The sequence below is a fragment of the Olleya namhaensis genome (assembly GCF_900114005.1).
Lineage (GTDB): Bacteria > Bacteroidota > Bacteroidia > Flavobacteriales > Flavobacteriaceae > Olleya > Olleya namhaensis.
The window spans coordinates 1-57,671 of the sequence record NZ_FORM01000002.1 but is presented as its reverse complement, the minus strand read 5'-3'; the positions used below and the strand labels follow the sequence as shown (position 1 = coordinate 57,671).

The following is a 57,671-nucleotide window of genomic DNA, read 5'->3' as shown; positions in this document are numbered from 1 at the left end:
TTGCGCGTCACACAAGTGTTTTCTTTGGGTTGCTTTATTTTAATGTGCTATTATGCATTACAATTAGCGGAAGAGTCGTTGGTTTTGATTGCTATATTTGGAGGTGTTACTTTTTTATACGCCATTCCTTTTTTACCAAAAAAATGGTATTTAGATGCCCAACAAAACCTGAGAGATATTAGTGGGTTAAAAGTATATATTATTGCTTTGGTGTGGAGTGGGGTAACCGTTATTTTGCCACTAGTAAATAATGAAGTGGGCTTTAGTGAGGACGTGATTGTGTCCGTTTTACAAGTTTTTATATTTGTAATTGCTTTAATGTTGCCTTTTGAAATTATAGACTTACGTTATGACAGTCTAAAATTGGCGACAATACCTCAGAAAATAGGAGTGAAGCGCACAAAACTACTAGGTCTTGTTTTGTTACTTATATTTTATTTATCAGAATTTTTTAAAGATACCATTCAAACAGACTATTTAATAACACAATTAATAGTCTGTTTAGTGTTAGGTATATTTATACTATTTGCTAACCAAAACAGGACAAAATATTATACGTCCTTTTGGTTGGAAGCCTTGCCTGTCTTTTGGCTAGTGTTGATGCTTATTTAACTCTTTTTCAAAAGACGACTTTATGGTGTCTTTTTCTCTAGAAGATAAATTATTTGCTTTTACTTTATTAACTAGTGCAGTAAGTTTATCGTTTGTTTTTGAGTGTTGCCTGCATACAGCACACATCAAACTATGAAATTTAAACTTTATTTTTTCAACGAATGACGCTTCATCGTATTGTGCTTTGTCACAGATGTGACCGGATTCCTCGCAAGAAATCATAAATTTATTCATCATTTTTAAAACCAATTATTTTGTAGGCAACTTGCCATAGATACTCGGGCTCTGTGTATTATTACCCACAGATTAGACGCAGTAATTTCTAATTCATTACAAATAGTTTCCGTTTCGTAATTTAAAATTGTTTTCATTTCAAATATCTGAGCTTGCTTTTTTGGCAATTTTGATAAACAATTATCAATTGCATCGGCTAGTTCGGTATTTTCAATGTTGTCTTCTGCTGTTTTATCGTAAGGATCAGCAACGCGTTCCTCTAGCCAATCGCCTTCGGTTTCGCTGTCACTATTATAGGACATTCTAACTTCTGCTTTTCCTTTGTTAGAATTGATTTTACGATAATGGTCAATGACTTTTCTTTTTAAAATTGAAACTAACCATGTACGTTCGCTAGCTTCGCCTTTAAAATTTTTCATACTTTTTAGACCAGCTAAAAATGTTTCAGAGACTAAATCTTGCGCGATAGCTCTATCATTTACACGCGTAATGGTGTAATTAAACAGGTAATCGCTGTATAAATCAATCCATTTATTGGGATCTATTTTGTGATTAGGCATATAAATAATTTTTCTTTTTCAGGCTAAAAATAGTAAAATTAGAACAAACCTTAAGTTTTATTTTTTTAATACGTTTTCTAATGCTGTTTTTATGTTTTCAAACTTAAAAATAAATCCATGTTGTAGTAATTTTTCAGGTAAGACATTTCTGCTTTTTGTAACCAATTCTGTTTCTGTGTCTATAAATAATGCTCCAAGTTTTAAAAGCCATAAAGGATGAGATATTCCAAACGGAACTTTTAATACATGTCTTAAACTTTGCATTAGTGTTTTATTATCTGTGGGTTGAGGTACACAAAGATTAAATACACCTTCTAATTTTTGTTCCATTAAAAACTGAATGGCATTAGTAAAATCATCTTCATGTATCCAACTTACTTTTTGTTGTCCTGAGGCTTGTTTACCGCCTAGTCCAAAACGTGTTAATTGTTTTAAAGGGATTATTGCACCACCATTTTTACCCAATACAATAGAGGTGCGTAAGATTACTTTTTTTGTTTTTGGGGTTGTTATTGCATTAAAAGTTTGTTCCCAGGATTTAGCGATGTTCATAGAAAAATCATCGCCTATTATTCCGTTGTGCTCGGTATTTGGAGTGTCTAAAGATCCTTTATATATTGTTGCAGTGGAAGAGTTAAACCAATACTTAGGTGGATTGTCACACAGGTTGATAGCTAAGCCAAGTAAATTGGTGGTGTCAATTCTGGAATTGTAAATTGCTTTTTTGTTTTTATCTGTATATCTACAGTCCACAGATTTTCCTGATAGATTTATTAATGCGTCTGCATTTTCTAAATGTTTAGTCCAATCACCCAATTCTGTTCCATTCCAATAAATTTCGTTTTCAGATTTTGGTTGTCTGCTTAGAATCAAAACAGTATAATTTTGTTTTGTAAAATGAGTTTTTAAGACTTGCCCTAAAAATCCCGTACCGCCTGCTATGATTATTTTTTTCATTTTTAATTTATTTAGTACAAGTTATAATGTAATACCCAAAACTTTTCATGTGTAGTCCAGATAATAGTGCATAAAAAGACCCTTGCAAGTTATGCAGACTTTCTTTTTTTAAACCTTTAAGGGTTATTATATTTTTTATGAAGAACCCCATAATTGTAAACGGAACATGTAATACAGAAGGAGCTACTCTAAGCGAAGCGTCTTCTATTTTGATATTTGTAAAGCCAACAGATTGAAGCTTTTTAACCATGTTATTTTTGGTTTCTAACTTTTCTAAACTCCAATGACTACACAGTTTGTGATACGCGTATTTACCACCGTAACATAATTCTGTTTCTTCTTTTTTCAAGAAAGCATCAGCAATAACTAATTTGCCATCTAGCTTTAAGATCCGGTAAGCTTCTTTTAGTGTTGTTTTGCTATGACCAGAATGACAAAAACTTTCTATGGCTAAAGCCGAATTAAAACTGTTAGATTTAAATGAGGTGTTATTGTAGTTTTCTTTTAGGATTGTTCCTTTTAAGCCTTTTAGTAATTGGTTTCCTTTTTTTACTTGAAAATCGGATAATGTAACACCAAATGCAGTCAGGTTTTTATGTTTATTAATAGCATATCGCATGGAGCCACCCATACCGCAACCTAAATCAATTAAAGTTGCTTTTTTGTTAGTGTAATTAAAGCGACTAATCACTTGATTTGTCATTTGGTTTAACATTGCGTCTCTTTTAAAAGGGTTTGTTTTAAAAGGAATGTAGTATCCAAAATGCATATTAAAATCTTTACTCCAAAACTCATAGTCTTCTGTTGCTTCGTTATAAAAGTCAACCATTTCTATTTTGTTTTTTTCTGACTGTTCAACTTGTGCTGTGAGTATTGTTTTCATAAGTTCTGCGTTTTAATTAATTACAAATATTTAAAATGAATAACCAAGTATATATAATTGCGAATGTCACAAATAGGGTATTCATAAAGTAACTTCCAATTTTAAAGATTGTTTTTTTCGGAATGTCATACATTGGATAATAAGCTATTTGCGTAGCTACTTTACCAACCCAATAGGCAGCAATTAGTCCTGTTAATGCGATTGCTAAATGTGTTCCGTTTTTTAAATCTGTAGGTATTAGAATTGCTATTAATCCAAAAGAGAAATTTAAACCTTGGATATAACGCCCATAAGTTTTAGCAATTTCTTGATTTAACGGTTTTAGTTGTTTAACATCATTATACCAATCAAAAACGTTATGACGGATATAGGGGTAGATTAGGGCAGTGAATATTTGGCCACAGCCTCCTAAAATTATTAACCAATTTGGAATTTGAATTGTCATGATTTTGAGATATTATAAGTTATGTATAAATGAAGACAAGCTAGGAATAAGGACACTATTGCCCACATAAATAAAACACCTAATTCTTCACCTTTTAATTGTTTAAAAAATATAATCAGAAACACTGTTAGCACTGCGTAGCTAGTAAAAAGTATTCGGTTTGTTTTAGTTAGCGTTTTAAATCTATTAATTATAATTAGGCTTATTACTATTTGTATAGTCCCTAAAATAGGTAATGCTATTATTCCGCCCCAAAAGGTTAAGCTAAGTAATATGGTTATTAAGACTGACCAATAATTGACTTGATATACGTTTTTCATATTCTTAAAATTAACCTTAGGACTCTTTTGAGATTTGGTAATTAACAAACACCAAGTACAGTCCAATACACATAGGGATTATTAATAGAAAAATAGCGTTGTAATCTTTTAGAGTTAACAGGTTTGCAAATACGACATAAGAGATAAGCCAAATTGCAATTTGTATCCAATAGTAACTTAGTAGTTTTTTGTTTGCTTTGGAGTATTGGTATGATTTAGTTTGTAGATATATTGCTATAATTAGTTGTATTATTCCTAGCACTAATTGTGCAAGTGCACCATATACTATTTCTACTAAGAATAGTAAAATGACAAATAAATAAGTGATTAGATTAAAAGATAGTAAATTTCTCATAGTTATAGTTTTTATTAAACTTTCAGAAATTATTGAAAGTTAATTATAAATTTTTTTATTTGAATAGTTTAAGTAAAGATTTAGTAATCCAGTTTTGTTTTTGATTTACCAATTTATTTATCATCACGTCCATAGTTTCGGTTAACTCATGAAGTGCTTTGGTTTGTTTAATTAATTCTTTAGTTTTTGCTGTTCCATCATCTGTAATACTAGACACATCGTTTAATACTTTTACTACAGGTTTTATTTCTCTTCTGCTGCGTTCTACTGCAATAATTCTTGCTAATTCTTGTACGTCTTTTTCAGTAGTAAAAAACTCTTTACGTTCTCCAGCAACTAATGTTTTGGTAACAATACCCCAATCCATTAATTGTCTTAGATTCATACTTGTATTACCTCTAGAGATTTTTAAATCTTCCATGATCTCTTCCATAGATAATGGTTTAGTGGATATAAAAAGAAGCGCTTGTATTTGTGCCATAGCCTTGTTTATTCCCCATAAAGAACCTAAACTTCCCCAAGTACTAATAAATTTATCTTTTGCTTCTTGATATTCCATGTTACAAATATATAACTTATTTTTAAACTTTCAGTAATTATTGAAAGTTTAATTAGTTTAATTAAAAAAGCCACTCTTAACTTTATTAAGAATGGCTTGATTTGTTTAGTTTAAATATGGATTATTTAATCAGTCCGGCACGTTTTAATAACGCTTCAGGTTTTGGTTCTTGACCTCTAAAACGTTTGTATAATACCATTGGGTTTTCTGTACCGCCTTGAGACAACACGTTGTCCTTGAATTTTTTTGCTACGTCTTTATTAAAAATACCTTCTTCTTTAAAATAGTCAAATGCGTCAGCATCTAAAACTTCCGCCCATTTATAGCTATAATACCCAGAAGAGTATCCGCCTTGAAAGATGTGTGCAAAAGCAGTGCTCATACAATTTTCTTTTACGTCAGGATATAAGTTAGTGTCTTCAAACGTTTTGTATTCGTGTGTTTTTACATCTGTAATATCAGATGGATTTATACCATGCCAGCTCATGTCTAAAAGACCAAAGCTTAACTGTCTTAAGGTTTGCATCCCTTCTTGGAACGTCGCGCTCTCTTTAATTTTTGCAACTAAATCCATAGGGATCACTTCTCCAGTTTCGTAGTGTTTTGCAAATAACTCCAAAGCTTCTTTTTCATAACACCAGTTTTCTAACACTTGACTTGGTAGCTCTACAAAATCCCAAAATACACTTGTTCCAGATAAGCTTGGGTAAGTAGTATTTGCAAGCATACCATGTAATCCATGACCAAACTCATGAAACAAAGTAGTTACTTCATTAAACGTTAATAAGGATGGTTTGCTTTTGGTTGGTTTCGTAAAGTTACAGACATTAGAGATGTGTGGTCTTTCATTAATACCATCTTTAATAAATTGAGGCTTGTAAGAAGTCATCCATGCACCATTTCGTTTTCCTGCTCTAGGGAAAAAATCAGCGTAGAATATTGAGACTAAATCATTGTTCTCATCTAGAACTTCATAGGTCATAACATCTTCATGATACTTATCTATGGTGTCAATTTTTTTAAATTGAAGTCCAAATAATTTGTTAGCCACTTGGAAAGCACCATCAATAACATTCTCTAATTTAAAGTAGGGCTTAAGTTGCTCGTCATCTAAATTAAATAGTTTTTGTTTTAATTTTTCAGAGTAGTAAGCTGAATCCCATTTTTCTAATTGATCAATAGTATCAAGTTCTTTTGCGAAATTTTCTAATTCGGCAAACTCACGTTCCGCAGCAGGCTTAGCTTTTACTAATAAGTCCTGTAAAAATGAGTTTACTTTTTCTGGCGTTTCTGCCATGCGCTCTTCTAGTACAAAGTGCGAATGCGTTTTATACCCAAGAAGATTAGCACGTTCAAAACGTAATCTTGCAATATCTAATACATTGTTTTGATTGTCTAAAGCATCATTTTTAAAACCTTTAGCTCCAGAAGCTTTTGCTAATTTTTCGCGTAGATCTCTACGGTCAGCATACGTCATAAAAGGTATGTAGCTTGGGTAGTCTAATGTTATTAGCCAACCGTCTTTGTCTTTGCTTTCTGCTAGTTGCTTGGCAGCTTCTTTTGCGCCTTCAGGTAGGCCAGAGACTTCCTCCTCTTTAGTTAGTAGCATTTCAAAAGCATTAGTTTCTGCTAATAAGTTCTCTCCAAACTTTAATTTAAGACTAGCTAACTGTTTGTCAATAGCTCTTAATTTTAGTTTTTTGTCTTCAGATAAGTTTGCACCGTTTCTGGAAAAGCTTTTGTATTTTTTATCTAATAATGTATTTTGTTCTGTTGTTATATCTAAACTGTCTTTAGAGTCAAAAACCGTTTTAACTTTTGTAAACAACGCTTGATTTAATGTAATGTCATTTCCAAACTCTGTTAGAATAGGAGAGATGTCTTGTGCTATCTTCTGAATCTCGTCATTAGTTTCAGCTGAGTTTAGATTGAAGAATATACTAGTAACACGTTCTAGTTGTTGTCCAGAAAACTCTAACGCTTCAATGGTGTTTTCAAACGTTGGGGCAGCTGTGTTATTTACTATGGCGTCAATATCTTTTTTAGCCTCTTCAATAAGTTTTAAAATGGCGGGTTTATAGTCTTTATTTTTTATAGATTCAAAAGGAGCCGTGTTGTATTTAGTATCGAAAGTATTTAGTAGTATATTCATTATAATGGTGAAATAAAATATTTGATGTTAAAATTACTGTTTTAATTGCGTTTTAATTATATAAATGTCTATTTTTGCCTTGATTTTTTCCCGTGAGCTGGTTACTCACTTAAAAATTATTGATTAATAGCGATAAAAAGCCTCAGATTCTTCTGAGGCTTTTTTTTGCTTATTTTCATGTTTTTCTGCTACTCGTCTTAATATTATCTCCTTTAATCTAAAAGAAAAAATGTTTCTCAACAAATATGTTGTTATTTTAATAAAAGTGACATTTTTGTATCTGTTTTTTTGATATGTGTTTTATACACATTGACTAGAAAAATAATAGCGATGGAAGCCTCAAATTTATTTTGGGGCTTTTTTATTTTATTTAATTTTCGCTTTTAAACGTTTATTTTTGCATTTTACCGAAAACGTTGAAAAATTGACTTGTTAATTGTCAAAACAGAAGGATTAAGAAGACCTTTGATATAAGTTTTTTTGGTGTGGGTTTATTTACCTCATATATAAAAAGATTAATAGCGATTGAAAACCCCAACCTAGTTGGGGTTTTCTGTTTTTAGCTATTTAATATCTTTTGCAGCTTGTTCTACTTTTAATTTTAAACCCTCTTTATAAGCAATAACTTGATCCAATACCGCTGGATCAGAAGCTCCAATAATTTGAGTAGCTAGTATACCTGCGTTTTTTGCTCCGTTTAGAGCCACTGTGGCTACAGGAACACCTCCTGGCATTTGAAGTATGGATAATACTGAGTCCCACCCGTCAATAGAGTTGCTGCTTTTTACAGGGACACCAATAATTGGTAAAGGACTTAATGAAGCTACCATGCCTGGTAAATGTGCTGCACCTCCAGCTCCTGCAATAATTACCTTAATACCTCTTTTATGAGCATTTTTACTAAAGTCAAATAATTTTTCTGGAGTACGATGTGCCGAAACAATATCAACTTCAATTTCAATTTTAAATTCTTTTAAAATATCTATAGCGTCTTGCATGACTGGCATATCGCTATTGCTTCCCATTATTACTGCTACTTTGTTCATTGTGTTATAAACTTATTACTTTAATACTCTTTTTTACTTCTTCAGCAATTTGACGTGCTGTACTTAGATCTTGATCCACAATAGTAACATGTCCCATTTTTCTAAAAGGACGTGTTTCTTTTTTACCATAAATATGCGGTGTAACTCCATCCATAGCCATTATAGACTCTATGTTTTTATAATGTACTTGCCCTGTATAACCTTCTGCTCCAACTAAATTAACCATGACACTAGCAACTTTATTATCCGTCTTACCAAGTGGTAAGCCTAAAATAGCACGTATGTGCTGTTCAAATTGAGAGGTGTAACTAGCCTCTATAGTTTGGTGCCCAGAATTATGTGGTCTTGGAGCAACTTCGTTAATTAATATTTTATCGTCTTCCGTTTGAAATAACTCTACTGCTAATACACCAACATGGTCAAAAGCTTGAGATGCTTTTAGTGCAACTTCTTGTGCTTTTTTAGCGACGTCTTCACTAATTCTTGCAGGACAAATAACGTATTCTACTTGATTAGCTTCTGGATGAAATTCCATCTCTACCACAGGGTAGGTTTTTGTTTCTCCGGTAGCGCTTCTTGATACAATAACTGCTAATTCGTTTTTAAAAGGTATTAATTGCTCTGCTATACATTCGCCTTTAGGCAAATCTTTTAAATCCGCAAGAGAGCGTACTATTTTTACACCATTACCATCATAACCAAATTGTGCTGCTTTCCAAACAAATGGTAAGGTTACGCCTCCATTATCAATAGCGTCTTCAATTTCTGACGCATAAGCAAATCTGCTAAATGGTGCTGTTGGTAAATTATGATCTTGGTAAAATAATTTTTGAGTCGCTTTATTTTGGATACGACGTAATGTTTTTGATGATGGATATACTTTTGTTCCTTCGTTTTCTAGTTTTTCTAGAGCAGCAACATTAACATTCTCAATTTCGATAGTTAAGACATCCACCTGTTTACCAAATTTATAAACGGTATCAAAATCCATTAAATCACCTTGTTCAAAAACGTTGCAAGCCATGCGACTTGGCGCTTCATTACTTGGGTCTAAAACATAAGTTTGTATATCAAATTTTCTTGTATTATAAAGCAGCATTTTGCCTAATTGGCCACCACCTAAAATACCTAATTTAAAGTCTGAAGAAAAATAATTCATTAGTGATAAAACGTGTTAGCTACAAAAATACATTTTAAAACCAAAACAGTGCCTAAAAATCGAATTCAAATATCTGTAAAGCAGTCACAAATGCGTATATTTGCGCTTTAAATTTATAAAATGCAAACTATTACGCTTCACGACAAACAGTTTAAGCCATTTATTTCTGAAACAGAATTAGATGATGCAGTAACAAGAATGGCTAATCAAGTGGCTAACGATTTAGGAGACGAAGTGCCAGTGTTTATTGGGATTTTAAACGGATCGTTTATGTTGGTTAGTGATTTTGTAAAAAAATATCCAAAACCTTGTGAGGTTACATTTATTAAATTAGCGTCTTATGAAGGTGTGAAATCTACAGAAGATATTCAGCGCTTAATAGGTTTAACACAAGATTTGACCGGACGTACCGTAGTTATTTTAGAGGATATTATAGATACTGGTAACACGTTGGTTGAAGTACACCGCATTTTTGAAAACGAAAACGTAAAACAATTATTAATAGCAACCTTATTTTATAAGCCAGAAGCTTACAAAAAAGATTTTAAGTTGCATTATGTTGGTATAGAAATACCTAATAAATTTATTGTAGGCTACGGATTAGACTATGATGGATTAGGAAGGGACTTACCAGCAGTATATCAATTAAAAACCACACAACACATGACTAATTTAGTGCTATTTGGACCTCCAGGTGCAGGAAAAGGAACTCAAGCAAATTTTTTAAAAGAGAAGTATGATTTAGTACACATATCTACAGGAGATGTCTTTAGATATAATATCAAAAATCAGACGGCTTTAGGAACATTAGCTAAATCTTACATGGATAAAGGACATTTAGTGCCAGACCAAGTTACTATCGATATGTTAGAAGCAGAGGTAGAACGTAATGCTGGGGCTAAAGGGTTTATTTTTGATGGTTTTCCAAGAAACGAAACACAGGCTAAAGCATTAGATAAAATAATGACTGCTAAAGATTCTGAAGTTAGCGCAATGGTTGCTTTGGAAGTTGAAGATGAGGTATTAGTACAACGTTTATTAGAACGTGGGAAAACTAGTGGAAGAAAAGATGACTCTGACGAGTCTATTATTAGAAATAGAATTAAAGTTTATTATAACGAAACTGCAATTTTAAAAGACTACTACGCAGCACAAAATAAATATTTTGGAGTAGATGGTATTGGTAGTATTGAAGATATTACTAAACGCTTAAACACTGTAATTGACAAATTGTAATACAAACATGTTTGTTTGAGTTAATAAGTATAAGTGAAAACTTTTAGCTGTTAACGTTTTAACTTTTTAACTAAATTATGACTGAGGGAAATTTTGTAGACTACGTAAAAATGCACGTCTCTTCTGGTAACGGAGGAAAAGGATCTGTGCATTTACATCGCGAAAAATTTATTACAAAAGGTGGACCAGATGGAGGAGATGGTGGACGTGGAGGACACGTTATATTAAGAGGAAACTCTAACCTTTGGACACTATTGCATCTAAAATTTAAAAGGCATATTAGAGCAGGACATGGTGGACATGGAAGTAAAAGTAGAAGTTCTGGAGAAGACGGTCAAGATATGTACGCAGATGTACCATTAGGTACTGTTGTAAGAGATACTGAAACTGACGAAATCCTTTTTGAAATTACTGAAGAAGGAGAAGAGCGTATTGTGGCTCAAGGAGGTAAAGGAGGTCTAGGAAACTGGAATTTTAAAACACCTACTAATCAAACACCACGTTACGCGCAACCTGGTATTCCGTTAGAAGAACGTTTTATAACCTTAGAACTTAAAGTTTTAGCAGATGTTGGTTTAGTTGGTTTTCCAAATGCAGGAAAATCTACATTACTATCTGTAGTAACTTCAGCTAAACCAAAAATTGCTGATTATGAGTTTACGACACTAAAACCTAACTTAGGAATTGTAAAATACAGAGATTTTCAAACCTTTGTAATGGCAGATATCCCAGGGATTATTGAAGGAGCAGCAGAAGGAAAAGGATTAGGATACTACTTTTTACGTCATATAGAACGTAACTCTATCTTACTATTTTTAATACCGGCAGATGCACCAGATATTAATGCTCAGTATGAGATCTTGTTAGATGAATTAAGACGTTATAATCCGGAAATGTTAGATAAGGATCGCATGATTGCTATCTCTAAGTCAGACATGTTGGATGATGAGCTTAAAGCTGAAATGAAAGAAGAATTAGATAAAGTATTACCAATACCTTATCAGTTTATATCAAGTGTAGCACAACAAGGGTTAACTGAGTTGAAAGATTCGCTTTGGAAAATGCTTAACTAAGTATTCAATTATTATAAAAAAAAAGCTTCCTATTGGGAAGCTTTTTTTGTGTTTATAGAATTTGTCATTCTGCGCTACGATACGATACAGAATCTATATTATACAATATTAATAATTACTTTAAAATCTAGCATTAATCCAATCTGACATTATTTTTAAAACAACAGGAGAGAAGGTTTCTTCGTTTGTAAAATATTCATTTAAAAGCCCTGTTTTAGCTGTTTGAAATAAGTGATTATATCCTTCTAATTGTTTTATAGTGACATCCTTATTATTTGCAGTTTTAAGATGTTTTTCAATTTCAGGCAAGTTAATTTCAGGTAACACTTGTACATCTTTTGATCCGTTTAAAACAAGAATAGGACAGTTGGTTTTCTCTAAATAAGGCTTAGGGTCTAGTTTTATAAACGCTTGCAACCAAGGATTAGAAAGTTGTGTTTTTAATTGATTAATAGTATAATCATTAACATATACTTTAAAAGGGCTATCCTCCGTTTCTAATTTGACTTTAAATTCTTTTAAAGCATTTTCGATAGCTATTTTTTGTTTTTCAACCTCAGTTTCAGAAAACATAGCTTGGTATGCAATAGTGGTTAATTGATTATTAAAAGCAATACCTTCATCCGTAGCTCCTTGTAGTTTTGCTATCTTTTTACTTTGCGATTGTAGTATTTTTTGACCATTAACTCCAGGTCCTGCAAGCATAATAATGTAGGCAACATTAGGATTTGTAGAAGCAACGATAGGTGCTATTAGCCCACCTTCGCTATGGCCTATTAACCCAATTTTTGAAGCGTCAATATCTGTTCTAGATTTCAAGTAGTTTATACCCGCTTCTACATCCTTGGCTAAATCAAAAGTGGTTGCTTTACTAAAATCACCTTCGGACTTAGCAGTACCACGTTCGTCAAAGCGTAGCACAGCAATACCTTGATTGGTTAAGTAGTCCGCTATAACCCAAAACGATTTATGAGCCATCATGGTACAATCTCTATCATGTGCGCCAGAACCATTTATTAATATAACAACTGGCGGTTGTTTTATATTTTTTGGTTTTGTTAATGTGCCAGCTAACGTTATACTATCCGCGTCTTTATTTACAAACGTGACGTCTTCAATTATATAATCAAATGGTCCTTTTGGTGTTTGTGGCTTTTCGGTTTGTGCAAAAGATATCGTGTAAATAAACAACGTTAATAAGGATATTACTTTTTTTAAAGGCTTCATATTAATGGATTTACTTGATATTTCCGTTTATCATTATTAGTTGACCGCTCATCATAATTTCAATTTTAAAAGCAGATTCTGGATATATCTTTATAAAAACAAATGTAACAATTTACTGTAATTGATTACTAATAAGGTAACTACTAATAATAAAAAGCAACCATCATGAAAAAACCAAACACAAAATTAGTATTAAGTATTTTAGCTTTACTGCTATCTATTAGCACATTTGCTCAAGATATTTCTGGATCTTGGAAAGGGACATTGACTGCGCAAGGTCAAGATATTCCTTTATTATTTAATGTAAAAAACGATAGTGGTATTTTATCATCTACAATGGATAGTCCGGCACAAGGTGCAACGGGGATTCCTATGGATAAAACCATTTTTGAAGATAACCAATTAACCATCACTTTTACACAAGGCGGTATTAAATATGTTGGTGTTTTAGATAAAGAAGCTATTAATGGAATATTTTATCAAGGCGGGATGGAGTTTCCTTTAAATCTAACAAAAACCATAAAAACAAAACCAGGCGATGTGTCTTTGCCATCTTCTAAAGATGCTTTAGATAAGTTGTCTGCTTTTGATAATGGAACATATAAATATTCTGCTGAAGATTATTTTGAAGATCCAGCAACTAGCTCTTTTCAATTTTCGCCTAAAGGAAATTACTTTTCATACAGAGAGAAAGACGCTAATGGGAAAAACCATGTGTATGTAAAAAATACTAAAACTGATAAGATAACACTTGCCATAGAAGAAGGTGAGGAGTTAATTAGAGGTTATGGTTGGGCTAATGATAATAGATTAGTTTATGTAAAAGATAATGGGGGTAACGAAAACTATCAACTGTTTGCTGCTAATATTGATGGAAGTAATCCAAAAGCATTAACACCGTTTGATGATGTGCAAGTTAATTTTTCTAACCTTTTAGAGGATCAGCCAGATCATGTTATTATTATGATGAATAAAGATAATAAGCAAATATTTGAGCCTTACAAAATCAATATTGTAACGGGAGATATGGAAAAACTATTTGAAAATAAAGACGCAACTTCACCTATTGCGGGGTATGAATTTGATAAAGATGGTAATTTAAGAGGCTATACAAAACAGCAAAATGGAGTGGAGTATGTGTTAAATTACAGAACAGAAGCTGATCAACCTTTTAATGAAGTGGTAACTACTAATTGGAAAGATTCTTTTTCTATAGTAGCTTTTAATTATAATACACCTTATAAGCATGATGCTTTTGTATTAACCAATTTAGAGAGTAACACAAGTGAATTGGTTTTATACGATTTAGCAAAAAAAGAAATAATAGAAAAGGTGTATAGTAATCCTACGTTTGATGTAGGCGGTGTTAGTCGTTCTAAAAAAAGAGGGTATGAAGTGGATTACTATTTTTATACAGGAGAAAAAACACATATTGTACCGGTAAGTGATTATTACAAAAAGCTAGATAAAAAATTCAAAAGGGAATTTGGAGATAAAGTGTTCTCTATTGTGGATAAAACTGAAGACGAGGATAAATATTTGATAATTATACAGACAGATAAGCTTTATGGAACATACTATACTTATGACGTGAAAAGTGACACGTTTACAAAGCTATTGGATTTAATGCCACAACTGCATGAGGAAGATATGGCAAATGAGACCTATTAACTTTATATCTCGAGATGGTTTAAAAGTCTATGGTTACATCACAATACCAAATAATATTAAAAAGGGACAAAGAGTGCCATTAATTGTAAATCCTCACGGAGGACCTTATGGTGTTAGAGACTATTGGGGTTTTAATCCAGAAACGCAATTGTTTGCAAGTAGAGGGTATGCTACTTTACAAGTTAATTATAGAGGCTCTGGTGGGTATGGAAAAGAATTCTTTTTAAAAGGAAATAAGCAAATTGGGAGAAAAATGCTTAACGATTTAGAAGATGCAGTAGCTTATGCTAAAACCTTAGATTTTATTGATGGCAATAAAACCGCTATTTATGGCGCAAGTTACGGCGGATTGGCAACTTTAGGTAGCCTTGTTAAAACTCCAGATTTATATACTTGTGGGATAGATTATGTAGGTGTTAGTAATCTGTTTACCTTTTTTGAGTCTTTTCCAGAATATTGGAAACCTTACATGCCACAATTTAATGAGCAGTGGTATAATACAGAGGATGAAAATGATCAAAAGATTATGACAGAAGTGTCTCCTGCTTTACACGTCGATAAAATTACTAAACCATTATTTGTAATTCAAGGTGCTAATGATCCAAGAGTTAATATAGACGAATCTGATCAAGTTGTAAAAAGTATGAGAGCTAGAAATATAGAGGTGCCTTATATGGTAAAGTATGATGAAGGACATGGCTTTTCTCATGAAGAAAATAGAGTAGCATTGTACAAAGCGATGTTAGGTTTTTTTGCACAACATTTAAAGTAATCCAGCCAAAACCAATCAAAACCAACCAATCAATTAGTTAGTAAAAGGCCTTTTAAGCGTAATCTTAAAAGGTTTTTTTATGACTTAAAACCTCTTGTTCCCGCTTAGCATAATCTATTTACCACTCGTCATATTATCACTTTTAAATGCCTAATGTGGCTGTATATTTATACTATCAATAAAAAACGAGTAGTAATTATTAATCAAAAACAACAGTGTTATGATCAATCTAGTAAAAGCAGTCGTTCAATTAATCATTGACGTCGTTTTAAATTAAAACTAATAATTAACCTAAAACCAATACACCATGACAACATCAAAAACAAACAGAACAGACCTTTTTCAAGACCAATTAAAAAATTTCAAAGCATTATTAAGTGGCTCAAAAATGGCAGAAGTATCTTCTATAATTTTAGCTATATTCTCAGTAGGGGCTGCTTTTATATCTCGAAATAATTTAGAGCAGGCAATTCCATTGCTATTGGGAGCATTGGCACAAATAATTTATACCATTAAATATTTGCAAACAAATAATATAAAACAAAAATCATATACACAAACCTCTTTAAATAGTGGTGTCTTAAAGTTTAAACAATACATATTAAAACGTGAAAAATACGAAATGCCTGTTATGGCTTTCTATATGATAACCTTGGTGCCTTTTGCGTTAAGATATAAGTCTATAACTATTGTGATTTCTGTATGCTTAATTAGTTTAGCTGTAGTTTCCTTTTTAGGTTTTTTAGCTTTTAAGAAAGTAGATAGTAATATTGAATTATTGGAAATTACATTAAAAAATAAGCTTCAGTAATAGTAGAATAGTAATATATTACGATTGTTTAATCTAATAAGTCCTGTTATTAATGAAGAAAATAAATTCTAAACGCCTATTTCTTTTAATCACTGTATTTGCTCTGTTTTTAGTGGGACTCTTTTTTGTGGGCACCTTTACTTTGGGTATGGGAAAAGGTTACACATCTGCTAGAATAGAAAACACAATTAGTAAGCAATGTAAGTGTGAAACTATTGAAAGTGTAAAGTTGCAATTCAAAGAATCAATGCTTGTTGATCAAGAAAAAATGAAAAAACATACTAATGCTTTCATGTTTATACTGTCAAACTGTGACTATTCTTCTGTATCTGATTTAAAATCGGATGTTGTTAGTCTCTTAGTTCAAGAGCGTATATGTGAAGATTATAACTTTCAATTTATAGTTAAAAATTTTAATGGTCAAGACCAGCGTTTTATAATAGATAACTGTAACCTAATAGAAAATTAATGAAAACTAAATCAATTTACTACTGGTCACTGCAAATCATAATCTGGTCTTTATTAAGCGGAGTTGCTGCTTTTTCTTATTGGATTTCAGGTAACGAATTTAAATTAGAGATCTGGCAATTACTCTTAGATTTTGTGGCACTAGCAATTCTCTCTATTTTGATAACGCATTTGCTTAAAAAATTTATAAATAAATATTTAGAATTTGATGCGCTAAAAGTAGTCGATGGTTTTAAAATTATGGGGCTTTTGTTTTTAGCTAGTGCACTTTTAATCCTGTCGTATACCATTTATATCAGGTTGACTTATACTTTTTTGTATGATCGGGTAGATGTTTTAAATCATGCTTCTCAAAGTTTAAAAAATCATATTATTTTGTTTTTAAATTACGGTATTTACTTTATGGTTTGGACTGTGTTTTATGTCGCTATCAAAGGGTTAATGCAGCTTAATAGAACAAGAGAAAAACGTTTGGAATTGGAGACTAGTTTAAAGGAGTCTCAGCTCAATACCTTAAAAGGTCAAATTAACCCACATTTTATGTTTAATAGCTTAAATAATATTCGTGGATTAATGTTAGAAGATGTTGATAGAGCAAGAAACATGCTAACCAATCTGTCTGAAACCTTAAGGTATTCATTAACCAAAAGTGAAGAAAATGCCATCTTGTTAGAAGACGAGCTAGAAATGGTTGAAAATTATATCGAAATTTCTAAAATTCAGTTTGAAGATCGTTTGCAGTTTATAACTAATATTGACCAGGCTTCTTTAAATAAGCAAATTCCACCAATGATTATTCAGATGTTGGTAGAAAATGCACTTAAGCATGGTATTTCAAATTTAAAAAAAGGAGGTCAAGTATGTTTATCTACAACTATAAAGGATAACCAATTGCAAATTGAGGTATCTAATTCTGGGACATTACAAACTCATGAAGACTCAACAAAATTAGGTTTAAAAAATATCAAAAGACGTTTGGAGTTGCTGTATGATAAAAGCGCAACATTTTCTTTAAACGAAATAGATAACCAGGTGGTTGCCACTATTAAAATGCCATTATTATGAAAATATTAAAAGCAGTTATTGTTGAAGATTCTAGATTGGCTAGAAATGAATTAAAAGAGCTTTTAAAAGCACATAAGGAAATAGAGCTTATTGGCGAAGCTGAAAACGTAGACGAGGGGTTTAAACTTATAAATGAAACTAATCCAGACTTACTTTTTTTAGACATTAATATGCCGGAAAAAGACGGGTTTGAGCTTTTAGAAATGCTAGACGAAGTACCAACTACTATTTTTACAACCGCTTTTGACGAATATGCTATTAAGTCGTTTGAGTATAATGCGTTTGATTATTTATTAAAACCCATCAATCAAAAACGCTTTTCTGCAACAATAACAAAAGTCTTAGAACAAAGTCAAGACCTTCCAAAAACAGAAACCAAAGAAGTCGGCTTGAGCTTGGATAAAAAGATTTTTATTAAGGACGGCGAAAAATGTTGGCTAGTAAAAGTGCAGGACATTTCTTTATTCGAAATTGTTGGTAATTACACCCGAGTCTTTTTTGATGGTAACACCCCATTAATTTATAAATCGCTTGCTCAAATAGAAGAAAAACTGCCTTCAGATATATTTTTTAGAGCCAACAGACAACAGATTATAAATATCAATCACGTTAAAAAAGTAGTCTCTTGGTTTAATGGAAAATTAAAAATAGAACTGAATTCTGGAGAAGAAATTGAAATCTCAAGAAGACAGTCCTATATATTTAAAGATCAGTTAAGTTTTTGATGGCGTATTAATTATTCTACCTCAATACGAACACCTTCACTATGACTACTAAATTCTGGTGCATACATACTTTGTATAGTTGTAATACCGTTACTCATATTACCAGCGTTGTTAACACGTAAATCATATTCAAAAACATAAATGCCTTTTGGTAAATAGTCAAAAAAGAAATTTGTTGACGCATCCTTAGTGGCTTCGTAATATCCCAAACCATCTTGATACTTATATTTACTTAATACATTTATAGGCTCTAAACCTGCAGCACGCATATCTTTCATGTGTACAAATTCCATAGCACGATCACTTCTTAACTCTATACGGACCCTCACTAAATCGCCAACCTTTAGTTTGCTGTCTTTAGTGATTGCAGTAATAACCTCACCGGTATCTGTATTGGTTTTTAAATACAATTGCTTTTTCAGTTTTAAAGGGGTTTCAGCAGAGGTTATTTTATCTAAATCCTCAAAATATTGCCAGTATAAACTTCCCCAAGCAATGCCATCTCCTTTTTTAGTCAGCTTGACATCTGCCATTTTTGGTGTGATTTCAGCTCCGGACCAAGACGTTTTGTAGTAACCTGTTCCAGCTTCTACTTTAACATCTTCTAAAGTCGCAGGGGTTATTTTTTCACCACCTAAAACCACATCAACCATATCTGTAACACTTAACCAATCATTACCTTGTAATAATAAGGCATACACTGCATCTGTGGTTGCTTTAGTTGTTTTCCATCGGTTGGTTTGTTTATTTTTAAGTAACCAGATCTTAAGATTGTCAATAGTTTTTGTTTGCTCTGCTTGCACTTCGATAGCACTTAGTTTGACATCAGTACTTGTTAAATCTATTTCAGCAAAAGCTTCAATCATCAAGGCTTGTGTTTCGATAGACGCTTGGTACCAATAGTAAGAATTGGTGTTTTCTTTCCAGTACATACCTAACTCGTCAGACGTAATACTGTTTTCTTTTACCGATTTTAAAATAGCATTAGACGTTGTTTTATCCTCGTTTCTATTCATAATTAGTGCCATCATTCCTTTTGCATATAAAGGACGTTTTAGCCAGTAATTTCTAATTTGAGATAAATAATATTGGTGTATGTCTTGCTGTTTTTTAGATAACTTGTATTCCGGAAAAAAGCTTCGCATGTATAGATAATGTAACTGCGTATAACTTAAATGATCTTTGGTGTAATCCACGTCATTAGTATACTTTGTTAAATCGTTATATTCTTTTTCAAATGCAGCATCTAAATAATCTAAAGCATTTTCAACCATGTCAGTAATGTCTTCATCTTTATCACTAACCACATTTAGTTTTTTAAGATGTCCAAAACCTGTAATAATGTGTTGTGTGATGTAGCGGTTAACACGGTAATCTCCAAACCAAGACCAACCACCATTACTCATTTGGTTGTTACGTAGTTTTTTCTTGGTGCGTTTTAACTCGCTATTCATTTTATTTAAATCGAATAATAATGCGATACGTTTTTTTTGTTCCGTTTCCGATTGTGCATCACGTAACCATGGTGTTTCCTGAATTAAAATAGATTTTAATTCTTGGTTTTTTTCAAGGTTACTTAATAACGCATCTGTATTTTTCCATTGGCTAAACACCTCTTTTATACGTGGATTGCTATTTACAATATGACTTGCTAAGGCATTAGCGTAAAATCTACTAAACGTTTGCTCGTTACACTCATATGGATATTCCATTAAGTATGGTAACGCTTGTACTGCATACCAAGCAGGATTGCTAGTCATTTCTAAGGTTAGTTTATGGTGCTTTAAAGTGGTAGAGGTGTTAGTCTTTAATTTATCTAAAGTAAAGGTTCTGCTCTCGTTACTTCTAATCCACATTGGTAAGGTTTCTGTTACTAACATGCGGTTAGTTAAAACGGGTAAAGCGTTTTGTTCACCATCACTAAAATTGCCTGATTTAGCTAATATTTTATATTGTACAGCACTTACATTATCCGGGATAGACAACGTCCATGTGACTTGTGTGTTGCCTTTCGCTTTCGCGGAAAATGATTGCTGGTTTAAAGTATTTGCTAATTCCGAATCTATAGATTTCCCGGTCAATGCATCAAACAACTGAAGCACTGCCGTACCTGTTAAATCTTTTGTACTAAGATTAGAAATTTTTGTGCTAATCTGTATTTGATCTCCTTGACGTAAAAAACGCGGAGCATTAGGTAGCACCATCAAGTCTTTTTGTGTAACTGTTTGCAAAGTTTTTTTAGCATAATTACCTTGCTTATCATGTGCAAACAAATTAAGATTCCATCTAGTCAAAGCTTCAGGAGTTGTAAAGTTAAACGATACATTGCCCTCTTTATCTGTGGCTAATTGTGGAAAGAAAAAAGCAGTTTCTTGTAAGTTGGTTCTTGCTTTTACATCAGAAAACGCTTCTTTTGCTCCATTTTTTGTGGTTATTATTACCACTCCGTTAGCGCCTTTACTTCCGTATAAAGCGCTTGCTTCTGTTCCTTTTATAATAGACATGCTTAATATGTCATTTGTATTTAAAGCGGAAAGGTCTCCATTGAATATTACACCATCAACAACATATAAAGGTGTATTAGACGCATTTATGCTTCCGACGCCTCGGATTCTAAGAAAAGCTGTTTGTCCGGGCTTACCATTTGCAGATACAACTTGGAGTCCTGAAGCTTCTCCCTCAAGCATCAAATCAATATTTTCCGAAGGAGATTCAACTTGGATTTCATCGGCTTGTATAATTGATACAGATGAAGTGTAACTCTTTCTTTTTTTTGTGCCATAAGCAGTGACAACTACTTCATCTAAACTGTTATTATCTAGATTAAGACTAATATTAATAACATTATCAGAACCAACAGTTTTTTCGATAACTGAATAACCGACATAATTAAAAATTAAAACATCGCCTTTTTTTACTTTAATTATATACTTTCCATCAAAGTCAGTACTTGTTCCTGTATCCGTTCCTTTTACTTGTATTGTTGCACTAGGGAGAGGTAATCCGTTTGCGTCAATAACTGTTCCTGATACATAACCTTTTTTAATTGCACTATCATAGGACGTCACAATGCGATCAATTCTAAGTTTATTTAAATACTGATTGTACACCCAACGGTTATTATTAATAGTAAAGCCAAACCAATTAAATTGATCAAAGCTTTTTGAATTATTAAAGGTGTCATAAGTATACGGTCTATTAACTCTAAACGAAGTGCTTCCAAAGCTATTACCATTATTACGTCGGTATGATGCGTAGTAACTTCTTGGTGTAAAGCTAGAGTAGTTCCAATTGTGAGATTTAAATTGATCTAAAGAGGCATCGTACATACTAGCTAAAAACTCGGATGCTATTTTTTCGCCTTTAGTGCCTTTAATTTTAAAGCTCCAAGTTTCATCAGTTCCAGGTTGTAGCTTATCTCTAAATGTTAAAGTTTCAATCTCTAATTCTGTTTTAGGATAGGGCACATTAATAGTTATACTACCTCCTTTATAACTATTAAAAGCGGCTAAACTATAATGGATCCCAAAACCTCCTAAATCGTTTTTGTCTACAGGTATGGTTACCGTTTTTTTGTTTTGATTTAATTGGATGACATAATTTTGTTTGATTTGATAATCGCGTTCTACACTTACGGTAACAGTAATATCTTTTGCAGCAGTTGCTAAAGTTAGTGTTACGGTATCGCCAATGTCATAACTTGTTTTGTCTGTCGTAACTGTAATTAATTGTTGATCTGCTAAGGTGTTGTCTTTATCTGAAAACAGCATGGTTTTAGCTTTGTCTTTAACCGTTTGTCCAAACTTGTCTTTGGTTTCAAGCGCTAATATATAAGCTCCCGATAACCATTTTTTAGTATTTTTTAAATCTAGCGTTTTAGACTTTTCAGTATCAAAGGTTTCACTTAATATTAAGTCGCCTTTTTTCCAATGTTCTGGATTGTCTTCATTAGTGTAAGCATCATGCGGAAAGTAGTCCTTAAAAGTGTCTTCAGTAAATCCAGCATAATCTGGAGCAACCCATGGACGTGGTCTCAATACAGTATTGGGTGCTTGTAGCTTATAGATTTTTAAAGTCCCTTTTGCAGCAACAAATTGACCATTTAGATTTTGTGTTGTAATAGTAATTTGATTATCCTTATTAGATTTGTCAATAACAGGAGTAATGCCAATAGTTGCTGTTAAAGCGTGATACCCTACTTTTACAATAGTTGAGGTGCTTCTAGTTTCTCCGTTAATATCTGTGACATCTGCTGTAACCTCATAACTAAAAATTGGTAAGCCTGATTTGTCTACTTTTTCATCTGGAATAGCTTTAAAAATAATATCGTAATTACCTTCTGCATCAGTTATAGTTTCGCCATGTGTTATTTCTTGCGCGTCACTATTGTAACTTGGTCTATACCATCTGTACCATGTAGGATATTGTACATTTCTGACTACGCGATACACCACTTTGGCATCCGTGATTTTACTTCCTGCAAAAGCTATAGCTTCACCTTTTACTGTAACACTATCGTTTACTTTTATAGTTTCTGTAATTGGATTAAAGTTGGTTTCGAATTTAGGACGCTTATATTCTTCAACAGAAATAGTAGTGTTTCCATAAATCTTATTGTCGTTAATCTGAACGCTATAATTACCGGTCAGTCCATCGTTGGGTAAAATAAATTCCCCAGAAATGGATCCAAAGTCATTAGTTATAAGGTCTAAATCACTTACTTTTTCACCATTAGTGTTATATAGAATAACGTTTAGTTTTTGATTAGCGATTACATTAGTGGTATTGACTTTGTTTTTTAATGCGATGGCTTTAAAATAAACGGTTTGCGATGGTCTGTAAATACTACGATCTGTAAAAATAAATGCACGATAATTGGTGTCGTTATTATCACGATTTTTATAGTAGTTATTTAAGTAGTAATTGCCAAAATGGGCGGTATCTGATTTCGATTTGATAGTTAAGGCAATTTGATTACGCTTATTGGTGTTGGTTTTATTAAGTGTAATTATTCCTTTGGAATCTGTCGTACTGTTTGTAGTACTTAAAATTTCATTACGATAAATGTAATCGATTGCTACTGTTACATTAGCTAAAGGTTGTCCGTTGTTACGATCAATAACTTGGTAAAATTCTTGGTTTTGGTCTTCAAAATTTACTATTGCAATATTAGTGACTTGCGTTAAGGCTGTTGCAAAAAAGTTAGTGTCTAAATCTGTAGATTGTCCTACAATAAGGTATAATCCGTTGTCTAGTTTTGGCACTAAGGTTTCAGTAGTGTGTTGCTGATAATCGTTTTCGTTTTTTAAAGATGAAGTCCATGTTTTTTCAACTTTAAGTTTGTCTATAAAGGCTTTCTTTTCGTCTTCTTTATATAGTTTAGAAAAAGCATCACGTTGTTTTTTTGAGATCAAATGAGCGTTAAAGGTTAACTTTGCCACATTGGTGTATCTAATTAAAAAACGAGCATGTGTTTTGATGGGCACAAATTGCTCCGCAGTAATAGTAAGATTAGGTTGCTCTATTTGCGACTGTAACGTTTTACACAAGCTAGCACCTTTACTTTTTGGGAAATCTGCAATAACTTGCTTGCAAATAGCATAAGCATCTTTAATTTTAAATCTTACATCAGGATTAGTGTCTTTGTTATAACTATGACCTTGCGTGTTGTAATACGTCGCTATTTTAAAGTTGTACAAGGCAGAAACTTCATGTCCTTTATGTTTTTCAGCTTCAGCTTGTAACGCCTTTAAATAAACCGCGTCTTTATTGTTAAAAGTACTGTGGTAATAGATAAAGTCTAGACGCTCCGTATTAACGTCGGTTAAAGCGTATGGGGTTTTGTCTTTTAAGTGAAATTTAATTAAATCCTGATATACTTTTAAGGCTTGTAACTGTAGTGAAGTGGAATCTTTAGAAGTGATGTTTATCTTAGAAAATGCTTCTGAAGCATTTAAGTAAGAAGCATTGTCTATCGTAAATTTATAAGCTGGCTGTGCAATTCTGTTTTCTGATGTTTTGTAAAACTCAATAGCATTATGACTTAAAAAATCAAATAATGTTGGTCTGTAGATTTTGGTATCTTTCCCTTTTGTGATGATGGCTTCAAATTGACTAATATCCGTTTGTTGTAATATTAAACCATTATGTAAAGAGTTATCAAAATGTGTTTTTATTTCAGTAAAAAGTGTCTCTAAGTCCCAAGTACGGAAATCTATAGCATCTGCCTTGACTTCGGTTTTGGTACGTCTATAAAATTGATATCTGTTTTGTTTAAAATATTGCCAATATAAAGTCGCCAACATATTTTCTAATACATTTTTTGTTGGAGCTTGACTTTTAGCAATTTCTGCTTTAAAACTATTAATAATACTTAGTTGTGCATCCTCTTCTAATAATAAAGCAAACTTACTTTTAAACAATAAAACTTTAATACGTTGGTCTGTATTGTTTTCTGCTATAGCTTTGGTCTCTATGACTTTAAGAGCTTCAAGCGCTGTTTTAGGTAGCCCATTAATCTCGTGCGCCTCAACTTGATTCCAAAGTTTGGAATAGTTGTTGGTTTGAGAGTGCGAGGTAGCAAAAAGTAAAATCATTAAAAAAGTGGATATGTGCTTCATTTTATTAATTTTTAAGCAAAGTACTTTAGTTTTTTAGTTGTTGAAAACATAAATGCGTAAAGTGGACGTTTGAATGAGTAACGTGTCACGGATTTAAAGTTAAATAATATTTAACCAATTAATACAAAAACAATACCAATAGAATACTATTTTTGTAAACCTTTAATATTCAATCATAAAAAGCACATATTAAATCAATATCTATAAATACATGAAATTATTTTTAATCGCTTTATTGTTTCCTGTAGCGCTTTTAGCGCAAACCTCTATAGAAAAAGGTCAGGATTATATCACTAATAAACAATTTGCTAAAGCAGAGCAGGAGTTAAGTGCTTACGTAAAATACCATGCCGATAATTTACAGGCTATTGAGTTATTAGGTGACGCTTTTGGACATCAGAAAAAATGGGATGAAGCTGCTACAGAATATAAAAAATTAGTAGCCTCTAAACCAAATACCGCTAATTACCACTATAAATTAGGAGGTGCTTTAGGGATGAAAGCCTTATCCGTTAGTAAAATATCAGCTTTAGGAATTATCGGAGATGTAAAATCTTCTTTTTTAAAGGCAGCCGAATTAGACGCTAACCATATCGAAGCACGTTGGGCTTTAGTAGAGTTGTATATGCAATTGCCAGGTATAATTGGTGGAAGCAAAAAGACGTCTTTAAAGTATGCTAATCAGTTAGAAAACTTATCTAAAGTAGATGGTTATTTGGCTAAAGGTTATATTTATGAATATGATGATGAGCCAGAATTAGCAGAAGAGTATTACCTAAAAGCTATTAAAGTAGGTGGGTCTTTGACTTGTTATGAAAAGCTTACCGCTTTGTATGAAAAAGAAAAACAACCAGAAAAAGCAGTCTCTAATATCGAAGCTGCACAAACAAAGCACCAACGTAATAGTTTACATTACCAAATAGGTAAGGTGTGTGCGGACTATAATGTGCAATTGGAAAAAGGGGAACGTTGTTTGGTAGCGTATATTCAAAATTACTCAGCTAAAGATGGTGTGCCAAAAGCTTGGGCAAATTACCGTTTAGCACAAATTTATAAGCATAAAAAAGACACTATAAATGCTTTGAAATATATTAATTTGGCGCTTGCCGAATTACCAAGTATTGATGTGTTTACTTCTTTTAAAAAGAATTTATAGGCTTTAATTTATACGAGAGAAAAAGCGGTAAGCAACGTAAGCGATAGCAATGGCTATAGAAATGTAGAAACCAGCACCACGTTTTTTTACTTTCTTTTCAAGTATAGGTCCTTCTGCGGAAGCGTCCTCATCGGTTTCTATTTTTGGAGCAAAATACAAATGACTTTCTTCTGTTTTGTAACTGTCAATTTTTTCGATGTATTTTAAAACATCTTTTCGTGCTACGTAAATCTCTTTATGGTGTTTAGGATTTACATGTGATATTGCATCACAAATATATAAACAGTGCGCAATAAGTTGCTTTTTGCCATTTTCAATAACTTCAGATTGGTCTAATCTATTGCAGATATTTAGGATTAAAACATTTAATGTATTATTCACTAAAGGGACATTAAAGTTTTCAGGCTTTTCATCTACGATAGCTTTAGTCTGTTTTAATACGTTTAATGCGTCATTAAGTTTTGGGTAATACTGTGCAGCAACAACATCAATAACTTTAGGCGTTGCTAAAAACTCAAGAGATCTTAAAAAAGCACTAGTTTTAGCATTGTTTTTAGAGTCTATTTCGTACTTTTTATAAATAGTATTAAAGCTATCTATATATTGTGTTTCAATATGGTTTTTAAAGTCTTGATCAGCAAAATCTAAATTAGAAAAATCAGAAAAGCCGGTAATTTCTTTACCGTTTAAAAGTAGATTCAAGTACTTGTGATCACTAATGTGGTGATCAATGTTTTCCGAAGTCATAAAAGCGATTTATTATTTCTGTTAGACAATAATACCCCTAATAATGTAAAGTTCAAATTTATTTGATTTTTTAAATTGAAAAAGATTTAGAAAAAGGGTGTAATCAATCCTTGATTTTTGTTGGCAATTAGTATCTTTGATTACTCTACAAAACAAGTATAATGAACGTACATTTTATAGCTATTGGCGGAAGTGCCATGCACAATTTAGCATTAGCATTACACAATAAAGGCTACCAAGTAACGGGTAGTGATGATACTATTTTTGAACCTTCAAAATCTAGATTAGAAGTTAAAGGATTATTGCCTGAAACTTTTGGATGGTTTCCAGAAAAAGTAACCGGTAATTTGGATGCTATTGTTTTAGGGATGCATGCCAAAGCTGATAATCCTGAGTTGTTAAAAGCACAAGAGTTAGGCTTAAAAATTTATAGTTATCCTGAGTTTTTATACGAACAATCTAAGCATAAAACTAGAGTGGTTATTGGTGGAAGTCATGGTAAAACAACTATTACATCAATGATTTTGCATGTCATGCATTATCATGATCGTGATGTAGATTATATGGTTGGTGCACAATTGGAAGGGTTTGACGTTATGGTTAAACTAACCGATGATAACGATTTTATAGTTTTAGAGGGGGACGAGTATCTAAGTAGTCCTATTGATAGACGACCAAAATTTCATTTATATAAACCAAATATTGCGTTATTAAGCGGGATTGCTTGGGACCATATTAATGTGTTTCCGACTTATGAAAATTATGTAGAGCAGTTTAGCATATTTGTAGATAGCATTGTTAAAGGTGGAAGTATTAATTACAATGAAGAAGACCCTGAGGTAAAACGTGTTGTTGAAGCTTCAGAAAACCCAATACGTAAGATTGCATATAATACACCAGAATATACTGTTGATAATGGTGAAACATTATTAGAAACTCCAGAAGGTCCAATGCCTATTGAAGTATTTGGAAAACATAATTTGAACAATTTAGCAGGCGCCAAGTGGATTTGCCAACATATGGGAATTGACGAAGACGATTTTTATGAAGCTATTTCTACCTTTAAAGGAGCTAGTAAGCGTTTAGAGAAAATTGCAGAAAGTAAAACTAGTGTTGCTTACAAGGATTTTGCACATTCGCCAAGTAAGGTAAAAGCAACAACAAATGCGGTTAAAGAACAATATGAAAATCATACGTTAGTGGCGTGTTTAGAGTTGCACACGTATAGTAGCTTAAATGCTGAGTTTTTAAAGGAATATAAAGGTGCTTTAGATGCAGCAGATGTTGCAGTTGTCTTTTATAGTCCGCATGCAGTAGAAATCAAAAAACTAGATTCAGTGTCAGAACAGCAAATTGCAGATGCTTTTCAACGTGAAGATTTAATTATTTACACCAATCCTGAAGATTTTAAAAACTATCTATTCTCTCAAAAAATTGATAACAAAGCGTTGTTGTTAATGAGCAGTGGTAATTATGGTGGATTAGATTTTGATGAGGTAAAGGGTTTGATTGGGTAGTGTGTTTAAATAGAATAGACTATTATGAATTATTATAATACAGTCGTTTTGTGTTTACGTCCCAAAGCAATCAAACCTAATATTGGTCCTAAAGCCAATATAAAATAGATGCTGTTGGAGCTTGATAACTCAACTAGTGAAGTCATAACCTGAATACTAATTATGGTAATAGTAAATCCAAGACAGTTAACTATGGTAAGTGCGGTTCCTTTTAATTCAGAGGAAGCATTTTGAGCAACTAAAGTAGAAAGTAATGGCGAATCAGCAACGACTGCCATTCCCCAAAATATAAGAAAACCAATAAATAGCGTTTCCGAAGTTGTGGTAAATACTAATGGAGATATTAAACAACAGACACACGATAAAAGCAGCGCGATAAACGCTGTTTTTTTTGTGCCTATAATTTGCGCTATATAACCACTTAAGATACAGGCTAATCCTCCTAACCCTATAATTATAAAGGATAATAAAGGGATGTTAAAGGTGACGTCTGTGTTTATTATGGTGTATTGTTTTAATATTATAGGGACAAATACCCAAAAAGTATAAAGTTCCCACATGTGACCAAAATATCCAAAAGCAGCAGCTCTAAAACCTCGTTTCTGAAAGACGTTAAAAAAGGCACTTAAATTTGTGTTTTGGCTAGGTTTTCGGTAGGGACCATCAGGTACTAATAGTAACATTAATAGTCCTCCAATTATTGCAAGTACTGAGGTTGTAATTAAAACAGATTTCCAAGGATAGGTTGTTGTAAAATCTTTTAATAAATGTGGGAAGGCAGTTCCTATAACTAACGCGCCTACCAGAAAACCGAGTGACTTTCCTAAGCCTTTATTGTAATAATCTGCAGCTATTTTCATTCCTATTGGATAAATCCCAGCTAGAAAAAAACCAGTTAAAAAGCGCAGTGCTAGTAGAGATATCAAGGTGTGACCGTTCCAAATAATTCCCAAGTTAAATGCAGATCCAAATAAGGCGCTAATAAAAAAGACTTTTGAAGGCGAAAACCGATCTGCAATTGTTAAAATAGCAAATAGTAATGTTCCTATAATAAAGCCAAATTGTACTGCAGACGTTAAATGACCTAAGGCGGTAACTTTTAAATTAAAGTTTAATACCAAGTCATTAATCACACCATTACCTGCAAACCATAGGCATGTGCAACAAAATTGAGAAATTACAATTACAGGCAGTATTAATTTAAAATGTTTCAATATTAGTGGTGTGCTTTGTTTCATTTAATATAGCGAAGTTAGTGGTTTTTTAGCTTAACTTTTTAAGTTGAAAGTACAAATGGTTAATACTTACTTACGACTCCTGGTTGATTAATTGCTTATTTTTCTTACAAATAATGACTGCTTATTTGTAAATCTCAAAAGCGAATCTTACATTTAAACCATGCAAGAAGATTTTTTACACTACTTATGGAAACTTAAAAAGTTTGAAACATCAAATCTTCAAACCACTAAAGGTGAGTTAGTAAGTGTAAAACATGTCGGGACACACAACCATCATACTGGCCCTGATTTTTTTAATGGACAAATACATATTGATAATCAATTATGGGCTGGTAATATTGAAATCCATATTAAATCTAGCGATTGGTTTGTCCATAATCATGAAGTAGATCCTAACTATGATAATGTTATTTTACATGTCGTTTGGGAGCATGACACAGAAATTTTCAGAAAAGACAATACACAAATACCAACTATAGAACTTCAAAATTACGTTTCGGAAACTGCGTTAACTAATTATCATAAATTGTTTAGTAGTCAGCAAACTTGGATTAATTGTGAGCATACAATTACAGAGGTTAACCCATTTATAGTTAATAACTGGTTGGAGCGTTTATATTTTGAACGTCTGGAACGTAAAGCAAAAACTATCGAGTCTATTTTAGAAACATCAAACAATGATTGGGAAGCGGTAATGTTTAAATTATTAGCCAAAAACTTTGGACTTAAAGTTAATGGAGATTCCTTTTTTAGCTTGGTTAATAGTTTTGATTTTACTGTAGTAAGAAAACAACAGAGTAGTCTGCTAAGTTTAGAAGCTTTGTTTTATGGTCAGGCTAGTTTGTTAGATAAAGAAGTCGAGGATATTTATTATATAGGACTTCAAAAAGAATACACGTTTTTAAAACAAAAATTTAAATTAGACAGTAGTAGTGTTAGTCCGTTACAGTTTTTTAGGTTGCGACCGCCAAATTTTCCGACTATTAGATTATCACAATTGGCTAATTTGTATCATTTGCACCAAAATTTGTTCTCAAAAGTAATCGCTTCAGAAAACCTAGAGGCTATTTATAAATTGTTTTCGGTGTCAACCTCACCCTTTTGGGAGTCACATTATACGTTTGAAAAAATTTCTAAAACCAGAAAAAAGCAGATAACAAAGTCGTTTATTGATCTATTATTAATCAATACAATTATTCCGCTTAAATTTTGTTACGCAAAACAACAAGGTAAATCTATTGAGGAAGAGATTGTTAGTTTTATGCAACAATTAAATCCAGAACAAAACGGAATTGTAGATAAATTTAAAAGCTTAGAAGTTTCAGTGACATCAGCTTTGGAGAGTCAAGCGGTTATTCAACTTAAAAATAATTATTGTGATGCAAACCAATGTTTAAAATGTGCTATTGGTAATACTATACTTACTCAAAATTAATTATCTTGCAATATGCAATTCTTATATAAACAATTACACTATTTTCAAAAACGTGGTTATCACGTCTGTCAGCGTATTGCTGACCGTTTGGGGATTAGAGCTAAAGTAGTACGTACAACGTTTATGTATTTAACATTTGCGACACTTGGCTTTGGATTTGCATTGTATTTATTTTTAGCATTTTGGATGCGTATTAAAGATATTGTATACACTAAACGCTCTTCTGTGTTTGATCTATAACTTATGACTAACCCATTAATAACACTCTACAGGTCTAAAATATATACAGCCATAACCTTATTACTAATATTGTTAGTTATTGGTGTTTTTGGGTTTAGATTTATGTCTAACTATACTTGGATAGACGCCTTGTACATGACAGTAATCACCATTACTACAGTAGGTTTTGGAGAGGTGCAACCTTTGGATGATACCTCAAAAATATTTACAATATTCTTAATATTAAATAGTGTTGTCATTGTTGGTTATGCCTTAACAATTATTACTGAATTTATTTTAAGCAGAAATAATATAGAAGAATTAAAACAAAAGAAAATGCAGAAAAAAATTGATGGCTTGAATAACCATATTATTATTTGTGGTTATGGTCGAAACGGAAAACAGGCTGCAACCAAGTTATTAGCACACAAACAACCTTTTGTTATTGTCGAAAAAAACAAGGAGGTTATTGAAAAATTTGAAGATGAAAATATGCCTTTCGTGTTTGGAAATGCTAACGAAGATGAAGTCTTATTGCAAGCAGGTATAGAGCGTGCCAGTAGTTTGATTTCGGCTTTACCAAATGACGCAGATAATTTATTTGTTGTGCTTTCTGCTAGACAAATGAAAAAGGATTTACGCATCATAAGTCGTGCATCTCAAGAAACATCCTATGAGAAGCTAAAGTTAGCAGGTGCTAACAACGTTATTTTACCAGATCGTATTGGTGGTGATCACATGGCGTCTTTAGTAGTTGTTCCTGATTTAATAGAATTTATTGATAATCTTGCTATCGTAGGAGAAAGTAATATAAATATAGAGGAAGTTCAAGTCGAAAAATTATACGATCCAAATACAGGTATCAAATCTATCATAGATTTAGACTTACGCCACAAAACAGGATGTACAGTTATAGGGTTTAAAAGTGGTGCGGGCGAGTATATTGTCAACCCAGAAGGCGAACTAAAATTAATACCTGGTTCTAAAGTTATCGTATTAGGAAGACCGGAACAAATTAAAAAATTGAATACTGTTTTTAGTTTAGACTAATACGGTATTTAACAAGTTTTCTTTTAAAAATTCACCATTTTTTTGCATCTTGCTAATCTTAATTAAAATTTTACTAACTAATAATTAAATTATGAAGAAATACCTTCTTTCAATTTTTACATTAATATTACCGCTTTTGACCTTTGCGAAGGAAGAAAAAGGTTTAGATCAGATTATCGACGAAAAATTCGGAGACGCTACAGGCTGGTTTGTTGATCTTATTTTTTATCAAATAGATTTTGGAGGAGGAATTAAGATATTTTGGGTATTGTTCCCTTTAATTCTGGGAGCGCTTTATTTTACATTCTATTTTAACTTTATCAATTTCAGAGGTTTTTTTACATCTATAAACATTGTAAGAGGTAAGTATGATGAGTTAGATCATCATGAGTCTATGATTGCTGCAGGAGATTCTACTCCAGGTGGTGATAATATAGAAACTATAGCTGTTGAAAACCACGAAGGAGAAGTATCACACTTTCAGGCATTAACTGCTGCTTTATCTGCAACAGTAGGTTTAGGTAATATTGCAGGAGTTGCTATTGCTGTGTCAATTGGTGGTGCAGGAGCAACGTTTTGGATGATTATAGCTGGGTTTTTAGGTATGGCATCTAAGTTTGTAGAGTGTACACTTGGTGTTAAATACAGAGATATTGGCGAAGATGGAACCGTATATGGTGGTCCAATGTACTACTTAACTAAAGGACTTAAGTCTAAAGGTATGGGTGGTTTAGGAAAAGTTTTAGCTGTTCTTTTTGCAATATTTGTAATTGGAGGTTCTTTTGGAGGTGGAAACATGTTCCAAGTCAATCAAGCGTTTCAACTAGTAGAAAACATTACAGGAGGAGACCAATCTTTCTTACATGGTTATGGATGGGCTTTTGGTCTAGTAATGGCTGTTTTAGTAGGTATTGTAATTATTGGTGGAATTAAAAAAATTGCTAAAGTAACAGATAAGATTGTGCCATTCATGGTATTAATATATGTGTTAGCATCTTTATTTGTGATTTTTGCTAAATATGATATGATTGGAGATGCATTTGCTCAAATCTGGAATGGAGCTTTTAGCCCAGAAGGAATGGCAGGTGGTGTTGTTGGAGTATTAGTACAAGGATTTAGACGTGCAGCGTTTTCAAACGAAGCAGGTATTGGTTCGGCTTCTATCGCGCATTCAGCTGTAAAAACAAAATATGCTGCAAGTGAAGGTATGGTTGCTTTATTAGAGCCATTTATCGATACTGTTGTAGTATGTACAATGACAGCTTTAGTTTTAATTATTACAGGGTCTTTAGCAGGTACAGGACCATCAAATGATGCAGAAGCTATTTTAATGACTTCAGGAGCTTTTGGTAGTGTTATTAGCTGGTTCCCATATGTGTTAACAGTTGCAGTGGTATTATTTGCTTTTAGTTCAATGATATCTTGGTCTTACTATGGTTACCAAGGATGGTCTTTCCTATTTGGAAGAACTAAAAGAGCAGAGTATACGTATAAAGTAATCTTTTGTGTATTTGTAGTAATTGGTGCAGCAGCAAGTTTAAATTCAGTAATAGGATTCTCTGATGCAATGGTATTTGCTATGATGGTTCCAAACATGATTGGATTAGTATTATTAGCGCCAAAAGTTAAGTCAGAACTTAAAAAATATATGAGCGTTATTAAAACGTTTAATGCGTCATAAATAAACTATATAATGTTTAATCAATCCCACTTCATGTTTTCTAAAAAACAAAGGAGTGGGATTTTTTTATTGGTATCAATAATTTTAATGCTACTTGTGTTTTTTCATTTTGTATTACCATCACTCTTAAATACAACTCCTGACTTTGATTCTAAAGATGCTGAAGTTGATGCTTTTATTAAACAAGTAGATTCGCTTAAAGCAATTGAAATAGAAAAGCGTAAACCAAAAATCTATCCTTTTAATCCTAATTTTATAACAGATCATAAAGGCTATACTTTAGGAATGACTACTCAAGAAATTGATAGGTTATTGGCTTTTAGAAACCAAGATAAATGGATCAATTCTGTTGGTCAATTTAAGGCGGTAACAATGGTTTCAGATTCTTTATTGGCTAAAATATCTCCTTATTTTAAATTTCCAGATTGGGTAACTAATCCAAAGCCAAAACAAAAGACGTTTTCTAAGACATTTTCTAATACACCAAAGACCATAAGTCAGAAGTTAGATTTAAATTCAGCTACAGCTGCACAACTTCAAAAAGTATATGGTATCGGACCTTCTTATTCAGAGCGTATAGTAAAGTTTAGAACAAAGGTAAATGGGTTTCATTCGTTTGTAGAGTTGCAAGAGGTGTATGGATTAACGCCAGAAGTTATTCAAAACGTAAAAGATAACTTTGTTATTAAATCACCAAGAGTAATTACCAAAATGGCTTTAAATAAAGCAACTAAAGAACAGTTGGTTACTATTAAATATATAGATTACGAAGTAGCGCACAATATAATAGAAGAAAGGACCTTGCGTGACGGGTTTAAATCCATTGACGAATTAACAAAAGTTAACGGTTTTCCTGTTAATAAAATACAGATAATTAAGTTATCTTTACGTCTAGATTAGAACTTAACAATAACACAACGTATTATGGGAAATATGTACTTCAGTGAAGAGCATAATTTATTTAGAGAAAGTTTACGCGATTTTTTAAAAAAAGAAGTCGTTCCTCATATTGATAAATGGGAAAAAACTGGAAGTATAGAACGCTTTATTTGGAAAAAATTTGGCGATATGGGCTTTTTTGGTATTAGTTACCCGGAGCAATATGGCGGAATGGATTTAGATATTTTCTATATGATTATTTTGCTAGAAGAATTGCAAAAAATCAATTCTGCTGGTTTTGCAGCTGCAATGTGGGCACATGCTTATCTTGCAATGACGCATTTAAAAGCAGAAGGTAGTGATGCTATAAAAGAAAAATATTTAACTGCTAGTATTACAGGAGACATGATTGGGTGTCTTTGTATTACAGAGCCTTTTGGTGGTAGTGATGTTGCAGGAATGCGATCTACAGCAGTTAAAAAAGGAGATACATACGTAATTAATGGGTCAAAAACATTTATTACAAACGGAGTGTACAGCGACTATTTAGTAGTAGCAGCAAAAACAAATCCTGAATTAGGGAATAAGGGGATTAGTATTTTCTTGATTGATAGAGATACGCCGGGTGTATCTGCAACTAAATTAGATAAATTAGGTTGGAGAGCATCGGATACAGGAGAGATTGCATTTGATAATGTAACTATTCCAGCTTCTAACCTAATGGGAGAAGAAAACAAAGGCTTTGCATATATAATGCAGCATTTTGCGACGGAACGTCTAATTATGGGGGTAAATGCACATGCTAGAGCAGAGTTTGCTTTAGATTATACAATGCAATACATGTCAGAGCGTACAGCTTTTGGTAAAACTATAGATCGTTTTCAAGCTTTAAGACACCGTTTAGCAGATCATATTACAGAAGTAGAAATCTGTAAAACGTTTAATTATACAATTGCAGATAGATTAGGTAAAGGTGAGTATGTTGTAAAAGAAGCAACAATGTCTAAATTAAAATCTACTAAAGTAGCGGACGATGTTATTTATGATTGTCTGCAGTTTTTAGGTGGTTATGGTTATATGGAAGAATATCCATTGGCACGACTATTGAGAGATAGTAGATTAGGACCAATAGGTGGTGGTACTTCAGAAATTTTAAGAGAAATTATCGCTAAAATGGTAATTGATGGTAAAGACTATAAGCCAGCTACGAAATAATTTGATTAGCTTTTTAGCGAAAATTCTTCCAAATTATCGCTAAAATGGTAATTGACGGTAAAGACTATAAGCCAGCTACTAAATAGTTTGATTAACTTTTTAGCGAAAATGCTTCAAAATTATCGCTAAAATGGTAATTGACGGTAAAGACTATAAGCCAGCTACAAAATAATTTGATTAGCTTTTTAGCGAAAGCGGTAATGCGTTTTCGCTAAAATGGTAATCGTTATAACCGATTGCAATCCTGCTAACAAATAATATTTAAATTTTTTATAATGAAATTGACTCAGATCAAATCCTCAGTAATTATTATCTTTTTACTAGTAGGAAGCTTTGCTGTGGCACAAACCGAAATTAAGAGTAAGGTTACAGACTTTATGAGTATGTTACCTATTGAAAACGCCAGTGTGTATGTTCAAAACACAACCATTGGAACAATAACCAATGCGGATGGGAAGTTTGTATTATTGGTGCCTAAGGCATTGGAAAAGGATACAATTATAATTTCTTCAATAGGGTTTAAAAGCTACAAAACAACAATCGATCAATTTGATAACTCACTAGATATACTTTTAGAAGAAGATATTGCGTCTTTAGACGAAATTTTAATAGTCGCCGAAAATAGACCTAAAACAGGTAATGATATTGTAATTAGAGCTTTAGAAAGGTTAGAAAACAACCTGCCTGAGCAGCCTTATCTTCAGAAAGGGTTTTTAAGACATAAAGAAAGAAACAAGAAACAATTTAAATGGTTAGTAGAAAGTGCTATTACTTTGTACGACGATTCCAGTTATGTTACAGGAGGTGCAGACAACTTAAAAATAAATGTAGATCAGGTTAGAAAAAGTTACGACTTACGTGACGTAGATAGCTTATTCTCGTATTCAACGTATTTAAAGTACAACGCTAATGTTAATTTAAAGCCCAAAAATTTAAGACGTGATACAATTGCTAAGTCATCTTTAATAAAGTCCATTAAATGGAATGACACCAGGGTAAATGGATTAGAAAACTTATTTAAAGGAAAGCTTAATTTAGTCCGTAACTCTAAAAGTCCAAAAGCATTATTGGGTGATGATGTTTTAAAAACACATCAATTTAAATTGGATACTATTTTAGTAGACAACGAGCGCAAAATTTATAAAATTAAAATTGATAAAGGTGAAAACTTTGCGGGTTTAAACACGGAAGGGATTTATAACGAAGGATATATTGCGGAAGGTTGGATTTATATTTATTGGGATAATTTTTCAATTAAAAAAATCGAATACCAACTTAGAGCAGGTTCTGACGCACAAAAAAATAGGAGTAAAACGCTATTTGATACGCAAATCAATCATAAGCTTGTAATCTCTTATATGGAGTATCAGGATAAAATGTATCCTAATTATATCTATTATGAAACACCTAAACTAGTTAACGTAGGTTATAAGCCAACGGGTAAGATAAACAAGGAAGAAGAAGCGTTGTTTAATAAGGAAGAACGTTTTTATTATACAGTACAAGAAATACTGTTTACAGAGATAATTCAAGATCCAGAAGTAATTGAAGCTGCTTTGCAACAAGATTGGGATCCAGATATTTTTTCAGTTAAACCGTACAATAAATTGTTTTGGGATAACTACAATACCCTTTTAGAAAGTGAAGAAGACGAAAAACTAATTAAAGATTTAACAAAGCGATCGTCTCTTTTTAAACAATAAAATTAAATTTATGAGTGCTCAATTTAAATAACTTTCTATATTTGCACCTCAAAATTTTAAAAGAGAGGAGGTTAAGATACTATGTTAGTAATTCCATTAAAGGACGGAGAAAATATAGAGAGAGCATTAAAACGCTACAAACGTAAGTTTGATAAAACAGGAACGCGACGCGCTTTGCAAAGTCGTAAGCAGTTTACAAAACCTTCTGTAGGTAATAGAGTTAAAGTTCAAAAGGCTCAATATGTACAACGTTTAAGAGATCAAGAAGCTGTGTAAGCAGTTGCAATTAATAATAAAATCCCACTAAATTTTTAGTGGGATTTTTGTTTTTCCAGTAATCTGATACAAAAAATGGTATATTTATCGGACTTAAATACTTTACATACATAATGCTATTACAAGCCTTTTTAGATTATCTGTTATTAGAAAAAAAATATTCTAGTCTAACAGTTAATGCTTATAAGAAAGATATAGAATCCTTTTTGTTTTTTTTAAATCAAGAAGAACAGAATAATACGATTAATGAGGTTAATTATGCTCAAATTAGAACATGGATTGTTAGTCTTGTTCAAAAAGGGATAGCAAACAGAAGTATAAACAGAAAGATTTCTGCTCTAAATAGCTTTTTTAAATTCTTACTTAAAATAGAAGAAGTTAAAATAAATCCATTGTCAAAACATAAGGCACTTAAAACTAGTAAAAAAGTTCAAATCCCTTTTTCTGAAAACGAAATAACAACCGTTCTAGATCAAATAAGTCATAATTCAGATTTTGAAGGGTTAAGAAATAAGCTAATTATAGAATTGTTTTATTCAACAGGAATGCGTCGTATAGAATTGATTAACATTAAATTAAAGGATGCCGACTTAGAAAACAAAACAATTAAGATTTTAGGTAAAAGAAATAAAGAGCGCATTGTGCCATTATTACCGTCAATTGTAGAAAGCATAGCAAATTATAAAACGGAAAGAAATAAATTAGAAGTTATTACTGATCAAACGCATTTGTTTTTAACAAAAAAGGGCGTTAAAATTTATGAAACTCTTGTCTACAGAATTATAAATGATTACTTTAGTAAGGCTTCAAGTAAGGTTAAGAAAAGTCCCCACATACTTAGACACTCGTTTGCGACCCATTTATTAAATCAAGGTGCAGAGATAAACGCGGTAAAGGAGTTATTAGGGCATTCTAGTTTAGCAGCCACTCAGGTATATACTCATAATAGTATTGCAGAGTTAAAAAAAGTGTATGCCAAAGCACATCCTAGAAGTAAAAAATAAATGTTTAACCACAAAAATTTAAAGTATGAAGGTAAACACACAGGCAATTAATTTTAATGCCGATCCCCAATTATTAGAATTTATTCAAAAAAGAATGAATAAGTTAGAAACGTATTACGATAAGGTAATTCAGTCAGAAGTCTATCTAAAGGTCGAAAAGACTAGAAATAAACTAAATAAAGTTTTTGAAGCCAAGATAAATGTACCCGGAGATAGCTTTGTTGTTAAAAAACAATGTAAGACTTTTGAAGAGGGTGTAGACGGTGCTGTAGCCTCTTTAGAAAGGCAGTTAAAAAAGCGAAAACAAAAATTACAAGAAAATTTTAAAAATATTTCATAAAAATGTTTTGAATAATTAAATAAATCTATACATTTGCAGTCCGTTAGAAATAGCGGGCTTTTTTTAGAAGTAAAAAGAGATATAAAAGCCGATGTAGCTCAGCTGGCTAGAGCAGCTGATTTGTAATCAGCAGGTCGTGGGTTCGAGTCCCTCCATCGGCTCAAAATAAAGTTAAAATAAATTATAAATTATTTTAACTTTGTACAAGTTCTTTAATAGAGTGAAAAGTTTAAAATTGGGGAGATACTCAAGCGGCCAACGAGGGCAGACTGTAAATCTGCTGACTACGTCTTCGCAGGTTCGAATCCTGCTCTCCCCACTTTTTTTTAATTAGAAAAGTTAATTTTAGACGACAAAGGATTTTAAATAATTGCGAGAGTAGCTCAGTTGGTAGAGCGTCAGCCTTCCAAGCTGAATGTCGCCGGTTCGAACCCGGTCTCTCGCTCTAATATTTAAGCCGGTGTAGCTCAGGGGTAGAGCGTTTCCTTGGTAAGGAAGAGGTCACGGGTTCAATTCCCGTCATTGGCTCTGAATAAAGAATAAAAAATTAAGAATACACTAATATTATTATATAACTAAGATTAAATTATTAAAACATGGCAAAGGCAACTTTCGATCGTTCAAAACCACACTTAAATATTGGTACAATTGGACACGTAGATCACGGTAAAACAACTTTAACTGCTGCTATTACTAAAGTATTAGCTGATGCAGGTTTATCAGAAGCAAAATCTTTCGATCAGATTGATAACGCTCCAGAAGAAAAAGAAAGAGGTATTACAATTAATACATCACACGTAGAATATTCAACAGCAAATCGTCACTACGCACACGTAGATTGTCCAGGTCACGCCGATTACGTTAAGAACATGGTAACTGGTGCTGCACAAATGGATGGAGCTATTTTAGTAGTAGCTGCAACGGATGGTCCAATGCCACAAACTCGTGAGCACATCTTATTAGGTCGTCAGGTAGGTATCCCAAGAATCGTAGTATTCTTAAATAAAGTGGATATGGTTGATGATGAAGAGCTTTTAGAGTTAGTAGACATGGAGGTTAGAGAATTATTATCATTCTATGAGTATGATGGTGATAACGGACCTGTAGTTTCTGGTTCTGCATTAGGAGCTTTAAATGGTGAGCAAAAATGGGTTGATACAGTAATGGAATTAATGGCACAAGTTGATGCATGGATTGAAGAGCCAGTTCGTGATATGGACAAGCCTTTCTTAATGCCAATTGAAGATGTATTTTCTATTACAGGTCGTGGTACAGTAGCAACTGGACGTATCGAAACTGGTGTAGCTAATACTGGAGATCCAGTTGAGATCATTGGTATGGGTGCTGAAAAATTAACATCTACTATTACAGGAATTGAAATGTTCCGTCAAATATTAGATAGAGGAGAAGCTGGAGATAACGCTGGTATCTTATTAAGAGGAATTGAGAAGTCTCAAATCTCTAGAGGTATGGTTATTGTTAAGCCAGGTTCTGTAACACCACACGCTAAATTTAAAGCTGAGGTTTATATCCTTAAAAAAGAAGAAGGTGGACGTCACACTCCATTCCATAATAACTACCGTCCTCAGTTTTATGTTCGTACAACTGACGTAACAGGAAACATTGCGTTACCTGAAGGAGTAGAGATGGTTATGCCTGGAGATAACTTAACAATTCATGTTGAGTTAATCCAAAAGATCGCAATGAATGTTGGATTACGTTTCGCTATACGTGAAGGTGGTAGAACAGTTGGTGCAGGTCAGGTAACTGAAATTTTAGACTAATTTATAGTTTATAAAATATAAAGCTAAGACACTTCGTTCGCGTGGTGTCTTGGTTTTTATTTACGGGCGTAGCTCAGTTGGTAGAGCACTGGTCTCCAAAACCAGGTGTCGGGAGTTCGAGTCTCTCCGCCCGTGCAAATTGAGGTAAATGATAATAATTATCGTTTACCTCAAAATAGAATAAAGTAGTCCGCTCCATAGGAAGACATTTAAACAAAGACATATGGCTGGAATAGTAAACTATATAAAAGAATCATTTGGAGAATTAAAAAACAACGTAACATGGACACCTTGGTCTGAGGCGCAAAGTTTAACGATCCTAGTGGCTGTTTTTTCAATTATTTTCTCCTTAGCAATATGGGGGATTGATACTGTTTTTAGTAAAGTTATTAGTTTATACTTTAACCTTATAACAGGATAGATTATTATGGCTGAAGTTGGAGAAAAAAAATGGTACGTAGTTAGAGCTGTAAGTGGTCAAGAGAATAAAATCAAAACTTATATCGAGAACGAAATTTCAAGATTAGGTCTACAGGATTATGTAGAGCAGGTTTTAGTACCAACAGAAAATGTAGTGCAAATCCGTAATGGTAAAAAAGTAAACAAAGAAAAAGTTTACTTTAGTGGATACATTATGATTAAAGCTAACCTTACTGGAGAAGTGCCTCATATTATAAGATCAATAACTAACGTTATTGGTTTTTTAGGTGCTACAAAAGGTGGTGATCCTTTACCTTTAAGACAATCTGAAGTTAACAGAATGTTAGGTAAAGTAGATGAGTTATCTGTTGATGCGGACGTTAATGTTGCAATACCTTACACCAAAGGTGAAACAGTAAAAGTTATTGATGGACCTTTTAATGGTTTTGACGGTACTATAGAAAACATTAATGAAGAAAAGCGTAAGCTTGAAGTAATGGTTAAGATTTTCGGAAGAAAGACACCATTAGAACTAAGCTATATGCAAGTAGAAAAAATTTAATAATTGTTACAATAAAGCGTACTTCTTTTAGGCTTCCACTTAAAATAAGTACAAAACAAAAACATTCAAAATGGCAAAAGAATTAGGTAAAGTAGTTAAGCTACAAGTAAGGGGAGGTGCAGCGAATCCGTCGCCACCGGTTGGACCCGCTTTAGGTGCTGCTGGAGTAAATATCATGGAATTCTGTAAGCAATTTAATGCAAGAACCCAAGATAAAGCTGGTAAGGTTTTACCAGTTGTGATTTCGGTTTACAAAGACAAGTCTTTTGACTTTGTAATCAAAACACCTCCTGCTGCAGTACAATTATTAGAAGCGGCCAAAGTGAAGAAAGGTTCAGGTGAACCACACGTTAAAAAAGTAGCAAAAGTTTCTTGGGATCAAGTCAAAACTATTGCAGAAGATAAAATGGTAGATTTAAATGCATTTACAATTGAGTCTGCAATGAAGATGATTGCTGGTACTGCAAGATCTATGGGTATAACTGTTAAAGGTGGTGAAGCACCAAATTAACCTAAAAAGATTTTAAAAAATGGCAAGATTAACAAAGAAACAAAAAGAATCTGTAGCAAAAATTGAGAAGGATAGAGTATATTCTTTAAAAGATGCTTCAGCATTAGTAAAAGAAATAACTAATACAAAGTTTGACGCTTCTGTAGATTTAGCAATTCGTTTAGGGGTTGACCCAAGAAAAGCTAATCAAATGGTTAGAGGTGTAGTATCTCTTCCTCATGGTACAGGTAAGGACGTTAAAGTTTTAGCATTAGTAACTCCAGATAAAGAAGCAGAAGCTAAAGAAGCAGGTGCTGATTACGTTGGTTTAGATGAGTACCTTGATAAAATCAAGAGTGGTTGGACAGACGTTGATGTAATTATTACTATGCCTAGCGTTATGGGTAAACTAGGACCTTTAGGACGTGTATTAGGACCTCGTGGTTTAATGCCTAACCCTAAGACTGGTACTGTAACTATGGATGTAGCAAAAGCTGTAACTGAAGTTAAGGCTGGTAAAATTGACTTTAAAGTTGACAAAACTGGTATCGTTCATGCTTCAATTGCAAAGGCATCTTTTAGTGCTGATAAGATTGAGGAAAATGCAAATGAATTATTAACAACAATAATGAAACTTAAGCCAACTACAGCTAAGGGAGTTTATGTAAAAAGCATTTTTATGTCTTCTACAATGAGTCCAAGTATTGCTGTAGAAACTAAAATAGGTTAGTAGTTAAAAACTTTATATTATGACTAGAGAAGAAAAATCACAAGTAATTAAAGAATTAACTGTTCAATTAGCCGATAACTCTAATATCTACATAGCGGATATTTCTGGTTTAAATGCAGGAACTACTTCTGACTTACGTCGTGCTTGTTTTAAAGCAAACATACAGTTAGCTGTTGTTAAAAATACATTACTTGAAAAAGCAATGGAAGCTTCCGATAGAGATTTTGGAAACTTACCATCAATATTAAAGGGAAATACATCTGTGATGTATTCGGAAACTGGGAATGCTCCAGCTAAATTAATCAAAGCTTTCAGAAAAAAATCTGAGAAGCCTTTATTAAAGGGTGCTTTTATTGAAGAAGCGGTTTATTTAGGAGATGACCAATTAGATATGTTAGTAGACATCAAGTCTAGAGAAGAGTTAATTGGTGATATTGTAGGATTACTACAGTCTCCTGCTAAAAACGTTATCTCGGCTCTTAAATCAAGCGGTGGAACACTTTCAGGTATCTTAAAAACATTATCTCAAAAAGAGGGATAATTCAAACATTACGCACTTTTACAATTATATATTATTAAAAAATTAAAACGATAGAAAAATGGCAGATTTAAAAGATTTCGCAGAACAATTAGTTAACCTTACTGTTAAAGAAGTAAATGAGTTAGCTACTATTTTAAAAGATGAATATGGTATCGAGCCTGCTGCTGCTGCAGTAGCTGTTGCAGCTGGTCCAGCTGGAGGAGGAGATGCTGAAGAAGCTCAAACTGAATTTGATGTTATTTTAAAAGCAGCAGGTGCTTCTAAATTAGCAGTAGTAAAATTAGTTAAGGAATTAACTGGTTTAGGTTTAAAAGAAGCTAAAGGTTTAGTTGATGATGCACCAAGTGCAATCAAAGAAGCAGTTTCTAAAGATGAGGCAGAAGCTCTTAAAACTCAGTTAGAAGAGGCAGGAGCAGAGGTTGAGCTTAAGTAAGCTTACCAAATAATTTTACAAAGGTTTAGGTCTGGAGCATTCGCTTTAAGACCTAAACCATTTGTCGTATATAGTGATCAACTATATAAAATAATATTTTTTTTAATCAAAATTTCGTCCATTGATGTTAGTAACACAAGCTGAAAGATTAAATTTCTCGTCTATTGTAAATAGAACGGAATACCCAGATTTCATGGATATTCAGATTAAATCCTTTCAGGATTTTTTCCAGTTAGAAACAAAATCTGAAGAAAGAGGTGATGAAGGTCTTTATAACACCTTCATGGAAAACTTTCCAATTACAGACACACGTAATCAATTCGTTTTAGAATTTTTAGATTACTTTATTGATCCGCCGAGATATGCTATTGATGAGTGTATTGAAAGAGGACTAACCTATAGCGTTCCGCTTAAAGCAAGGTTAAAGTTATATTGTACAGACCCTGAACATGAGGATTTCGAGACCATTGTCCAGGATGTGTATTTAGGAACTATACCTTACATGACTCCATCTGGTACTTTTTGTATCAATGGTGCAGAACGTGTGGTAGTATCTCAATTGCATAGATCACCAGGTGTCTTTTTTGGTCAATCTTTCCATGCAAATGGAACCAAATTATATTCAGCTAGAGTTATTCCTTTTAAAGGATCGTGGATAGAATTCGCTACGGATATTAACCAAGTAATGTATGCGTACATTGATAGAAAAAAGAAGTTACCTGTAACAACTTTATTCAGAGCAATTGGTTTTGAACGTGATAAAGATATTTTAGAGATTTTTGATTTAGCCGAAGAGGTTAAAGTTTCAAAGTCTGGTCTTAAAAAAGTAATCGGTCGCAAACTTGCTGCACGTGTTTTAAATACATGGCATGAAGATTTCGTTGATGAAGATACTGGAGAAGTAGTATCTATTGAGCGTAACGAGATAGTATTAGATCGTGATACAGAATTAGATAAAGATAATATTGAAGAAATCCTTGACATTGATGTGAAAACTATTCTTTTACACAAAGAAAGTGCACAACAAGGAGATTACGCAATCATACATAATACACTTCAAAAGGATCCAACAAATTCTGAAAAAGAAGCTGTAGAACATATTTACCGTCAACTACGTAATGCTGAGCCGCCAGATGAGGAAACAGCACGTGGTATTATTGACAAATTATTCTTTAGTGATCAACGTTACTCTCTTGGAGAAGTAGGTCGTTATAGAATGAACAAGAAACTACAATTAGATATCGGAATGGATAAGCAGGTGCTTACCAAAGAAGATATCATTACTATAATCAAGTACTTAATCGAGCTGATTAATTCTAAAGCAGAGATTGATGATATTGATCACTTATCTAACCGTCGTGTTCGTACAGTTGGAGAGCAATTATCTTCTCAGTTTGGTGTTGGTTTAGCACGTATGGCACGTACTATCCGTGAGCGTATGAACGTTCGTGATAATGAAGTGTTTACTCCTATTGACTTAATTAATGCTAAGACGTTATCGTCTGTTATTAATTCTTTCTTTGGTACAAACCAATTATCTCAATTTATGGATCAAACCAATCCTCTTGCTGAAATTACGCACAAGCGTCGTTTATCTGCACTAGGACCAGGTGGTTTATCTAGAGAAAGAGCTGGTTTCGAAGTACGTGATGTTCACTATACTCACTACGGAAGACTTTGTCCAATTGAAACTCCTGAGGGACCAAACATTGGATTAATTTCATCTTTATCTGTATATGCTAAAGTGAATTCTATGGGATTCATTGAGACACCTTATAGAAAAGTTACTGATGGGGTTGTGGATATTAAAGGAGATCCAATTTATTTAAGTGCAGAAGAAGAAGAAGACAAATTAATCGCTCAAGCAACTGTTAAAGTTGATGAGAATGGTAAGATTTTACACGATAAGGTAATTGCACGTATGGAAGGTGACTTCCCAGTAATGGATCCAAAAGATATCCATTATACTGATGTTGCACCAAATCAAATTTCGTCTATATCAGCATCTTTAATTCCATTCTTGGAACATGATGATGCCAACCGTGCATTGATGGGATCAAACATGATGCGTCAAGCGGTACCATTATTACGTCCTCAAGCACCAATTGTTGGTACTGGATTAGAGAGACAAGTTGCTTCAGATTCTCGTGTATTAATTAATGCAGAAGGAGAAGGTGTTGTACAGTATGTCGATGCTAATGAGATTGTAATTAAATATGAAAGAACTGATGACGAGGCTAAAGTTAGTTTTGATAGTGATATCAAGTCTTACGCTTTAGTTAAGTTTAGAAAGACTAATCAAGGTACTTCAATTAACTTAACACCTATCGTTAAGAAAGGTGATAAGGTATCAAAGGGGCAAGTGTTATCTGAAGGTTATGCAACTCAAAAGGGTGAATTAGCTTTAGGTAGAAACATGAAAGTAGCCTTTATGCCTTGGAAAGGGTATAACTTTGAGGATGCAATTGTAATCTCTGAGAAAGTTGTACGTGAAGATATCTTTACTTCTATTCATATTGACGAGTATTCTCTTGACGTTAGAGATACTAAATTAGGTAACGAAGAATTAACTAACGATATTCCTAACGTTTCTGAAGAGGCTACTAAAGACCTTGATGAAAACGGTATGATTCGTATTGGTGCTGAAGTTAAACCTGGTGATATATTAATTGGTAAGATTACACCAAAAGGAGAATCTGATCCAACTCCAGAAGAAAAATTATTACGTGCTATCTTTGGTGACAAGGCTGGAGATGTAAAAGATGCTTCATTAAAGGCATCACCTTCTTTACATGGTGTTGTTATTAATAAAAAATTATTTTCTAGAGCAGTAAAGGATAAACGTAAGAGAGCTCAGGATAAAGAAGATATTAATAAATTAGAGAATTTATACTACACTAAGTTTGACGAATTACAAAGTGTATTAGTTGAAAAACTTTTTACAATTGTAAACGGAAAAACGTCTCAAGGTATTTTCAATGATTTAGGAGAAGAAGTTTTACCAAAAGGTAAGAAATTTACTCTAAAAATGTTAAATGCTGTTGATGATTATACTCACTTAACTGGTGGTACATGGACAACAGATGATCATACTAATAAGTTAGTAGCTGATTTAATTCATAACTACAAGATTAAAGAAAACGATTTACAAGGGTCTTTAAGACGTGAAAAGTTTACTATTTCTGTAGGGGATGAGTTGCCAGCAGGTATTATTAAGTTAGCTAAGGTTTATATCGCTAAAAAACGTAAGTTAAAAGTTGGTGATAAAATGGCGGGACGACATGGTAACAAAGGTATTGTTGCACGTATTGTACGTCAAGAGGATATGCCTTTCTTAGAAGACGGAACTCCTGTAGATATCGTATTAAATCCATTAGGTGTACCATCTCGTATGAACATTGGACAAATATATGAAACAGTTTTAGGATGGGCTGGACAAGATTTAGGTCGTACTTATGCAACACCAATTTTTGATGGTGCTACAATTGATCAGATTAACGAATTAACTGATGAAGCTGGAATTCCTAGATATGGTCATACATATCTTTATGATGGTGGAACTGGTGACCGTTTTGATCAACCTGCAACAGTAGGTGTTATTTACATGCTTAAATTAGGGCATATGGTAGATGACAAGATGCACGCACGTTCTATCGGACCTTACTCACTAATTACGCAACAACCTTTAGGAGGTAAAGCGCAATTTGGAGGTCAGCGTTTTGGAGAAATGGAAGTTTGGGCACTTGAGGCTTACGGAGCATCTGCAACGTTAAGAGAAATCTTAACTGTAAAATCTGATGACGTAGTTGGTAGAGCTAAAACTTACGAAGCTATCGTTAAAGGAGAGCCAATGCCAGAACCTGGATTACCAGAATCTTTCAACGTTTTAATGCACGAATTGAAAGGATTAGGATTAGACATTAGATTAGAAGAATAATTTTAAGTGAGTCGAGCAGTCTGTAAATTAATTTTACGGACTGCTTTACAAACTGAACACTATAAGAATTATGGCAAAAAAACAAGATAAGAATACAGTACAGAGATTTAATAAAATCTCTATTGGTTTAGCATCACCAGAATCTATTTTAGCAGAATCTAGAGGTGAAGTTTTAAAACCAGAAACTATCAATTATCGTACACATAAACCAGAACGTGATGGTTTATTCTGTGAGCGTATTTTTGGTCCTGTAAAGGATTATGAATGTGCTTGTGGTAAATATAAGCGTATTAGATATAAAGGTATTGTTTGCGACCGTTGTGGAGTTGAAGTTACTGAAAAGAAAGTACGCCGTGATAGAGTAGGACACATTAACTTAGTTGTGCCTGTTGCTCATATCTGGTATTTCCGTTCTTTACCAAACAAAATTGGTTACATATTAGGTTTACCGTCTAAGAAATTAGACATGATTATTTATTACGAGCGTTATGTAGTAATACAAGCTGGTAATGCTAAGAATGAAGAAGGAGAGCCTTTACAAAAATTAGACTTTTTAACTGAAGAGGAATATCTAAACATATTAGAAACACTTCCTCAAGATAATCAATATTTAGATGACACAGATCCTAGCAAATTTATTGCTAAAATGGGAGCTGAGTGTTTAATTGACTTATTGTCAAGAATTGATTTAGATACATTATCATACGAGTTACGTCACAAAGCAAATACTGAAACGTCTAAACAACGTAAAACAGAAGCTTTAAAACGTCTACAAGTAGTTGAAGCTTTACGTGAATCTAATGAGCACAGAGAGAATCGTCCTGAATGGATGATCATGAAAGTAGTGCCAATTATACCACCAGAATTAAGACCTTTAGTGCCTTTAGATGGTGGACGTTTTGCAACTTCAGATTTAAATGATTTATACCGTCGTGTAATTATCCGTAATAACCGTCTTAAAAGATTGGTTGAGATAAAAGCACCGGAAGTTATTTTACGTAACGAAAAACGTATGTTACAAGAATCTGTAGATTCTTTATTTGATAACACACGTAAATCATCTGCTGTTAAAACTGATTCTAACAGACCATTAAAATCATTATCAGATTCACTTAAAGGTAAGCAGGGACGTTTCCGTCAAAACTTACTTGGTAAGCGTGTCGATTATTCTGCACGTTCTGTAATTGTTGTTGGACCAGAACTTAGATTATTTGAGTGTGGTTTACCTAAAAACATGGCTGCAGAATTATACAAGCCTTTTGTAATTAGAAAATTAATTGAAAGAGGTATTGTAAAGACAGTTAAGTCTGCGAAGAAAATTATAGATAAAAGAGAACCAGTTGTTTGGGATATTTTAGAAAATGTTTTAAAAGGACATCCAGTACTTTTAAACCGTGCTCCTACATTACACAGACTTGGTATACAAGCATTCCAACCTAAATTAATTGAAGGTAAAGCAATTCAATTACACCCATTAGCATGTGCGGCATTTAACGCCGATTTTGATGGAGATCAAATGGCTGTGCATTTACCATTAGGACCTGAAGCTATATTAGAGTGTCAAATGTTAATGTTAGCATCTCATAATATCTTAAACCCTGCAAATGGTGCTCCAGTTACTGTACCTTCTCAGGATATGGTACTTGGACTATATTACATGACTAAGCACAGATTATCTACTCCTGAAGTTCCTGTAAGAGGTGAAGGATTAACATTTTACTCTGCAGAGGAAGTAACTATTGCTTACAATGAAAAGAGAGTTGAATTAAACGCAGGAATTAAAGTTAGAACAATGGACTTTAATGACGCTGGCGAATTAGTACTTCAAGTAATTGAAACTACTGTTGGTCGTGTTTTATTTAACGAAAAAGTACCAGCAGCAGCAGGTTATATCAATGAAGTATTAACCAAGAAGTCTTTAAGAGATATTATTGGTAATATTTTAAAAGTAACTAGTGTACCTGAAACTGCAGATTTCTTAGATGAAATTAAAACTTTAGGATATTACTTCGCATTTAAAGGAGGGTTATCATTTAGTTTAGGAGATATTATTATCCCGCCAGAAAAGCAATCTATGATTGATGCTGCCAACGAAAAAGTTGATGGTGTTACTGGTAACTATAACATGGGATTAATTACAAATAACGAACGTTACAACCAGGTTATTGATATTTGGACATCTACGAATGCTGAATTGACAGAATTGTCAATGAAACGTATTAGAGAAGATCAACAAGGATTTAACTCGGTATATATGATGCTTGATTCTGGAGCCCGTGGATCTAAAGAACAGATTCGTCAGCTTACAGGTATGCGTGGATTAATGGCTAAGCCTAAAAAATCTACTGCAGGAGGTGGATCTATTATTGAAAATCCGATTTTATCTAACTTTAAGGAAGGTCTTTCAATTTTAGAGTACTTTATATCAACTCACGGTGCGCGTAAAGGACTTGCCGATACTGCACTTAAAACTGCCGATGCAGGTTACTTAACACGTCGTTTAGTAGACGTTTCTCAAGATGTTATTGTTAACAGTGAAGACTGTGGTACATTAAGAGGTGTAGAGGTTTCTGCACTTAAGAAAAATGATGAAGTTGTTGAGAAATTAGAAGCACGTATTGTAGGTCGTATTTCATTAAATGATGTATATGATCCATTAAGTGAAGAAGTTTTAGCTGAAGCTGGTCAATTAATTGACGAAGTAGTAGCAGCTAGGATTGAAAATTCACCAATAGAAACAGTGGAAGTACGTTCTCCATTATCTTGTGAAGCTAAAAAAGGGATCTGTGCACAATGTTATGGTCGTAATTTAGCTACTAACAAAATGGTGCAACGTGGTGAAGCAGTTGGTGTTGTAGCAGCGCAATCTATTGGAGAGCCTGGTACACAGTTAACACTTCGTACGTTCCACGTTGGAGGTATTGCAGGTAACATTTCTGAAGAAAACAAACTTGCAGTTAAATTTGACGGTATTGCAGAAATTGAAGATTTAAAAACTGTAAAAGGTACTGATAACGATGGTAACGCAGCTGATGTTGTTATTTCTCGTACATCAGAAATTAAATTAGTAGATAAGAAAACTGGAATTACTTTAAGTACTAACAATATCCCTTATGGATCTCATATTTTAGTTAAAGACGGAGATGCATTAAAAGCTGGTGATGTTGTTTGTTCTTGGGATCCATATAACGGAGTTATTGTTTCTGAATTTGCTGGAAAAGTGAGATATGAAAATATCGAACAAGGTATTACTTATCAAGTAGAGATTGATGAGCAGACAGGTTTCCAAGAAAAGGTAATTTCAGAGTCTAGAAACAAAAAAATAATACCAACACTTATTGTTGAAGATGGTAAAGGTGAAGCAATTCGTTCTTACAATTTACCAGTAGGGGCCCACATTATGATTGATGATGGAGAAAAAATTAAGGTTGGTAAGATCTTAGTTAAAATTCCTCGTAAATCATCTAAAGCTGGGGATATTACAGGAGGTTTACCACGTGTAACAGAATTGTTTGAAGCACGTAACCCTTCTAACCCTGCAGTTGTTAGTGCAATTGATGGTGTTGTATCTTTTGGTAAAATTAAGAGAGGTAATCGTGAGATTATTGTAGAATCTAAATTAGGTGAAATCAAAAAGTATTTAGTTAAGTTATCTAGCCAGATTTTAGTGCAAGAAAATGACTTTATTAAAGCTGGTATGCCTTTATCTGATGGTTCTGTAACACCAAACGATATCCTTAATATAAAAGGACCATCTGCAGTACAACAATACTTAGTTAACGAGGTGCAGGAAGTATATCGTTTACAAGGTGTAAAAATTAATGATAAGCATTTTGAAGTTGTTGTAAGACAAATGATGCGTAAAGTAAGAATTATTGATTCAGGAGATACTATTTTCTTAGAGGATCAATTAGCTCATAAATCTGATTTTATTGAAGAAAATGATAACATTTTTGGAATGAAAGTGGTTGAAAACGCAGGAGATTCGTCTACACTAAAGGAAGGACAGATTATATCTGCTTTCCAATTAAGAGATGAAAATTCAATCTTACGTCGCGAAGACAAGCAACTTGTAGTAGGAAGAGATGCACAGCCGGCAACAGCTACGCCAATCTTACAAGGTATTACAAGAGCATCATTACAGACTAAATCGTTTATATCTGCAGCTTCTTTCCAAGAAACTACTAAAGTATTAAACGAAGCAGCAGTAGCTGGTAAAGTTGATCATCTTGAAGGTCTTAAGGAGAATGTAATTGTAGGACATCGTATACCAGCAGGTACAGGTATGAGAGCTTACGAAAACATAATTGTTGGATCTAAAGAAGAATTTGATCAAATGATGAAAGCTAAACAAGAAGTTAATTATAACTAATTGTTAGACTTAAATGTATAGATTAATTTCTAAATTATAATAATTAAAAGAATCCTGCAGTAATGCGGGATTCTTTGTTTAAAAAAATAAGAGAATGGCTGATAGCAATGATAATAAACCAAAACAAGGACAAATAAATATTGAGTTAGACGAGAAAATCGCGGAAGGGATTTATTCTAACTTAGCAATAATTAATCACTCAGTATCTGAGTTTGTTGTTGATTTTGTTAGTATAATGCCTGGTACTCCAAAAAGCAAAGTGAAGTCAAGAATTATATTGACACCACAGCACGCTAAACGACTTTTAAAAGCATTAGGAGAAAATGTTCAGAGATTTGAAAAAGCACATGGCGAAATTAAGGATTATGAACAACCACCAATTCCTTTAAATTTTGGACCAACTGGTCAAGCATAAAAAAAGCCTTTTTACAATTAAGTAAAAAGGCTTTTTTTGTAGGTATGATTTGGTATAAGTAAAAATTATAATTTTTATAAATAAAATAATTTTAAACTATATATCTCGAGTAATCTAGTTCTTTAAACTGGTGTTTAAGCGATTTTCGAGTAAAATCAAACATAGTAGCTATCGATTGTTAATTTGTTTGTTAAATACTATTTAAAATCGATATTTATTATTCAAATTCAGATACGTAGTGAAATTTAATGCTAGGATATTTTTGTTGTGTCATTTGTAAAGAAAAAGGCGAGTCTGCTAAAAATACTAACTGGCCCCTTTTGTCTTTTGCTAAATAGCGTTGTTTTACTCTTAAAAATTCCTTGTACTCGTTATTTTTCTTATCATCAGGGTCTACCCAACACGCTTTGTATACATTTAAATTTTCATAAGTACATTTTGCACCATATTCGTGTTCTAATCTATACTGTATAACTTCATATTGTAAAGCTCCTACAGTTCCAATTACTTTTCTACCATTCAATTCTAATGTAAATAATTGCGCAACACCTTCGTCCATTAGTTGGTCTATACCTTTGTTTAATTGTTTAGATTTTAATGGGTCAGCATTGTTTATGTACCTAAAATGTTCTGGAGAAAAACTCGGGACACCTTTGTAATTTAATATTTCACCTTCTGTTAGTGTATCTCCAATCTTGAATGTACCCGTATCTTGTAAACCAACGATATCACCAGGATAAGAGATGTCTACAATTTCTTTTTTCTCAGCAAAAAAAGCATTCGGGCTTGAAAATTTTACTTTTTTATTATGTCTTACGTGCAGATATTGTGTGTTTCTTTTAAATTCACCAGATACAATCTTAACAAACGCTAATCTGTTTCTGTGATTGGGATCCATGTTTGCATGTATCTTAAATACAAATCCCGAAAATTTATCTTCTTCAGGTTTAACTAAACGTTCTTCACTCTGTTTAGCACGAGGTTTAGGCGCTATTTCTACAAAACAATCTAGTAATTCTCTTACTCCAAAACTGTTTAGTGCAGAGCCAAAAAATACAGGTTGTAATTCCCCTTTAAGGTAGTCTTCATTACTAAATTTAGGATAGATACCTTCTACTAGTTCTATCTCTTCTCGTAGAGTTTCAGCAGCTTTATCACCTATAAGCTTTGTTAGTTCGCTTGAGTTTAAATCATTGATTTCAATGGTATCTTCAATATTTTTTCTACTATCACCACTAAATAGATTTATGTTTTTCTCCCAAATATTGTAAATACCTTTAAAGTCATACCCCATACCAATAGGGAAACTTAAAGGCGTTACTTTTAACTTTAATTTTTGTTCTATTTCGTCTAATAATTCGAATGCATCTTTACCTTCTCTATCCATTTTATTAATAAAGACAATCATAGGTATGTTACGCATACGGCATACTTCTACTAATTTTTCTGTTTGTTCCTCAACTCCTTTAGCGACGTCAATAACAACAATAACACTATCTACAGCAGTTAATGTTCTAAAAGTATCTTCAGCAAAATCCTTGTGACCTGGCGTATCTAGAATATTTATTTTAATGCCATCATATTCAAATGCAAGTACAGAAGTAGCTACAGATATACCACGTTGGCGTTCTATCTCCATAAAATCACTGGTTGCCCCTTTCTTTATTTTATTGCTTTTTACTGCTCCAGCTTCATTAATAGCACCTCCAAAAAGTAATAGTTTTTCTGTAAGTGTCGTTTTACCGGCATCTGGATGCGATATAATTCCAAAGGTTCTTCTTCTTTTTATTTCGTCTAAGAATTTCATCAAATAAATTTTTACAAATATAGATGTATCGGCTTTAACGTCCTATACTCAAAATCATTTATTGCGATTTTCATGCTTTATTTTTTTTGTGTAGTTTATCTATGTTTCTTCTTGTTAAATCGGGATTTGATGTGATATTCTTATTTATGATTTTTTTTATCGATGATATTTGTTTTTAATCGTGTTTCTTGTCGTTTTATCGTTAATTTTATTGAACATTTTTAAATCAATTTGAACCAATAAAACAGCTCTTTAACGAAAATTAACACTTTATAGCGTGTAATTAAATCAATAAAGTCTTTTAGTATTTACATTTGTTTCCAATGTGGTTAAAACCTCATTTGAAAGTATTATCCCAAAAAAAATTGATTATAAAATAATTTTACCCGCAACAACATGAAAATCTTTACTCGATTCTCTAAAGTAAAAGCACTTAGTTTTTTAGTGTTTACTTTATTTTCCTTTTCTAGTCTGTTTTCGCAGACTAATGCACCAAGTATTCAAAGTGGTGTTTCTTTTCAGTGGAGTGATGTGCAAACAACACTTAATGATCCTGCTACAATTCAGAGCATAACTGTTGATAACCGAGTTTTTGTAAACTTTGGTAGTCCTCAGGGTTATGCTATGACTCAGGTAGGTACAACTGGAGGAGATGCAGCAAATAGAGTTAGAGAGAATAATACTCTCGTAGAAACTACTAGTGCTAGTCCAACCTGGAATGCGTCAGCTCTGGCAGCGTTTCAGGATAAAAACTTGAATCACTTTTTTGAAGCAAGTAATAATGGGCAAGCTATTTGCGATAATTTTACAGCAGTTCAAACAACGTTAGTTGCTCAAAAGCAAACGTTTTCTTATTCTCCTGGAATACCAAGTACTTCTGGAAGTATTATTGCGATTACAGAACGTAATGCAAATAATTGTTATCATATTGAGTTTTTTGGTACGCCAGTAGGTGGAGGTGCTAATCAATCTTTAGGTTCTACATTTGTTAATCCTCAAGGTGGAGTATGGTACGGACATGGTGGTACAGGAACTAGTTCTAGTTTTGGTACAGTAGGTACAGTAACGGCTCCAACTGGTGCTGCTGATTATTGGTTAAGTGATAGAGTGGTTGTAACTAATGGTGGTACTATAGGTATCGCTCTTTTTTACGTTAATGATATTGCCCCTCAAGGATCTATTATTACAGATGTAAGAATTACTGCTACAAGTAGTGATCACGGTGATGGAAAATTATTTATTTTTTCTTTACCAGATGAAGATGGTGATGGTTTTAGTGATATTGATGATTTAGATGATGATGATGATGGTATTTTAGATATTGATGAAGCTAACGGTTTTTCTCCGAGTTATGATGAAGATGGAGACGGTATTCCTAACTGGAATGATACAGTAGATAATGGTACAGGAGATGGAAGCTTAACAAATTATGTTGATGCCAATGGAGATGGTGTTCCAGATGTTTACGATTTTGATGGTGACGGAATCCCTAACCATTTAGATTACGATTCTGATAACGATGGTTGTTTTGATGCTTTAGAAGGTGGTGATGCTATAGTTATAGGTGAAGTTTTAGCTAATGGTAAATTAGATGGAACTATTGATGCTGTAACTGGTGTGCCAGATAATGTAGATACTACATCGGGTCAAACGGTTGGAACATCTCAAGATGATACTGCTTTTGATACTAATGGACAATGTGATAGAGATAACGATGGAGTTTTAGACGGTAGTGATATTTGTCAAGGATCGGATGATACTGTTGATACGGATAATGATGGTGTGCCTAATGGTTGTGATTTAGATAATGATAATGATGGTATTTTAGATGCAAATGAAGGCGCTTGTGCTTCTCAAGTTTTATCTGGAACATGGGTTATTGTTGGTAATACAGCTTCTTATGATTTTGGAAACGGAATTATTGCTCAAGTAACTACTGATAATCCTACTAGCCCTAGTGATTTTGTGTTTGCTCCAGGGACTTTTTCTAACGGTTCATTTTGGACAGAAAACTTAGCAGGGGCAGCATCACTACAAAACAGTTATGTATGGGATAGAACATTAACTGTTAATTATGTAGATGCTTTAGGTGACCCAGTTACAGTTACTAATCCAATAATTTATTTAGATAGAGTTGGTGGTACTGATGGCGTTACAACACAAAATACTGCAATTGTAACATTACAAAACGGTTTAACATGGACTACTTTATCAGGGACGTCTGATTTTAGTACAACAGCAACTACCGTTTTTGATTCAGGAAATAATACAGATGCTGATTTAGCACATACCCAAGAAGCAACTCAGAACGATGCTGACGGAACAGCTGCAGGTACAATGCAAATTAATGGAGAAGTTTCAACTTTTACTTTACAATTTGTACAAGGTGGTTTATTTGGAACAGGTACGGATGGTATCGAATTTATATTATCGGCATGTAAAAGTTTAGATACAGACGATGATGGAACTCCAGACTATTTAGATAATGATAGTGATGATGATGGTTGTCCTGATTCAATTGAAGGAGGAGATACTATTGATTTTTCTAGTGTTGATGCTTCAACAGGAGAATTGACAGGTGATGTTAATACAACAACAGGTGTGCCGGATGATGTAAACACTACAATTGGTCAAACAGTTGGGGATGCTACTAACGATGCAGTAAATGCTTGCTTAGGAAGTGTAAGCGGAACAATCGTAGATGAGAATGGCGATCCTGTATCAGGAATCGTAGTAACATTAGATGATGGCGATGCAGCAACAGTTGATC

The 57,671-nt window shown here is 33.1% G+C and carries 45 protein-coding genes, 5 tRNA genes and 2 pseudogenes (1 of these 52 running past the window's edge); 36 read left to right on the top strand and 16 right to left on the bottom strand.

Annotated features, from left to right (window positions below; translation table 11 throughout):
* Positions 1-612, top strand: partial view of a UbiA prenyltransferase family protein gene (locus BMZ09_RS03295; RefSeq protein WP_090837474.1) — the 3' portion only. It extends 216 nt beyond the left edge of the window; the window shows 612 of its 828 coding nt (coding positions 217-828); the start codon falls outside the window, past its left edge; the stop codon is at positions 610-612.
* Here the strand turns inward: BMZ09_RS03295 and BMZ09_RS03290 are convergent.
* The 11 genes from BMZ09_RS03290 to BMZ09_RS03240 form a co-directional block, all read right to left on the bottom strand.
* Positions 592-849, bottom strand: a complete 258-nt coding sequence (locus tag BMZ09_RS03290; RefSeq protein WP_245741085.1) for a glycine dehydrogenase — start codon at positions 847-849, stop codon at positions 592-594. The genes BMZ09_RS03295 and BMZ09_RS03290 overlap by 21 nt on opposite strands.
* Positions 850-851: 2 nt before the next feature.
* The gene (locus BMZ09_RS03285; protein WP_090837472.1) at positions 852-1,406 is read right to left on the bottom strand and encodes a sigma-70 family RNA polymerase sigma factor; all 555 of its coding nucleotides are present in this window, start codon (positions 1,404-1,406) and stop codon (positions 852-854) included.
* A gap of 57 nt (positions 1,407-1,463) precedes the next feature.
* Entirely contained in the window at positions 1,464-2,363 is a 900-nt protein-coding gene (locus BMZ09_RS03280) for a TIGR01777 family oxidoreductase (RefSeq protein WP_090837471.1), read from the bottom strand.
* 7 nt (positions 2,364-2,370) lie between these two features.
* Positions 2,371-3,246: a methyltransferase domain-containing protein gene (locus tag BMZ09_RS03275; protein ID WP_090837470.1), complete on the bottom strand. Its 876-nt coding sequence runs from the start codon at positions 3,244-3,246 to the stop codon at positions 2,371-2,373.
* A 16-nt stretch (positions 3,247-3,262) separates the two neighbouring features.
* On the bottom strand, positions 3,263-3,691 hold the full coding sequence (locus BMZ09_RS03270; RefSeq protein ID WP_090837468.1) for a hypothetical protein: 429 nt from the start codon (positions 3,689-3,691) through the stop codon (positions 3,263-3,265).
* Complete coding sequence (locus BMZ09_RS03265) at positions 3,688-4,011, bottom strand: hypothetical protein (protein WP_090837467.1); 324 nt, start codon at positions 4,009-4,011, stop codon at positions 3,688-3,690. Before BMZ09_RS03265 ends, BMZ09_RS03270 begins: the two co-directional genes overlap by 4 nt.
* Before the next feature lie 16 nt (positions 4,012-4,027).
* Entirely contained in the window at positions 4,028-4,366 is a 339-nt protein-coding gene (locus tag BMZ09_RS03260) for a hypothetical protein (protein ID WP_090837465.1), read from the bottom strand.
* A 55-nt stretch (positions 4,367-4,421) separates the two neighbouring features.
* The gene (locus BMZ09_RS03255; RefSeq protein ID WP_090837464.1) at positions 4,422-4,925 is read right to left on the bottom strand and encodes a GbsR/MarR family transcriptional regulator; all 504 of its coding nucleotides are present in this window, start codon (positions 4,923-4,925) and stop codon (positions 4,422-4,424) included.
* 121 nt (positions 4,926-5,046) lie between these two features.
* Positions 5,047-7,077: a M3 family metallopeptidase gene (locus BMZ09_RS03250; protein WP_090837462.1), complete on the bottom strand. Its 2,031-nt coding sequence runs from the start codon at positions 7,075-7,077 to the stop codon at positions 5,047-5,049.
* 563 nt (positions 7,078-7,640) lie between these two features.
* Positions 7,641-8,123: a 5-(carboxyamino)imidazole ribonucleotide mutase gene (gene purE / locus BMZ09_RS03245; RefSeq protein WP_090837461.1), complete on the bottom strand. Its 483-nt coding sequence runs from the start codon at positions 8,121-8,123 to the stop codon at positions 7,641-7,643.
* A gap of 4 nt (positions 8,124-8,127) precedes the next feature.
* Complete coding sequence (locus BMZ09_RS03240; RefSeq protein WP_090837459.1) at positions 8,128-9,282, bottom strand: 5-(carboxyamino)imidazole ribonucleotide synthase; 1,155 nt, start codon at positions 9,280-9,282, stop codon at positions 8,128-8,130.
* 120 nt (positions 9,283-9,402) lie between these two features.
* On the opposite strand from BMZ09_RS03240, the gene BMZ09_RS03235 reads away from it, so the two are divergent.
* Together BMZ09_RS03235 and obgE are read left to right on the top strand one after the other, a co-directional pair.
* A complete protein-coding gene (locus tag BMZ09_RS03235) occupies positions 9,403-10,518 on the top strand; it encodes an adenylate kinase (protein WP_090837458.1) in 1,116 nt (371 codons plus the stop codon).
* A gap of 77 nt (positions 10,519-10,595) precedes the next feature.
* A complete protein-coding gene (obgE, locus tag BMZ09_RS03230) occupies positions 10,596-11,591 on the top strand; it encodes a GTPase ObgE (RefSeq protein WP_090837456.1) in 996 nt (331 codons plus the stop codon).
* Positions 11,592-11,711: 120 nt separating this feature from the next.
* Here the strand turns inward: obgE and BMZ09_RS03225 are convergent, their stop codons facing one another.
* Positions 11,712-12,818, bottom strand: coding sequence for an alpha/beta hydrolase family protein (locus tag BMZ09_RS03225; RefSeq protein WP_090837454.1), 1,107 nt, complete (start codon positions 12,816-12,818; stop codon positions 11,712-11,714).
* Between the two features lie 165 nt (positions 12,819-12,983).
* On the opposite strand from BMZ09_RS03225, the pseudogene BMZ09_RS03220 reads away from it, so the two are divergent.
* From BMZ09_RS03220 to BMZ09_RS03200, 5 genes and pseudogenes are all read left to right on the top strand, one after another.
* A pseudogene (locus BMZ09_RS03220) lies at positions 12,984-15,261 on the top strand (prolyl oligopeptidase family serine peptidase).
* A 307-nt stretch (positions 15,262-15,568) separates the two neighbouring features.
* On the top strand, positions 15,569-16,072 hold the full coding sequence (locus BMZ09_RS03215; RefSeq protein WP_090837451.1) for a hypothetical protein: 504 nt from the start codon (positions 15,569-15,571) through the stop codon (positions 16,070-16,072).
* Between the two features lie 52 nt (positions 16,073-16,124).
* Entirely contained in the window at positions 16,125-16,541 is a 417-nt protein-coding gene (locus BMZ09_RS03210) for a hypothetical protein (RefSeq protein ID WP_090837449.1), read from the top strand.
* On the top strand, positions 16,541-17,605 hold the full coding sequence (locus BMZ09_RS03205) for a sensor histidine kinase (protein ID WP_090837447.1): 1,065 nt from the start codon (positions 16,541-16,543) through the stop codon (positions 17,603-17,605). The genes BMZ09_RS03210 and BMZ09_RS03205 overlap by 1 nt, the downstream gene beginning before the upstream one ends.
* A complete protein-coding gene (locus BMZ09_RS03200; protein WP_090837445.1) occupies positions 17,602-18,330 on the top strand; it encodes a LytR/AlgR family response regulator transcription factor in 729 nt (242 codons plus the stop codon). The genes BMZ09_RS03205 and BMZ09_RS03200 overlap by 4 nt, the downstream gene beginning before the upstream one ends.
* 11 nt (positions 18,331-18,341) lie before the next feature.
* Here BMZ09_RS03200 and BMZ09_RS03195 read toward each other — a convergent pair whose 3' ends face one another.
* Positions 18,342-24,950: an alpha-2-macroglobulin family protein gene (locus BMZ09_RS03195; RefSeq protein WP_090837443.1), complete on the bottom strand. Its 6,609-nt coding sequence runs from the start codon at positions 24,948-24,950 to the stop codon at positions 18,342-18,344.
* 211 nt (positions 24,951-25,161) lie between these two features.
* Here BMZ09_RS03195 and BMZ09_RS03190 point away from each other — a divergent pair, with 211 nt between their 5' ends.
* On the top strand, positions 25,162-26,106 hold the full coding sequence (locus BMZ09_RS03190) for a tetratricopeptide repeat protein (RefSeq protein WP_090837441.1): 945 nt from the start codon (positions 25,162-25,164) through the stop codon (positions 26,104-26,106).
* Between the two features lie 3 nt (positions 26,107-26,109).
* Here the strand turns inward: BMZ09_RS03190 and BMZ09_RS03185 are convergent, their stop codons facing one another.
* Entirely contained in the window at positions 26,110-26,853 is a 744-nt protein-coding gene (locus tag BMZ09_RS03185) for a hypothetical protein (RefSeq protein WP_090837440.1), read from the bottom strand.
* A 161-nt stretch (positions 26,854-27,014) separates the two neighbouring features.
* Between BMZ09_RS03185 and BMZ09_RS03180 the strand changes: the two genes are divergently transcribed.
* Complete coding sequence (locus BMZ09_RS03180) at positions 27,015-28,370, top strand: UDP-N-acetylmuramate--L-alanine ligase (RefSeq protein WP_090837438.1); 1,356 nt, start codon at positions 27,015-27,017, stop codon at positions 28,368-28,370.
* Positions 28,371-28,402: 32 nt separating this feature from the next.
* Here the strand turns inward: BMZ09_RS03180 and BMZ09_RS03175 are convergent, their stop codons facing one another.
* Entirely contained in the window at positions 28,403-29,584 is a 1,182-nt protein-coding gene (locus BMZ09_RS03175) for an MFS transporter (protein WP_177183506.1), read from the bottom strand.
* Positions 29,585-29,768: 184 nt separating this feature from the next.
* Between BMZ09_RS03175 and BMZ09_RS03170 the strand changes: the two genes are divergently transcribed.
* The 25 genes from BMZ09_RS03170 (at position 29,769) to BMZ09_RS03050 (ending at position 53,094) form a co-directional block, all read left to right on the top strand.
* Positions 29,769-31,043, top strand: coding sequence for a DUF2851 family protein (locus BMZ09_RS03170; RefSeq protein WP_090837435.1), 1,275 nt, complete (start codon positions 29,769-29,771; stop codon positions 31,041-31,043).
* Between the two features lie 12 nt (positions 31,044-31,055).
* Entirely contained in the window at positions 31,056-31,283 is a 228-nt protein-coding gene (locus tag BMZ09_RS03165; RefSeq protein WP_028283630.1) for a PspC domain-containing protein, read from the top strand.
* A 3-nt stretch (positions 31,284-31,286) separates the two neighbouring features.
* Positions 31,287-32,312 (top strand): potassium channel family protein, encoded by a 1,026-nt coding sequence (locus tag BMZ09_RS03160; RefSeq protein WP_090837433.1) that lies wholly within the window; start codon positions 31,287-31,289, stop codon positions 32,310-32,312.
* 91 nt (positions 32,313-32,403) lie between these two features.
* Positions 32,404-33,993, top strand: coding sequence for an alanine/glycine:cation symporter family protein (locus BMZ09_RS03155; RefSeq protein WP_090837432.1), 1,590 nt, complete (start codon positions 32,404-32,406; stop codon positions 33,991-33,993).
* A gap of 12 nt (positions 33,994-34,005) precedes the next feature.
* Positions 34,006-34,893 carry a ComEA family DNA-binding protein gene (locus BMZ09_RS03150; protein WP_090837429.1) on the top strand — a complete coding sequence of 296 codons (888 nt, stop codon included), beginning with the start codon at positions 34,006-34,008 and terminating at the stop codon, positions 34,891-34,893.
* Between the two features lie 24 nt (positions 34,894-34,917).
* Positions 34,918-36,087: an acyl-CoA dehydrogenase family protein gene (locus BMZ09_RS03145; protein WP_090837427.1), complete on the top strand. Its 1,170-nt coding sequence runs from the start codon at positions 34,918-34,920 to the stop codon at positions 36,085-36,087.
* Positions 36,088-36,362: 275 nt separating this feature from the next.
* Positions 36,363-37,790, top strand: coding sequence for a carboxypeptidase-like regulatory domain-containing protein (locus tag BMZ09_RS03140; RefSeq protein WP_090837425.1), 1,428 nt, complete (start codon positions 36,363-36,365; stop codon positions 37,788-37,790).
* An 81-nt stretch (positions 37,791-37,871) separates the two neighbouring features.
* Complete coding sequence (gene rpsU / locus BMZ09_RS03135; protein WP_090837423.1) at positions 37,872-38,066, top strand: 30S ribosomal protein S21; 195 nt, start codon at positions 37,872-37,874, stop codon at positions 38,064-38,066.
* Positions 38,067-38,179: 113 nt separating this feature from the next.
* Positions 38,180-39,070: a tyrosine-type recombinase/integrase gene (locus BMZ09_RS03130; protein WP_090837421.1), complete on the top strand. Its 891-nt coding sequence runs from the start codon at positions 38,180-38,182 to the stop codon at positions 39,068-39,070.
* Between the two features lie 25 nt (positions 39,071-39,095).
* Positions 39,096-39,410: a ribosome hibernation-promoting factor, HPF/YfiA family gene (gene hpf, locus BMZ09_RS03125; RefSeq protein WP_090837420.1), complete on the top strand. Its 315-nt coding sequence runs from the start codon at positions 39,096-39,098 to the stop codon at positions 39,408-39,410.
* A gap of 87 nt (positions 39,411-39,497) precedes the next feature.
* A tRNA-Thr gene (locus tag BMZ09_RS03120) sits at positions 39,498-39,571 on the top strand.
* A gap of 76 nt (positions 39,572-39,647) precedes the next feature.
* A tRNA-Tyr gene (locus tag BMZ09_RS03115) sits at positions 39,648-39,729 on the top strand.
* Between the two features lie 53 nt (positions 39,730-39,782).
* Positions 39,783-39,855 (top strand) — tRNA-Gly (locus BMZ09_RS03110).
* 11 nt (positions 39,856-39,866) lie between these two features.
* Positions 39,867-39,938 (top strand) — tRNA-Thr (locus BMZ09_RS03105).
* Positions 39,939-40,006: 68 nt separating this feature from the next.
* Positions 40,007-41,194 carry an elongation factor Tu gene (gene tuf, locus BMZ09_RS03100; protein ID WP_090837418.1) on the top strand — a complete coding sequence of 396 codons (1,188 nt, stop codon included), beginning with the start codon at positions 40,007-40,009 and terminating at the stop codon, positions 41,192-41,194.
* A 62-nt stretch (positions 41,195-41,256) separates the two neighbouring features.
* Positions 41,257-41,329 (top strand) — tRNA-Trp (locus tag BMZ09_RS03095).
* 88 nt (positions 41,330-41,417) lie between these two features.
* Positions 41,418-41,615, top strand: coding sequence for a preprotein translocase subunit SecE (secE, locus tag BMZ09_RS03090; protein ID WP_028290299.1), 198 nt, complete (start codon positions 41,418-41,420; stop codon positions 41,613-41,615).
* Positions 41,616-41,621: 6 nt separating this feature from the next.
* Positions 41,622-42,176, top strand: a complete 555-nt coding sequence (gene nusG, locus BMZ09_RS03085; protein WP_090837417.1) for a transcription termination/antitermination protein NusG — start codon at positions 41,622-41,624, stop codon at positions 42,174-42,176.
* Between the two features lie 70 nt (positions 42,177-42,246).
* Positions 42,247-42,687 (top strand): 50S ribosomal protein L11, encoded by a 441-nt coding sequence (gene rplK, locus BMZ09_RS03080; RefSeq protein ID WP_090837416.1) that lies wholly within the window; start codon positions 42,247-42,249, stop codon positions 42,685-42,687.
* Between the two features lie 19 nt (positions 42,688-42,706).
* Positions 42,707-43,396, top strand: a complete 690-nt coding sequence (rplA, locus tag BMZ09_RS03075) for a 50S ribosomal protein L1 (protein ID WP_090837415.1) — start codon at positions 42,707-42,709, stop codon at positions 43,394-43,396.
* Positions 43,397-43,415: 19 nt separating this feature from the next.
* A complete protein-coding gene (rplJ, locus tag BMZ09_RS03070; protein WP_090837413.1) occupies positions 43,416-43,937 on the top strand; it encodes a 50S ribosomal protein L10 in 522 nt (173 codons plus the stop codon).
* Between the two features lie 58 nt (positions 43,938-43,995).
* Positions 43,996-44,370, top strand: coding sequence for a 50S ribosomal protein L7/L12 (gene rplL / locus BMZ09_RS03065; protein ID WP_090837410.1), 375 nt, complete (start codon positions 43,996-43,998; stop codon positions 44,368-44,370).
* Positions 44,371-44,494: 124 nt separating this feature from the next.
* The gene (gene rpoB / locus BMZ09_RS03060; protein ID WP_090837408.1) at positions 44,495-48,307 is read left to right on the top strand and encodes a DNA-directed RNA polymerase subunit beta; all 3,813 of its coding nucleotides are present in this window, start codon (positions 44,495-44,497) and stop codon (positions 48,305-48,307) included.
* A 70-nt stretch (positions 48,308-48,377) separates the two neighbouring features.
* Positions 48,378-52,679, top strand: coding sequence for a DNA-directed RNA polymerase subunit beta' (gene rpoC, locus BMZ09_RS03055; RefSeq protein WP_090837405.1), 4,302 nt, complete (start codon positions 48,378-48,380; stop codon positions 52,677-52,679).
* A 94-nt stretch (positions 52,680-52,773) separates the two neighbouring features.
* The gene (locus tag BMZ09_RS03050) at positions 52,774-53,094 is read left to right on the top strand and encodes a DUF3467 domain-containing protein (RefSeq protein WP_090837402.1); all 321 of its coding nucleotides are present in this window, start codon (positions 52,774-52,776) and stop codon (positions 53,092-53,094) included.
* Positions 53,095-53,311: 217 nt separating this feature from the next.
* Here BMZ09_RS03050 and BMZ09_RS03045 read toward each other — a convergent pair whose 3' ends face one another.
* Positions 53,312-54,901: a peptide chain release factor 3 gene (locus tag BMZ09_RS03045; RefSeq protein WP_090837400.1), complete on the bottom strand. Its 1,590-nt coding sequence runs from the start codon at positions 54,899-54,901 to the stop codon at positions 53,312-53,314.
* Positions 54,902-55,297: 396 nt separating this feature from the next.
* On the opposite strand from BMZ09_RS03045, the pseudogene BMZ09_RS03040 reads away from it, so the two are divergent.
* Positions 55,298-57,671: pseudogene (locus tag BMZ09_RS03040) on the top strand (hypothetical protein); the annotation flags it as partial.

Coding starts and splice junctions, on each gene's coding strand:
- BMZ09_RS03280 (WP_090837471.1), bottom strand. CDS start 2,363: ATGAAAAAAATAATCATAGCAGGCGGTACGGGATTTTTAGGGCAAGTC.
- BMZ09_RS03255 (WP_090837464.1), bottom strand. CDS start 4,925: ATGGAATATCAAGAAGCAAAAGATAAATTTATTAGTACTTGGGGAAGT.
- BMZ09_RS03185 (WP_090837440.1), bottom strand. CDS start 26,853: ATGACTTCGGAAAACATTGATCACCACATTAGTGATCACAAGTACTTG.
- rpsU (WP_090837423.1), top strand. CDS start 37,872: ATGTTAGTAATTCCATTAAAGGACGGAGAAAATATAGAGAGAGCATTA.
- BMZ09_RS03050 (WP_090837402.1), top strand. CDS start 52,774: ATGGCTGATAGCAATGATAATAAACCAAAACAAGGACAAATAAATATT.
- BMZ09_RS03170 (WP_090837435.1), top strand. CDS start 29,769: ATGCAAGAAGATTTTTTACACTACTTATGGAAACTTAAAAAGTTTGAA.
- BMZ09_RS03155 (WP_090837432.1), top strand. CDS start 32,404: ATGAAGAAATACCTTCTTTCAATTTTTACATTAATATTACCGCTTTTG.
- BMZ09_RS03200 (WP_090837445.1), top strand. CDS start 17,602: ATGAAAATATTAAAAGCAGTTATTGTTGAAGATTCTAGATTGGCTAGA.
- nusG (WP_090837417.1), top strand. CDS start 41,622: ATGGCTGAAGTTGGAGAAAAAAAATGGTACGTAGTTAGAGCTGTAAGT.
- BMZ09_RS03140 (WP_090837425.1), top strand. CDS start 36,363: ATGAAATTGACTCAGATCAAATCCTCAGTAATTATTATCTTTTTACTA.
- BMZ09_RS03290 (WP_245741085.1), bottom strand. CDS start 849: ATGATGAATAAATTTATGATTTCTTGCGAGGAATCCGGTCACATCTGT.
- obgE (WP_090837456.1), top strand. CDS start 10,596: ATGACTGAGGGAAATTTTGTAGACTACGTAAAAATGCACGTCTCTTCT.
- rplK (WP_090837416.1), top strand. CDS start 42,247: ATGGCAAAAGAATTAGGTAAAGTAGTTAAGCTACAAGTAAGGGGAGGT.
- BMZ09_RS03265 (WP_090837467.1), bottom strand. CDS start 4,011: ATGAAAAACGTATATCAAGTCAATTATTGGTCAGTCTTAATAACCATA.
- BMZ09_RS03235 (WP_090837458.1), top strand. CDS start 9,403: ATGCAAACTATTACGCTTCACGACAAACAGTTTAAGCCATTTATTTCT.
- BMZ09_RS03210 (WP_090837449.1), top strand. CDS start 16,125: ATGAAGAAAATAAATTCTAAACGCCTATTTCTTTTAATCACTGTATTT.
- rpoB (WP_090837408.1), top strand. CDS start 44,495: ATGTTAGTAACACAAGCTGAAAGATTAAATTTCTCGTCTATTGTAAAT.
- BMZ09_RS03275 (WP_090837470.1), bottom strand. CDS start 3,246: ATGAAAACAATACTCACAGCACAAGTTGAACAGTCAGAAAAAAACAAA.
- rplA (WP_090837415.1), top strand. CDS start 42,707: ATGGCAAGATTAACAAAGAAACAAAAAGAATCTGTAGCAAAAATTGAG.
- BMZ09_RS03205 (WP_090837447.1), top strand. CDS start 16,541: ATGAAAACTAAATCAATTTACTACTGGTCACTGCAAATCATAATCTGG.
- BMZ09_RS03270 (WP_090837468.1), bottom strand. CDS start 3,691: ATGACAATTCAAATTCCAAATTGGTTAATAATTTTAGGAGGCTGTGGC.
- BMZ09_RS03160 (WP_090837433.1), top strand. CDS start 31,287: ATGACTAACCCATTAATAACACTCTACAGGTCTAAAATATATACAGCC.
- secE (WP_028290299.1), top strand. CDS start 41,418: ATGGCTGGAATAGTAAACTATATAAAAGAATCATTTGGAGAATTAAAA.
- BMZ09_RS03250 (WP_090837462.1), bottom strand. CDS start 7,077: ATGAATATACTACTAAATACTTTCGATACTAAATACAACACGGCTCCT.
- BMZ09_RS03165 (WP_028283630.1), top strand. CDS start 31,056: ATGCAATTCTTATATAAACAATTACACTATTTTCAAAAACGTGGTTAT.
- BMZ09_RS03215 (WP_090837451.1), top strand. CDS start 15,569: ATGACAACATCAAAAACAAACAGAACAGACCTTTTTCAAGACCAATTA.
- tuf (WP_090837418.1), top strand. CDS start 40,007: ATGGCAAAGGCAACTTTCGATCGTTCAAAACCACACTTAAATATTGGT.
- BMZ09_RS03240 (WP_090837459.1), bottom strand. CDS start 9,282: ATGAATTATTTTTCTTCAGACTTTAAATTAGGTATTTTAGGTGGTGGC.
- BMZ09_RS03180 (WP_090837438.1), top strand. CDS start 27,015: ATGAACGTACATTTTATAGCTATTGGCGGAAGTGCCATGCACAATTTA.
- BMZ09_RS03260 (WP_090837465.1), bottom strand. CDS start 4,366: ATGAGAAATTTACTATCTTTTAATCTAATCACTTATTTATTTGTCATT.
- rpoC (WP_090837405.1), top strand. CDS start 48,378: ATGGCAAAAAAACAAGATAAGAATACAGTACAGAGATTTAATAAAATC.
- BMZ09_RS03190 (WP_090837441.1), top strand. CDS start 25,162: ATGAAATTATTTTTAATCGCTTTATTGTTTCCTGTAGCGCTTTTAGCG.
- BMZ09_RS03045 (WP_090837400.1), bottom strand. CDS start 54,901: ATGAAATTCTTAGACGAAATAAAAAGAAGAAGAACCTTTGGAATTATA.
- BMZ09_RS03195 (WP_090837443.1), bottom strand. CDS start 24,950: ATGAAGCACATATCCACTTTTTTAATGATTTTACTTTTTGCTACCTCG.
- BMZ09_RS03145 (WP_090837427.1), top strand. CDS start 34,918: ATGGGAAATATGTACTTCAGTGAAGAGCATAATTTATTTAGAGAAAGT.
- rplJ (WP_090837413.1), top strand. CDS start 43,416: ATGACTAGAGAAGAAAAATCACAAGTAATTAAAGAATTAACTGTTCAA.
- BMZ09_RS03285 (WP_090837472.1), bottom strand. CDS start 1,406: ATGCCTAATCACAAAATAGATCCCAATAAATGGATTGATTTATACAGC.
- BMZ09_RS03225 (WP_090837454.1), bottom strand. CDS start 12,818: ATGAAGCCTTTAAAAAAAGTAATATCCTTATTAACGTTGTTTATTTAC.
- BMZ09_RS03130 (WP_090837421.1), top strand. CDS start 38,180: ATGCTATTACAAGCCTTTTTAGATTATCTGTTATTAGAAAAAAAATAT.
- BMZ09_RS03150 (WP_090837429.1), top strand. CDS start 34,006: ATGTTTAATCAATCCCACTTCATGTTTTCTAAAAAACAAAGGAGTGGG.
- rplL (WP_090837410.1), top strand. CDS start 43,996: ATGGCAGATTTAAAAGATTTCGCAGAACAATTAGTTAACCTTACTGTT.
- hpf (WP_090837420.1), top strand. CDS start 39,096: ATGAAGGTAAACACACAGGCAATTAATTTTAATGCCGATCCCCAATTA.
- purE (WP_090837461.1), bottom strand. CDS start 8,123: ATGAACAAAGTAGCAGTAATAATGGGAAGCAATAGCGATATGCCAGTC.